The 54140-nt window shown below is 70.7% G+C and carries 56 protein-coding genes, 1 tRNA gene and 1 riboswitch (2 of these 58 only partly in view); of the genes, 31 read left to right on the forward strand and 26 right to left on the reverse strand.

All coding sequences use genetic code 11. The features are described 5' to 3' along the window. On the reverse strand, positions 1 to 1338 hold the 5' portion of the coding sequence (gene aldA / locus ACXJ1Y_RS05890; protein WP_463849182.1) for an aldehyde dehydrogenase. 102 nt of this gene lie to the left of the window's left edge; the window shows 1338 of its 1440 coding nt (coding positions 1–1338); its start codon is at positions 1336 to 1338; its stop codon lies off the left edge, out of view. Positions 1339 to 1690: 352 nt separating this feature from the next. Here aldA and ACXJ1Y_RS05895 point away from each other — a divergent pair, with 352 nt between their 5' ends. Then, positions 1691 to 2404, forward strand: a complete 714-nt coding sequence (locus ACXJ1Y_RS05895) for a GntR family transcriptional regulator (protein WP_463849183.1) — start codon at positions 1691 to 1693, stop codon at positions 2402 to 2404. A 62-nt stretch (positions 2405 to 2466) separates the two neighbouring features. Here the strand turns inward: ACXJ1Y_RS05895 and ACXJ1Y_RS05900 are convergent, their stop codons facing one another. After that, entirely contained in the window at positions 2467 to 2727 is a 261-nt protein-coding gene (locus ACXJ1Y_RS05900) for a hypothetical protein (protein ID WP_463849184.1), read from the reverse strand. A 585-nt stretch (positions 2728 to 3312) separates the two neighbouring features. Here ACXJ1Y_RS05900 and ACXJ1Y_RS05905 point away from each other — a divergent pair. From ACXJ1Y_RS05905 to ACXJ1Y_RS05920, 4 genes are all read left to right on the forward strand, one after another. Further along, complete coding sequence (locus ACXJ1Y_RS05905) at positions 3313 to 3486, forward strand: hypothetical protein (protein ID WP_463849185.1); 174 nt, start codon at positions 3313 to 3315, stop codon at positions 3484 to 3486. A gap of 55 nt (positions 3487 to 3541) precedes the next feature. After that, entirely contained in the window at positions 3542 to 4516 is a 975-nt protein-coding gene (locus ACXJ1Y_RS05910; protein ID WP_463849186.1) for a quinone oxidoreductase family protein, read from the forward strand. 195 nt (positions 4517 to 4711) lie between these two features. After that, positions 4712 to 4960, forward strand: coding sequence for a hypothetical protein (locus ACXJ1Y_RS05915; RefSeq protein WP_463849187.1), 249 nt, complete (start codon positions 4712 to 4714; stop codon positions 4958 to 4960). 208 nt (positions 4961 to 5168) lie between these two features. After that, entirely contained in the window at positions 5169 to 6395 is a 1227-nt protein-coding gene (locus ACXJ1Y_RS05920; protein WP_463849188.1) for a hydantoinase/carbamoylase family amidase, read from the forward strand. 230 nt (positions 6396 to 6625) lie between these two features. Here ACXJ1Y_RS05920 and ACXJ1Y_RS05925 read toward each other — a convergent pair whose 3' ends face one another. Both ACXJ1Y_RS05925 and ACXJ1Y_RS05930 read right to left on the reverse strand, forming a co-directional pair. Beyond that, positions 6626 to 7813 (reverse strand): DUF2336 domain-containing protein, encoded by a 1188-nt coding sequence (locus ACXJ1Y_RS05925; RefSeq protein ID WP_463849189.1) that lies wholly within the window; start codon positions 7811 to 7813, stop codon positions 6626 to 6628. Continuing rightward, complete coding sequence (locus ACXJ1Y_RS05930) at positions 7810 to 8622, reverse strand: response regulator (RefSeq protein WP_463849190.1); 813 nt, start codon at positions 8620 to 8622, stop codon at positions 7810 to 7812. The genes ACXJ1Y_RS05925 and ACXJ1Y_RS05930 overlap by 4 nt, the downstream gene beginning before the upstream one ends. Before the next feature lie 400 nt (positions 8623 to 9022). On the opposite strand from ACXJ1Y_RS05930, the gene ACXJ1Y_RS05935 reads away from it, so the two are divergent. The 7 genes from ACXJ1Y_RS05935 (at position 9023) to ACXJ1Y_RS05965 (ending at position 11393) form a co-directional block, all read left to right on the forward strand. Continuing rightward, the gene (locus tag ACXJ1Y_RS05935) at positions 9023 to 9265 is read left to right on the forward strand and encodes a hypothetical protein (RefSeq protein ID WP_463849191.1); all 243 of its coding nucleotides are present in this window, start codon (positions 9023 to 9025) and stop codon (positions 9263 to 9265) included. Between the two features lie 52 nt (positions 9266 to 9317). Beyond that, on the forward strand, positions 9318 to 9500 hold the full coding sequence (locus ACXJ1Y_RS05940) for a hypothetical protein (RefSeq protein ID WP_463849192.1): 183 nt from the start codon (positions 9318 to 9320) through the stop codon (positions 9498 to 9500). Positions 9501 to 9576: 76 nt separating this feature from the next. Beyond that, positions 9577 to 10020 carry a DMT family transporter gene (locus tag ACXJ1Y_RS05945; protein ID WP_463849193.1) on the forward strand — a complete coding sequence of 148 codons (444 nt, stop codon included), beginning with the start codon at positions 9577 to 9579 and terminating at the stop codon, positions 10018 to 10020. Positions 10021 to 10069: 49 nt separating this feature from the next. Continuing rightward, positions 10070 to 10255, forward strand: coding sequence for a ribosome modulation factor (locus ACXJ1Y_RS05950; protein WP_463849194.1), 186 nt, complete (start codon positions 10070 to 10072; stop codon positions 10253 to 10255). Between the two features lie 110 nt (positions 10256 to 10365). After that, the gene (locus tag ACXJ1Y_RS05955) at positions 10366 to 10632 is read left to right on the forward strand and encodes a hypothetical protein (protein ID WP_463849195.1); all 267 of its coding nucleotides are present in this window, start codon (positions 10366 to 10368) and stop codon (positions 10630 to 10632) included. Positions 10633 to 10819: 187 nt separating this feature from the next. After that, positions 10820 to 11101, forward strand: coding sequence for a hypothetical protein (locus ACXJ1Y_RS05960; protein WP_463849196.1), 282 nt, complete (start codon positions 10820 to 10822; stop codon positions 11099 to 11101). Between the two features lie 127 nt (positions 11102 to 11228). Next, on the forward strand, positions 11229 to 11393 hold the full coding sequence (locus ACXJ1Y_RS05965) for a hypothetical protein (RefSeq protein WP_463849197.1): 165 nt from the start codon (positions 11229 to 11231) through the stop codon (positions 11391 to 11393). Positions 11394 to 11402: 9 nt separating this feature from the next. Here the strand turns inward: ACXJ1Y_RS05965 and ACXJ1Y_RS05970 are convergent, their stop codons facing one another. After that, positions 11403 to 13442, reverse strand: a complete 2040-nt coding sequence (locus ACXJ1Y_RS05970) for a TonB-dependent receptor (RefSeq protein ID WP_463850049.1) — start codon at positions 13440 to 13442, stop codon at positions 11403 to 11405. Between the two features lie 190 nt (positions 13443 to 13632). Continuing rightward, positions 13633 to 13828, reverse strand: a riboswitch (cobalamin riboswitch). Positions 13829 to 14095: 267 nt separating this feature from the next. Here ACXJ1Y_RS05970 and ACXJ1Y_RS05975 point away from each other — a divergent pair. Then, on the forward strand, positions 14096 to 14314 hold the full coding sequence (locus ACXJ1Y_RS05975; protein WP_463849198.1) for a hypothetical protein: 219 nt from the start codon (positions 14096 to 14098) through the stop codon (positions 14312 to 14314). 6 nt (positions 14315 to 14320) lie between these two features. Here ACXJ1Y_RS05975 and mnhG read toward each other — a convergent pair whose 3' ends face one another. From mnhG to ACXJ1Y_RS06005, 6 genes are read right to left on the reverse strand one after another with little or no spacing between them, the layout of a single operon-like run. Then, positions 14321 to 14662 carry a monovalent cation/H(+) antiporter subunit G gene (gene mnhG / locus ACXJ1Y_RS05980; RefSeq protein WP_463849199.1) on the reverse strand — a complete coding sequence of 114 codons (342 nt, stop codon included), beginning with the start codon at positions 14660 to 14662 and terminating at the stop codon, positions 14321 to 14323. Further along, complete coding sequence (locus ACXJ1Y_RS05985) at positions 14659 to 14943, reverse strand: K+/H+ antiporter subunit F (RefSeq protein ID WP_463849200.1); 285 nt, start codon at positions 14941 to 14943, stop codon at positions 14659 to 14661. The genes mnhG and ACXJ1Y_RS05985 overlap by 4 nt, the downstream gene beginning before the upstream one ends. Beyond that, a complete protein-coding gene (locus ACXJ1Y_RS05990) occupies positions 14940 to 15425 on the reverse strand; it encodes a Na+/H+ antiporter subunit E (RefSeq protein WP_463849201.1) in 486 nt (161 codons plus the stop codon). Before ACXJ1Y_RS05990 ends, ACXJ1Y_RS05985 begins: the two co-directional genes overlap by 4 nt. Continuing rightward, positions 15422 to 17014 carry a monovalent cation/H+ antiporter subunit D gene (locus ACXJ1Y_RS05995; RefSeq protein ID WP_463849202.1) on the reverse strand — a complete coding sequence of 531 codons (1593 nt, stop codon included), beginning with the start codon at positions 17012 to 17014 and terminating at the stop codon, positions 15422 to 15424. The genes ACXJ1Y_RS05990 and ACXJ1Y_RS05995 overlap by 4 nt, the downstream gene beginning before the upstream one ends. Continuing rightward, complete coding sequence (locus tag ACXJ1Y_RS06000; protein ID WP_463849203.1) at positions 17011 to 17403, reverse strand: Na+/H+ antiporter subunit C; 393 nt, start codon at positions 17401 to 17403, stop codon at positions 17011 to 17013. The genes ACXJ1Y_RS05995 and ACXJ1Y_RS06000 overlap by 4 nt, the downstream gene beginning before the upstream one ends. After that, positions 17403 to 20315 (reverse strand): monovalent cation/H+ antiporter subunit A, encoded by a 2913-nt coding sequence (locus tag ACXJ1Y_RS06005; RefSeq protein ID WP_463849204.1) that lies wholly within the window; start codon positions 20313 to 20315, stop codon positions 17403 to 17405. The genes ACXJ1Y_RS06000 and ACXJ1Y_RS06005 overlap by 1 nt, the downstream gene beginning before the upstream one ends. A 143-nt stretch (positions 20316 to 20458) precedes the next feature. Here ACXJ1Y_RS06005 and ACXJ1Y_RS06010 point away from each other — a divergent pair, with 143 nt between their 5' ends. Then, a complete protein-coding gene (locus tag ACXJ1Y_RS06010; protein ID WP_463849205.1) occupies positions 20459 to 20752 on the forward strand; it encodes a hypothetical protein in 294 nt (97 codons plus the stop codon). Between the two features lie 4 nt (positions 20753 to 20756). On the opposite strand, the gene ACXJ1Y_RS06015 is transcribed toward ACXJ1Y_RS06010, so the two are convergent. The 4 genes from ACXJ1Y_RS06015 to ACXJ1Y_RS06030 all read right to left on the reverse strand — a co-directional run bounded on the left by ACXJ1Y_RS06015 (position 20757) and on the right by ACXJ1Y_RS06030 (position 23835). After that, positions 20757 to 21233: a hypothetical protein gene (locus tag ACXJ1Y_RS06015; protein WP_463849206.1), complete on the reverse strand. Its 477-nt coding sequence runs from the start codon at positions 21231 to 21233 to the stop codon at positions 20757 to 20759. A gap of 126 nt (positions 21234 to 21359) precedes the next feature. Then, positions 21360 to 22193: a MipA/OmpV family protein gene (locus tag ACXJ1Y_RS06020; protein WP_463849207.1), complete on the reverse strand. Its 834-nt coding sequence runs from the start codon at positions 22191 to 22193 to the stop codon at positions 21360 to 21362. A gap of 219 nt (positions 22194 to 22412) precedes the next feature. Beyond that, positions 22413 to 22691, reverse strand: a complete 279-nt coding sequence (locus tag ACXJ1Y_RS06025) for a hypothetical protein (protein ID WP_463849208.1) — start codon at positions 22689 to 22691, stop codon at positions 22413 to 22415. Between the two features lie 103 nt (positions 22692 to 22794). Then, the gene (locus ACXJ1Y_RS06030; RefSeq protein WP_463849209.1) at positions 22795 to 23835 is read right to left on the reverse strand and encodes an AraC-like ligand-binding domain-containing protein; all 1041 of its coding nucleotides are present in this window, start codon (positions 23833 to 23835) and stop codon (positions 22795 to 22797) included. 351 nt (positions 23836 to 24186) lie between these two features. Between ACXJ1Y_RS06030 and ACXJ1Y_RS06035 the strand changes: the two genes are divergently transcribed. From ACXJ1Y_RS06035 to ACXJ1Y_RS06045, 3 genes are all read left to right on the forward strand, one after another. Next, entirely contained in the window at positions 24187 to 24633 is a 447-nt protein-coding gene (locus ACXJ1Y_RS06035; RefSeq protein ID WP_463849210.1) for a Ros/MucR family transcriptional regulator, read from the forward strand. 12 nt (positions 24634 to 24645) lie between these two features. After that, complete coding sequence (locus ACXJ1Y_RS06040) at positions 24646 to 25080, forward strand: thiol-disulfide oxidoreductase DCC family protein (protein ID WP_463849211.1); 435 nt, start codon at positions 24646 to 24648, stop codon at positions 25078 to 25080. Positions 25081 to 25183: 103 nt separating this feature from the next. Beyond that, positions 25184 to 26611 (forward strand): phosphomannomutase, encoded by a 1428-nt coding sequence (locus ACXJ1Y_RS06045; protein WP_463849212.1) that lies wholly within the window; start codon positions 25184 to 25186, stop codon positions 26609 to 26611. On the opposite strand, the gene ACXJ1Y_RS06050 is transcribed toward ACXJ1Y_RS06045, so the two are convergent. Beyond that, entirely contained in the window at positions 26600 to 29542 is a 2943-nt protein-coding gene (locus tag ACXJ1Y_RS06050; protein ID WP_463850050.1) for a bifunctional [glutamine synthetase] adenylyltransferase/[glutamine synthetase]-adenylyl-L-tyrosine phosphorylase, read from the reverse strand. The genes ACXJ1Y_RS06045 and ACXJ1Y_RS06050 overlap by 12 nt on opposite strands. A 333-nt stretch (positions 29543 to 29875) precedes the next feature. Between ACXJ1Y_RS06050 and ACXJ1Y_RS06055 the strand changes: the two genes are divergently transcribed. Continuing rightward, positions 29876 to 30124 (forward strand): hypothetical protein, encoded by a 249-nt coding sequence (locus tag ACXJ1Y_RS06055; protein ID WP_463849213.1) that lies wholly within the window; start codon positions 29876 to 29878, stop codon positions 30122 to 30124. A 32-nt stretch (positions 30125 to 30156) separates the two neighbouring features. Here the strand turns inward: ACXJ1Y_RS06055 and ACXJ1Y_RS06060 are convergent, their stop codons facing one another. The 3 genes from ACXJ1Y_RS06060 to ACXJ1Y_RS06070 form a co-directional block, all read right to left on the reverse strand. Beyond that, complete coding sequence (locus tag ACXJ1Y_RS06060; RefSeq protein WP_463849214.1) at positions 30157 to 31218, reverse strand: hypothetical protein; 1062 nt, start codon at positions 31216 to 31218, stop codon at positions 30157 to 30159. Positions 31219 to 31281: 63 nt separating this feature from the next. Continuing rightward, complete coding sequence (locus ACXJ1Y_RS06065; protein WP_463849215.1) at positions 31282 to 31782, reverse strand: ImmA/IrrE family metallo-endopeptidase; 501 nt, start codon at positions 31780 to 31782, stop codon at positions 31282 to 31284. A gap of 386 nt (positions 31783 to 32168) precedes the next feature. After that, a tRNA-Glu gene (locus tag ACXJ1Y_RS06070) sits at positions 32169 to 32244 on the reverse strand. A gap of 88 nt (positions 32245 to 32332) precedes the next feature. Between ACXJ1Y_RS06070 and cobU the strand changes: the two genes are divergently transcribed. The 5 genes from cobU to ACXJ1Y_RS06095 all read left to right on the forward strand — a co-directional run bounded on the left by cobU (position 32333) and on the right by ACXJ1Y_RS06095 (position 36638). Then, positions 32333 to 32860: a bifunctional adenosylcobinamide kinase/adenosylcobinamide-phosphate guanylyltransferase gene (gene cobU / locus ACXJ1Y_RS06075; protein WP_463849216.1), complete on the forward strand. Its 528-nt coding sequence runs from the start codon at positions 32333 to 32335 to the stop codon at positions 32858 to 32860. After that, complete coding sequence (cobO, locus tag ACXJ1Y_RS06080; RefSeq protein WP_463849217.1) at positions 32857 to 33459, forward strand: cob(I)yrinic acid a,c-diamide adenosyltransferase; 603 nt, start codon at positions 32857 to 32859, stop codon at positions 33457 to 33459. Before cobU ends, cobO begins: the two co-directional genes overlap by 4 nt. A gap of 29 nt (positions 33460 to 33488) precedes the next feature. Next, a complete protein-coding gene (locus ACXJ1Y_RS06085; RefSeq protein WP_463849218.1) occupies positions 33489 to 34931 on the forward strand; it encodes a cobyric acid synthase in 1443 nt (480 codons plus the stop codon). Between the two features lie 75 nt (positions 34932 to 35006). Further along, positions 35007 to 36341, forward strand: a complete 1335-nt coding sequence (locus ACXJ1Y_RS06090) for an MFS transporter (protein WP_463849219.1) — start codon at positions 35007 to 35009, stop codon at positions 36339 to 36341. Positions 36342 to 36461: 120 nt separating this feature from the next. Further along, positions 36462 to 36638: a hypothetical protein gene (locus tag ACXJ1Y_RS06095; RefSeq protein WP_463849220.1), complete on the forward strand. Its 177-nt coding sequence runs from the start codon at positions 36462 to 36464 to the stop codon at positions 36636 to 36638. Positions 36639 to 36642: 4 nt separating this feature from the next. On the opposite strand, the gene ACXJ1Y_RS06100 is transcribed toward ACXJ1Y_RS06095, so the two are convergent. After that, positions 36643 to 37560: an NAD(P)-dependent oxidoreductase gene (locus ACXJ1Y_RS06100; RefSeq protein WP_463849221.1), complete on the reverse strand. Its 918-nt coding sequence runs from the start codon at positions 37558 to 37560 to the stop codon at positions 36643 to 36645. A 47-nt stretch (positions 37561 to 37607) separates the two neighbouring features. Beyond that, the gene (cbiB, locus tag ACXJ1Y_RS06105) at positions 37608 to 38591 is read right to left on the reverse strand and encodes an adenosylcobinamide-phosphate synthase CbiB (protein WP_463849222.1); all 984 of its coding nucleotides are present in this window, start codon (positions 38589 to 38591) and stop codon (positions 37608 to 37610) included. Here cbiB and cobD point away from each other — a divergent pair. After that, entirely contained in the window at positions 38583 to 39611 is a 1029-nt protein-coding gene (cobD, locus tag ACXJ1Y_RS06110) for a threonine-phosphate decarboxylase CobD (protein ID WP_463849223.1), read from the forward strand. The two genes, cbiB and cobD, sit on opposite strands and share 9 nt — an antisense overlap. 106 nt (positions 39612 to 39717) lie before the next feature. Here the strand turns inward: cobD and ACXJ1Y_RS06115 are convergent, their stop codons facing one another. Continuing rightward, positions 39718 to 40983 (reverse strand): MFS transporter, encoded by a 1266-nt coding sequence (locus tag ACXJ1Y_RS06115; protein ID WP_463849224.1) that lies wholly within the window; start codon positions 40981 to 40983, stop codon positions 39718 to 39720. Between the two features lie 195 nt (positions 40984 to 41178). On the opposite strand from ACXJ1Y_RS06115, the gene ACXJ1Y_RS06120 reads away from it, so the two are divergent. The 3 genes from ACXJ1Y_RS06120 (at position 41179) to ACXJ1Y_RS06130 (ending at position 44649) form a co-directional block, all read left to right on the forward strand. Next, positions 41179 to 41370: a hypothetical protein gene (locus tag ACXJ1Y_RS06120; RefSeq protein WP_463849225.1), complete on the forward strand. Its 192-nt coding sequence runs from the start codon at positions 41179 to 41181 to the stop codon at positions 41368 to 41370. Positions 41371 to 41462: 92 nt separating this feature from the next. After that, positions 41463 to 42890: a malonyl-CoA decarboxylase gene (locus tag ACXJ1Y_RS06125; protein ID WP_463849226.1), complete on the forward strand. Its 1428-nt coding sequence runs from the start codon at positions 41463 to 41465 to the stop codon at positions 42888 to 42890. Positions 42891 to 43137: 247 nt separating this feature from the next. Next, entirely contained in the window at positions 43138 to 44649 is a 1512-nt protein-coding gene (locus tag ACXJ1Y_RS06130; protein ID WP_463849227.1) for a malonate--CoA ligase, read from the forward strand. A gap of 96 nt (positions 44650 to 44745) precedes the next feature. Here the strand turns inward: ACXJ1Y_RS06130 and ACXJ1Y_RS06135 are convergent, their stop codons facing one another. From ACXJ1Y_RS06135 to ACXJ1Y_RS06150, 4 genes are all read right to left on the reverse strand, one after another. Then, positions 44746 to 45438: a hypothetical protein gene (locus tag ACXJ1Y_RS06135; RefSeq protein WP_463849228.1), complete on the reverse strand. Its 693-nt coding sequence runs from the start codon at positions 45436 to 45438 to the stop codon at positions 44746 to 44748. A gap of 62 nt (positions 45439 to 45500) precedes the next feature. Continuing rightward, on the reverse strand, positions 45501 to 45872 hold the full coding sequence (locus ACXJ1Y_RS06140; protein WP_463850051.1) for a DUF3618 domain-containing protein: 372 nt from the start codon (positions 45870 to 45872) through the stop codon (positions 45501 to 45503). A 19-nt stretch (positions 45873 to 45891) separates the two neighbouring features. Further along, the gene (locus ACXJ1Y_RS06145) at positions 45892 to 46302 is read right to left on the reverse strand and encodes a phage holin family protein (protein WP_243954250.1); all 411 of its coding nucleotides are present in this window, start codon (positions 46300 to 46302) and stop codon (positions 45892 to 45894) included. 2 nt (positions 46303 to 46304) lie between these two features. Then, on the reverse strand, positions 46305 to 46823 hold the full coding sequence (locus ACXJ1Y_RS06150; protein ID WP_463849229.1) for a hypothetical protein: 519 nt from the start codon (positions 46821 to 46823) through the stop codon (positions 46305 to 46307). 285 nt (positions 46824 to 47108) lie between these two features. Here ACXJ1Y_RS06150 and ACXJ1Y_RS06155 point away from each other — a divergent pair, with 285 nt between their 5' ends. The 4 genes from ACXJ1Y_RS06155 to ACXJ1Y_RS06170 all read left to right on the forward strand — a co-directional run. Next, the gene (locus ACXJ1Y_RS06155) at positions 47109 to 48530 is read left to right on the forward strand and encodes an alpha,alpha-trehalose-phosphate synthase (UDP-forming) (protein ID WP_463849230.1); all 1422 of its coding nucleotides are present in this window, start codon (positions 47109 to 47111) and stop codon (positions 48528 to 48530) included. 25 nt (positions 48531 to 48555) lie between these two features. Next, positions 48556 to 50646 carry a glycogen debranching protein GlgX gene (gene glgX, locus ACXJ1Y_RS06160; protein ID WP_463849231.1) on the forward strand — a complete coding sequence of 697 codons (2091 nt, stop codon included), beginning with the start codon at positions 48556 to 48558 and terminating at the stop codon, positions 50644 to 50646. Positions 50647 to 50827: 181 nt separating this feature from the next. Then, a complete protein-coding gene (gene treZ / locus ACXJ1Y_RS06165; protein WP_463849232.1) occupies positions 50828 to 52633 on the forward strand; it encodes a malto-oligosyltrehalose trehalohydrolase in 1806 nt (601 codons plus the stop codon). Continuing rightward, positions 52630 to 54140, forward strand: partial view of a malto-oligosyltrehalose synthase gene (locus ACXJ1Y_RS06170; RefSeq protein ID WP_463849233.1) — the start only. It continues 3391 nt past the right edge of the window; only the first 1511 of its 4902 coding nucleotides appear in the window; its start codon is at positions 52630 to 52632; the stop codon falls past the right edge of the window. The genes treZ and ACXJ1Y_RS06170 overlap by 4 nt, the downstream gene beginning before the upstream one ends.

Here is a 54140-nt window from a genome sequence, read left to right on the forward strand (position 1 = left end):
CTGCATGGCCTCGAAGTTCTCGCGGTTGATGTAGGTCTCGCCGAAGCTCAGCTCGCGGCTTGCCTTCAAGGCGCTCGACAAGTTCTCCGTGTAGATCGAGGATGTCAGGCCGTATTCGCAATCGTTCGCGAGCGAGATCGCCTCCTCCAGGCTGTCGACGGTCATGACCGGCAGGACGGGTCCGAAGATCTCCTTGCGCATCACGTCCATGTCCTGACGGCAGCCGGTGATCACGGTCGGCTCGTAATACGTGCCCTTGCCCTCCTCGGCGGTGCCGCGACCGCCGGTGACGACGGTGGCGCCGCTGTCCAGGGCGGAGCGGACGAGTTCCTCGACCTTGCGGACCCCGGCGCGGTTGATCATCGGCCCCATGTCGATCTCGGACTCGCCGAGGGGGTCGCCGACCCGCATCGCCTTCATCTCCTCGGACACCCGCGCGACGAAGGCCTCGGCGATCGGCCGTTCGACATAGACGCGCTCGGCCGCGTTGCAGACCTGCCCGCTGTTGAGGGTGCGCGAGGCGGCGACCGCCTTGGCCGCCTTTTCGAGGTCGGCGTCCTTCAGGACGATGGCCGGCGCCTTGCCGCCGAGTTCCAGGTTCACCTTCGTGATGTTGCGCGCGGCGGCGGCCATGATGCGCGAACCCGTGGCCGCGCTGCCGGTGAAGCTGATGAGCCCGATATCGGGGTGCGAGGAGATCGCTTCGCCGACCCCCGCGCCGGTGCCGTAGACGACGTTGATGACACCCTCGGGGATGTCGAGCCCGTCGAGCAGGGCGATGAAGGCGGCGGCGTTGAGGGGCGTTTCCTCGCTCGGCTTGATGACGATGGAATTGCCGGTGACGAGCGCCGGGCCGAGCTTGCGGGCGATCAGGAAGAACGGGAAGTTCCACGGCAGGATCGCGCCGACGACGCCGATGGGCTTGCGGAACAGGAAGATGTTCTCGCCCGGCCGGTCGCTCTCGATGATCTCGCCTTCGATGCGGCGTGCCCACTCGGCCATGTAGTCGAGGTAGTCGGCGGCGAAGGCGACCTCGACCTTCGCGAGGCCGAAGAGCTTGCCCTGCTCCTGCGAGATGATCCGCGCGATCGGCTCGACCCGCTCGCGGATCCGCGCCGAGATGGCGCGCAGGGCGTTGCCGCGCTGGATCGCCGGCAGGCGGCCCCAGGCGACCTGCGCCGTCTTGGCGGCGGCGACCGCCTCGTCCACGGCCTCACGCGAGGAGACCGGCATCTCGGAGATCACAGCGCCGCTGGACGGATTGAGGACCGGGATCAGGTCGCTGCTGCCGCTGGCGATCAGGCGTCCGCCGATATAGTTTGAAAGAGGGGCGTTCACGGTCATCCTCCCAATCTGTCGGATGCAAGGTCTGGTTATTGTCGAGGCAGCGGCCATTCGTTGGGACGCTGTTGGCGGGTCTTGCGGAAGATCTTAAGTCTTAAAAAAATCTCAGAGGCGGACATCTTCAGCGATGCAGAAGGGTCGGGGCGGTCGCACTGCGACGACGACGGCGCAGGGGTGGCACCTTGCGGCCGGTCACGCTTTGCGGGCATGAACGCGTGGTCCTCGGACCCTGGGACATGTCTTTGAATTCGAAGTTTGCATTCGAAGTCGTACACGCCTCCGGAGCCGAGTGCAAGCGGCTGCGCGACAGGACGAGGGATTGCCCCAGGCGGGCGGACGGATGTCGATGCCAAAACCCACAATCGTGCCGAACCTGGTCGGGCAGGTCTACGAACGGATCCTGGACGAGATCTGCGACGGCACCCTGCCGGCGAACACGCGCCTGATTCAGGACGAGTTGGCCGAGGCCTACGAGGTGTCGCGCCAGCCGATCCAGCAGGCGATCATGCTTCTGCGGGATCGCGGGTTCGTGGCGGATGCGCCCAAGCGCGGCGTGGTCGTCGCGGAGCTCAATGTCGCGTTGATGCGCAGCGCCTACGAGGTCCGCGAGGTGCTCGACGGCCTATCCTGCCGGCTGGCGGCCCAGCGCGCGGGCGAGCAGGCGGAGGCGCGGGGCCGCGAGATCATCGCCCGTGGCCGCGAGGCCATCGCCAGCGGTTCGATCGCCAGGCAGATCGCCGAGGACATCGCGTTCCACCAGTTCATCACCGAACTCTCGGGCAACGCCGTCATCGAGGAGGCGGCCCGCCCGCATTGGCACCACATGCGGCGCATCATGGGCGAGGTGCTGCGCGTCGAACGCAACATCTCCACCGACATCTGGGACGAACACGCTGAGATCCTGCGGGCGATCATCGCGAAGGATGCGGACGAGGCCGACCGGCTCGGTCGCGCCCATATCAGCCGGGCCTCGGCCAAGTTCGTCTCGAAGCTGGAGAAGATGCACGAGACCGCGAAATCCGAGCAGCGCCGCCGGTCCGTCAGCCGTAGCCTGCGGTGAGCCGCGATCTCCGATCCGGGGTGGGCGCCCCCCACGCATGACGGGCCGGGGGCGCCCCGCACTCATGGGCGACGGCCGTCCTGCGAATCCTTCATCTGCGGCACTTCGAGCCCGTTGACCTTGTCGGGGCCGGTCGTGTTGGGATCGTTCGGCGCAGGGGCCGGAACCGCCTGGCGGCTCGGCGCGCCGCCATCCCGGTTCGCCGGGGCACCATCGGGCACGGTCGCCGGCGCCGGCTCGGGCGTGGCCCCCGCCGGTTGCGCAAGGGCCAAACCGCCGCCTCCGCTCACAAGGATCGCGGCGGCGAATAGAAGCGTCTTCATCCGATTCTCCTGTCACGTCCCCCAACGGGCGGATGAAGGCGAAGTTGCACGGCCAAGCGACGGACGGTTACTCGGGATCGACTGGTCGAGAACCCTAAACCGGGATCGAGCCGGTTCGCGAGTCAAGCAGATCCCCGATCCGGGGCGCCGAAACCGGGGGCAGGACCGGAACAGGCGCACGTCGCGACGGCCAACACAGACGAGCAGGGCCGGGCAGGAACTGAAGGACACTATCGATGTTCTGATGTCGAGAATTCCTATCGGTGGGACCTTGGACATGCGGTCAGCAGCAATCTTCGGCGCTACGATCCTGCTCGCCGCCTTTGTGGGCGCCCAGCCGGCCGCGGCCACACCGGGGTTCACGCCGGGCGCCCAATCCATCGGCGGCAGCGTCGAGCCGGTTCGGATGGGCGGGCGACGTCATTATCGGTCGAGCGGGCGCCGGGTGATGGGCCTCCCCACGCCAGGAACCCGGGCGCGGCATTCGCGGACCAGGTTGCCCCGTCTCTGAGACGACAACACGCCGTCCCGTCCGCGTGGCGGGCTCCTTGACCACCACCCTCTTCGCTTCAGGGAATCCTTTGGATGCGCGCCGTGTTCATCGCCCTCGTGACCGGTGCCGTGACGCTGGCCGGGACGTCCGCCGTCCTGGCCCAGGGCGAGCCCACGACAGCGCCGACAGCCGACGGCGGGAACGGCGTGATCAACGGCGGCGCCGGCTCGGGGACCGGAACGAAGGAGCCGAAAGGCGACCGATAGGTGCACTGTCCCGCCGGGGAGCGATGCGGCGGGCGATGGCGGGAGGGGATCGGAGATGTCGGCAGCCATCGTCCTGCGCGCGCATGGCGGACCGGAAGCCCTGGTCTTGGAGGATGTCGCCGTCGGCGCGCCGGGGCCCGGCGAACTCCTGATCCGGCAGACGGCGGTGGGGGTGAACTTCCACGATTGCTATGTCCGCTCGGGCCTTTACCGGACCTTGCCGCTGCCGGGTGTGCCGGGCATCGAGGCGGTCGGCCGTGTGGAGGCGCTGGGTCCCGGCGTCGAGGACTTTCAGGTCGGCCAGCGGGTCGGTTACATCACCGGAGCCTATGGCGGCTACGCGGAGCGGCGGATCCTGCCTGCCTCCATCGCGGTGGCGCTGCCCGATGGGCTCGGCGACGTGGAGGCCGCGTCGCTGCTGCTCAAGGGGTTGACCGCCTGCATGCTGTTGCGGCGCGTCCATGTCGTGAAGGCGGGGGACGTGATCCTCGTCCATGCGGCCGCAGGCGGGGTCGGCCAGCTCCTGTGCCGGTGGGGGCGGCATCTGGGCGCCACGGTGATCGGGACCGCCGGCAGCGCCGAGAAGGCCGAGAGAGCCCGGGCAGCCGGCGCGCACGAGGTGATTCTCTATCGCGACGGCGGTTTCGCGGAGACCGTGATGGCGCTCACCGGAGGACGCGGCGCCGATGCCGTCTACGACGCCGTCGGCCGCGAGACATTCGACCAATCGTTGAAGAGCCTCGCCTATTTCGGCACCTTGGTGAACTACGGTCAGGCCTCGGGCCCGGTCGAGCCGATGCCGCCTGCAGTTCTGGGAGGCCGCTCGAATTCCCTGTCCCGGCCGGTGGTGTTCCACTTCGTCCGCGACCGCGCCTCCCTGAACGCGATGGCCGCCGAGGTCTTCGCGGCTTTTGCCGCCGGAGTGCTGCGCGTCGAGACCGGGCTGCAAATGCCCTTGGCGGAGGCCGGCAAAGCTCATGCCGCCCTCGAAGCACGTGCCACGGTCGGCGCGACCGTGTTGCTGCCCTGACCTGCGGTGATCTGAGCATCGGACTTTATATCTGCAGGGAACTCGCGAGCCTCTCGAGGCGCCAGCCAAGCTCGATTCAAAAATCTATTGTGCGCCGCAGTGCAATGTGCGGCAATGCACAAGAAATCCCCTTGGGGCGCTCCATCTCCGGAGTATCGAAGCGTCGATACCCGGCGCGCCCCCTAGGAGATTGTCATGATCCGCATCCTCGTTGCTGCCAGCTTGACCCTGGGCGCAGGAAGCGCCTTCGCGCAAGCGGGTCCGTCCCATGACAAGAACGCGGTGTCGGACACGCGTAACGTCGGTTCCAGCGTACGCTCCGAATCTGGCTACGGCTTCGCCCGCCCGGCCTACCGCCGCGACGTCGAGACGACGGGCACCATCGTCGTTCGGCCTTACAAAGCCCAGAAGGTGATGGGTTTGCCTGTCCCTGGTTCCTATTGAGCTATGGCATGGATCGACGCTGTACTCAGGCGTCGATTCATCTCAGGCATCGCACATGACGTCGAGTGGTCTTTCGAGCCGGGCCGTCAGGTCCATATCCTCCCTCTTCGATTGTCGTACTCCAGCATAGTGTTATGCGGATCGGCATCGGGCGAGCCAATTCGGCCGGTGCCAGCACTCTCGTCGACGGACAGTCATGAGCGCGGCCGTGACCATCATCGAGCGCATCGAACGCCTCGCTCGGATCAGCGCGTATCCGTGGAACCTGACGCGGCGAATCTTCAGCCCGGCACAAGCGGAAGCCGAAGCGCTGGTCCTCGGGTGGATGCAGGAGGCGGGCTTGTCGACCCGGCGCGATCCCATCGGCAATCTCATCGGCCGGGTCGAGGGATCGATCCCGGGTGGTCCGGCCGTCGTCATCGGCGGGCACATCGACACGCGCAAGGATGCCAGCCGCTACGACGGCACCCTCGGCCTACTGATGGGCATCGCTGCCGTCGAGGACGTGATCCGCGGGGGCTCATTCCGGCGGCACGCGATCGAGGTCGTCGCCTTCGTCACGGATGCGGCAGGGCGGTTCGGCTTGCCGAGGCCCGGTAGCAGGGCGGTTGTCGGACGGATGGATTCGGACTTGCTGGACTTGGACGACGATTACGGCGTCACCCTTCGCGCAGCCCTGCAATCGCAGGGACTCGACCCCGAGAGGCTCCCGGGCGCGAGGCGGTCCGCCGACGAGATCGTCGCCTATCTCGAAGTCGCGGCCGAAGCCGGTCCGGTGCTGGAATGGTCGGGATCGCCGGTCGGGATCGTCCCCGCCCTGTCGGCGTCGTCGATCCTGCGCATCACGCTGACAGGGCAAGCCGTCGGTGCCGCGACGGTGCCCATGTCGGGCCGGCGCGACACCCTTTCGGGGATGGCGGAATGCATCCTCGACGCTGAGCGGATCGGATCGGCGCGGAAAGGCGTCACGGTTACGGTCGTGCACGTCGACGTCGAATCCGTGTCGACTTTCGTGGTCTCCGGTTGCACGACCTTCGGGGTGTGCATCCTGTCCTGTGACGATGCCGAGCGCAGCGCGGCCGTGAACGATCTCGTTGTGGCGTTCGAAGGGATCGCGGCGCGTCGCCAGCTGGAGATCGCCATCGAAAAGGGCATCGACCCTGACGCCACCCGCTGCGAGCCCGGGATCGTTCGCCTGTTCGAGCGCGCCGTGGAAGCCGCGGGACACCCCCCTGTACCGCTGGCGCAATGTGTCGCCATCAACGCCGGGAATATGGCCCTGCTGGGACCAATCGGCTTGGCGCTCATCCGATGCCGTGGCGGCGTAGGGTGGGGGCCGGCGGGCGACGTCGAACCGGCCGATGTTAAAGTCGGCCTGAACGTGCTGGCTTCCGTACTCGGAACATTGGTCGGAGGAACGAACGCGCCGCCATGAGGAGCGCCATGAGGAGTATGTGACCGCCGTATTCGGCGCCATGGGCATGCCCATGGCCCGCCACCTCGCCGCCGCAGGCTTCCCTGTCCGCGGCGACGACATCCGGCCGGAGAGCCGAGACGGTGGCGGAGGCCGCCTCGTCCCCCGGCGCCGATGCCGACCTCTCTCCTCAAGTCCCTCGCTGCGGGCGCCGCGTCGTGGTCTCGCGAGAATTCGACCGCTCGGCCGCCTCACACCGCTCTGACCGAGGCGCGGGCGACCGGAGCGACAGGGGGCCCGTCGTCGCTCGCCGCGGCGGCGAGGAAGGCGCCCGTCCCGGTCGGGATCGACGCGGAGCGGGCGACCATGCGGGCCGTCCTCGGTCCGATTTCGAAGTGCAGGCGATGGGCGACGCCGAGGCATTCGGGGGAGACCGCGCCGCCGGCCGCAGCCTGCAGCAGCGCCTTCAGGAGCGACCACGGGTGGCCGAGCCCCCGCACGATCATCGTGAGGGCATGAGGCGTCGGTGCGGCGTGGCAGGCGATCAGCACGCCGACCGGCACATCCACATCCCGCGCCAGGGTCGCCAGCACATCTTCGAGGCGTCGGCGCGCGAGCCACTCCGCGAGCGTCGAGGCGCGTGCGGGTTTCGCCCCCGGATCCTGGGCGGCGACGGCCGCCGAGGCGGCGTGGCGGTCGAGATGCTCGGCGCAAACCGGCATGCGGAAGGTCCGAGCGACATGGTCCAGGAGCGTGTCGGCTTCCCCGCCGCTGAACTCCCCGTCCTCGGTCAGGGCCTGCGCCGCCGATTGCCGCGCGATGGCCGCCAGGGTGGCGCGGCCGGCTTCGGACAGGTCGGCCCGGTTCGCCAGCGCGAGCAGGAGCGGAAGCGAGCCGGCGGCCTCGGGAACGAGGCTGTCCACCGCGTCAGCGGCCAAGGCCGCCCCCGGATTGGTGAGCAGCCCCGCGACGACACGCGGCTCCCTGCCCTGGAGGAGGAGGCCCGCCACGGCCGGCCCGAGGCTGCGCCGCCGCGCGATGGCCGCCTGTTGCTCCGGCCCGACGCCGTGGACGAATTCGAGCAGCCATGCGTCGTCGAAGCTGGGACATTGGGCCAGAAGCGGCACCGAGACGGCGGGGGAAGGGTCGCGGGCCAAGCGGGTGGTCGTGATCCGGGGCGCCCGCCGGAGCGGCGTCAGGCATTGGGCGAAGGTCGCGCGGGCCTCCTCGTCGACCTGTTCGAGCAGGCTCGCCAGGAGGCGGTCGAAGCTCGGCTTGTCCGTGGCCGGCAACCGCGACCAATGTCGCGTGAGGGCCGCCGCCGACCGCAGCACCAACGCGGATTGGCGGGCGCGGTCCTTGCCGAGGATCGCGGCCTCGATGTCGCGCACCAGCAGGTCGAGGCGCGGCAGCGGCATGCGGCCGGGAGAGGCGCTCATCGCGCGGCCGACGCCGCCGCGACGTCATCCCCGTGGCTTTCGTACTCCTTCCGCAGCGCTTCCAGGAGATAGGGCTGCCACAGGCCGTAGGTCTCGTAGACGGCCCGGTCGATGTCGGTCGGGGTGAAGGGGAAGCGCAGGGTCGTGCTGGCGCCGAACAGCGAGAGCTTCGACGCGGACGTGTCCTCGTTCGGTCCGACCACCATGACGATGCGCGCGTCCGTTCCGTGGGCGTCGATCCGGCAGGCGACTTCCGATGGCGGCATGTCGGGGATGGACGGGCCGATCACCACGAGGTCGATGGGCTGCGTCGCGGCTGCCTTCACGGCACTGCGGCCGTCCTTGGCCTCGATCACGCGGAAGCGGAAGGAGGTGGCGGCGAAGATCTGCTGGGCGACCTGCCGGGTCTTCGAGCCGGGCTCGACGAAGAGCAGCGTCAGCTCCCGGCACAGGAAGGCGGCGGCCTGCAGCACATGCCTGACATTGCGCTGGCCGAGGGGCTTCAGGAGGACATCGTAGGCGTTGAGCCGCCGCGCGATCGTCGGCCAGCGCGCCGCCAGCAGATCCGCCACGAGGACGATCACGCTGTGGGCGCCGGCCCCCGCGCGCCATGTGGTGATCATCTCGGCATTCGTGCCCGGCAGGATCGTCTCGATGAAGAGGATGTCCGGGGAGGCCTCGGCGATCGCCCGTCGCAATTCGAAGCCGTTGGTCGCCTCCCGGACACAGGCGTCCGGGAGAACGGCGACGATCGCCTCCAGAAGTGTCAGGCGCGTTTCCTCGTCCGCATCCGCGATCAGGATATTCATGACGCCACCCTCATCGCTGACGTTCCAGGCAAGGCGGCGGCGGGGTGGGTCCGGGAATATCCGTGCTCGGTCGGGATCGGGGCGCTCTCGCGGATCGGCCGGCTGATTTTCAAAGCTGAGGCTCTGTGATCGTCGGCGCAGGCGCGCGGTTCTGAATTCGACGATGGTAGAACGGTGGATCTTAAATTTATCCATACCGTGCAGACACACACAGCAGTTGTGTGCTCGACGAGCGCCGATCCGACACGCGCCCCGGGACGCCGCGCAGCCGCGTTGCAATCCCCTCCGCCGCGCCCCACACTTGGGGCGGCGAGCCGATGGCAGGCCTGGTCCTGACGCGGCATCGGGGCGCCGGACGCCGGCAGACCGACCGAATGGCCTTCAGAGGATGACGCGCACGATGCCGATCCAGGCACTCAACGAGCGAAAGAAGCTGTCGAGCGACTTCAACGACGCCAACGATGCCTTCATCGACGCCGTGCTCAGCGCGCTCCAATCCGGCGAGATCCCCCTCGATCTGGCCCGCGCCTACCTCGCTCATCCGGTCGCCATGATGCATGCGGACGGCGCGCAGGCCGTGGCGAACTACTTCGACCGGATCCTGGCGCAGCGGCCGAACATCGATTGGACGCCGGGGGACTGAGCGTCCTCGGCCCGGGGCTCCGAGCGCGAGCGGGTCTTCCAAGGAACGGGATATGGCCGACAACTACAGCAAAGAGCGGATGCAGGCCGAGGCAGCCTTCGCGAAGACGCAGGACCGCCCCGGCGGGAAGGCGCCTGTCGAGCCGAGCGTCAGCGCCGCCGACCAGAACACCGCCCGCCTCAAGGCGGCCCGCCTCGAACGGGACGCCCTCAAGGCGAGGTCGGGCAAGCCATAGGCGGCGGCGTACCGCGGCGAACGAACTTCCGGGGGCTCCGGCGCCTTGGTCGAAGATCGGACAGGAGATCTCGGCCATGTGGTACCTCTACGGCTTCGTGCTGCTGGCCGGCGTCGCCAACGCCGTCCAAGCCGGACAGAACGGCGCGCTCTCAAAGGGATTGGACGAGTCCCTGACCGCCGGCCTCGTGGTGGTCGCCGGCACGGCCACCTGCATCCTCCTCGTCGGCCTCCTCTCCGGAAAGCTCGCATGGCCGACCTCGGCCCAGGCGCTCGCGATGCCGTGGTGGGCGTGGTTCGGCGGCATCCTCGGCGGATGCATCATCCTCGCGCAGTTCGTCGTCGCCCGGCAGATCGGCGCGGCGCCGTTCCTCGGCCTCCTCGTGACGGCCGGCGTGGTGACGTCGATCCTGCTCGACAATTTCGGCTGGGTCGGCTTCGAGCGCCACCCCGCGAGCCTCTGGCGGATCCTCGGCGGGTGCTTGATGGTGGGCGGCGTCGCCCTGGTCGCCCTGTTCTGACCGCTCGGCCTCGCGACGCTCTCGTCTTGCCGATCCTTGGGAGAAAACCATGACCGAACCGCCGGACGACAATCTGGACCACTATGCCCTAGGCTTCTACGCGCCCGGCAAGCACATCGCCCGCCAATCCTGCCCCTATGCGGAGGGCACGGAGGCGCATGCACGGTGGTTGGCCGGCTATGATGCGGCCGTCCGAGGGGAGGCCCTGGAGGATCGCGCCGAGGGCTCTGCGTGAGGTCAGGCCCTGGCCCGTGTGACCTTCCCGGCCTTCGGACGTTGGCCTGAGACGGAGGCGCTCGGCTTCGGAGCCGTGCGACGCCTCATCGAGCCTGGAAGGACACCACCATGAAACGCATCCTGATCGCATCCGCCCTGATCCTGTCGCCCTTCGCGCTCGCCGCGACGGCGGAGGCCCAGGGCACCATTCCCGGCGCCCAGCGCGGGGCGGAAGACGGCAACCGCGCGGCGGGGCCGATCGGCGGCGTCGTCGGCGGAGCGGTCGGGGCCGCGACCGGCACGGTCGGCGGCGTCCTCGGCGTCGATCCGGAGCGGGATCGCCGGGACGAGCGGATGGAGCGCCGTGAGGAGCGGCGGGAGATGCAGCGGCGCTAGGGCAGTGACGCACTCACTCCGTTGATGCGTCTCTGACCTATCTTCTTGTTATTGCATCGGTTTTTCTCAGACACGGCTGACGCCTTCGTCTCGATCGATGCACGAGGGCCGGATTCTTGCTGCTGCCGGCACATGCCGGCGGCAGCGCCGGAACCGCCCTTGTTAAGGCCCTCCGCCCGGAGTCCCGATGACCCGCCCCCGCCGTATCGGCCTGCCGTGGTACGCCCCGGAGAATTACGACGCGCTGCGTGCGAGCCTCCTCGACGGCGCGCGGCTCCCGCCGGCCTATGAGACGTGGCGGATCGCGACCGAGCAGATGGAGCGGGAGGTCCAGCGCAGCGGCGTCGAGGTCGTCCGCGTTCCGATCGAGCCGGACGCGTTCGCCCTATGGTGCGCCCGCGACGGCGGACAGCCGGACGCCGCCGCCCGGTCCCGCTATGCCGCCGAGGTTCTCGGCCGGGATGGCTAGCAGCCCGCCGGCCCCTGAATCGGCAACGCGCAGCCACAGATCCCGCAAGGGCGGCGGACATGAGCGCCGGGAACGGCGGCGATCCGGCCTGCGTTCCTCACGCCCCCGCCCGATCCGGAAGGACGCCATGAACGCCCTGAAGCCCCTCGCGCTCGTCGCCCTGCTCGCCTGCGGCCTCGTGGCTTGCGACGACAAGAAGGCGCAGAACAACACCCCCACCAAGGCCGACACGACCAAGATGGAGCCGCAGACCGACCAGTCGGCACCGCCGGCCCAGGCGCCCAAGCCGTAGGGCGCCCGGTCAGAACCGACCGGCGATGGTCAGGCGCACGGCGGTCGGCTCCACGGGGTGGAACACCCGGTCGATCAGCCCCTCGGTCGGCTCGCCGGGCAGGCGCGAGACGTAGGCGTAGGTGACCTGGTCGGACCGGCTGTTCGTCAGGTTCAGCACATCGAGCGAGACGCTGACCCCGTTCTCGAAATTGTAGCCGACCCTTCCGTTGAGGAGCGCCGTCGGGCGCGAGCGGATCGCATTGTCCTCGATCAGCGGGCGCGGCCCGAAATAGCGGAAGCGGAGCGACCCGAACCAGCCCAGCGGCTCGCCGAAGGTGATGCCCGCCGAGGCGATGGTGGTCGGCGCCTCCGGCACCCGGTTGCCCACCGGATCGACATCCGAGAACCGGGCATTGGTGATCGTCAGGTCGCCCTCCAGCGAGAGCCAGGGCGTCACTGCGTAGCGGTTCGTCCATTCGACGCCGAAGCGGCGGGTCGGGCGGCTCGGCTCCGTCGTGCCGGTGTCGCCCTGGAACAGGTTCTCGGAGGCGAAATCGAGCCGGAACAGGGCAAGGCTCGTCTCCAGGCCCGCGATGGAGCGGTTGCGCAGGCCGATCTCGTAGCCCGTCGAGGGCACGAGGAAGGGCGAGCGGGTGGTGGCGAACAGCGAACTCGTCGGATCGACGGTGGCGGTCACGCCGCGCACGTCGTTCGAATGGAAGCCGCCGCCGTAATTGAGGTACAGTTCGGTGTCGCACCATGGCCCGAGCACGAGGCCGAGCTTCGGGTTCAGAACCGCGTCCCGCGCCTTGCCCGAATTGGCCGGCGTGTCCGAGACGACGCTGGCGTAATAGCCGTCCGCACGGAAGCCGAGGCTGGTGCGCAGCCAGTCGGTCCAGCGCACGCGGTTGTCGAAGTAGAACGCCCCGCTCGTCTCCAGCACCCGGTCGTCGAGGATGCCGGAGCGGAACTGCCGGTTCGTCGTGTTGAACAAGCCGACGCGGATCGAATCCGTGCGGGTCTGGATCCCGACCTCGTTCTCCATCGGCAGCCCGAACAGGTCGCCCTGGAAGATGTGCAGCGCCTCGCCGCCGCTGATGATGCGCTGGTCGAGCTGGTGGAACTGGTCGCCATTGACCGGGTCGTTCAGGAAATAGGTGAAATCGTTGAACAGGTTGAGCTGCGAGCGGACCAGGTAGGCCGAGGCCCGCGTCACGCCCGTGTCGTCCGTCGCGCTGAACCGGCCGGAGAGGGAGAACCGCGAGGTGTCGCCGCCATCGGTGGGGTTGAGCGTGCCGTAACGGTCGAGCTGGCCGGAGACGACGGCGCGTTCGGGGATCTGGTTGGTGGCGGTCCAGCGGGCGGCATAGGCCATGCCGGTGACGGAGAACCCGTCCAGCGCCGTGCCCTGGCTGTAGCGGGCGACCGTGCTGATCTTGCGCAGCGCATCCGGCACCGCCCAGGGCCCGTCGTAGAGCTGCGCGTCCGCCGCCATGAGGAGGCGGCCCTCGGCCAGCGGCGCCGAGGCGATGGACAGGGCCCGCTTGTAGCCGAAGCTCCCGATCGAGGTGAGCGCGAGGTTTTTGGGGGTGCTGTCGAGATAGTCGATCCGCACCGATCCGGCGGAGGCGAAATCGCCGTCGCGGACGAAATACGGCCCCTTGTGGAATTCCACCGCCCCGACGAGCTCGGGAATCAGGAAGTTGATGTCGGCGTAGCCCTGGCCGTGGGCATGGGTGCGCATGTTGAGCGGCATGCCGTCGAGGAACAGGGCGATGTCGGTGCCGTGGTCGAGGTTGAAGCCGCGCAGGAAGAACTGGTTGGCTTTGCCCTCGCCGGAATGCTGCGTGACGATCAGGCCCGGCACCGCCTCCAGCACCTCGCCGGGGCGCGTCACCGGCCGGCTGTTGATCGCGGCGCCCGAGACGAGGCCGGCGCTGGCGGAATCCACGGTGAGGAGCGGGCCGCCGATGCCGGTGGTGCCGCCGACATAGCCGGCGCTCGCAGCGCTCGCGGCGGGCGCAGCCGGCTCGGCGCTGACGGAGATCTCGTCGAGGGTCGCCTCCAGCGCGGCGGCCGGCGCGGGGAGGGCGGCGAGGCCGGACAGGGCGAGGGCGGCACGCAACGCATGGCGTGTGGGACGGATCACGGGAGCCTCAGGGGCGGCAGTGGCACGTCACCGCGAAGGACTCTCCGCGCCCGGCCCCACGGCCCGGCGCTTCGACACCCGCCAGGACACCCCGCCCGACGCGTTTCGCGTGTGACCACGACTGACGGCAGGTCTCCTGGCTCGCGGGTCGCCGCCCCTGCACCGTCTTCCCGGATGAGACTCATCCAGTGACGTGGTGGTGCCGGGCTCGCCGCTCACAGTTGCGGGGGCAGCCGCGGATTCGGGTCGCCCCGCACCGCGTTCCCTTTTGATCCCCGAGGGGAACCGTCAAAGCCGAGCTTACGGAGAGGCGGCCGGCGGCGTCAACGCGGTCGCCGCCATTTCCCGGGGCACTGTGCTTTCCCGGTCGCGATGAGGCGGGAGCCGTGACTGGTGAAGGCAGGCCCCCTCCGCAGTATCGGCGCCCCGATGACATGTGCGGCGGAGCACGGCGGGCCGGGAACAGCCCCATAACACTGTCGTTTGACCATCATCGCGTTCGTCTCAAGTCGTCAGGAGGGGGCATACTCATGACCGGACAACATTTAATCCGTATCGTAGCCGGGATTTTCGTGGCGGGCACCCTCGCCCTGCCCGGCGGCGCCGGGGCGGCCAACTATACGGGGACCGGCGGCGGGCCGGAGACCACCGCCAACGCGCCCTACCGCTCCTCCGTGGGGCAGACCGTCCCGCCGGGCCGCGCGGCGGCGCCGGAGGTCGATCCCGGATCGCGCACCGAGCGGCAGAAGCGGCTCGACACCGTGCTGGAGAGCATCTGCGACAGGTGCTGAGGGCATTCAGGATTTCGGCGGCGCGCCCGGCCGCCCCTCGTGCCGGTCGCGGTGGGCGGCGGCGCGGGCGAGGAGCAGCAGCGTGACCGGCGTCGTGACCGTGAGGAACACGCCGATCAGCAGGTCGCGCAGGACGAGGCGCCCCTCGATCAGGGACAGGAGTAGCATCGAGCTGCACAGGATCAGCGCCATGCCGAGGGTCGCGCCCAGCGTCGGCGCGTGGACCCGCTCGTAGAAGGTCTTGAGCCGGATCAGGCCGATGGCGCCGGTGAGCGAGAAGGCGGCGCCCGCCAGGGCGAGACCGACGACGACGAGGGCGGCCCAGGCGGGCAGGCCGGCGCCGGTCACTGCACCACCTCGCCCTGCATCAGGAACTTGGCCAGCGCCACCGAGGCGGTGAAGCCGAGCATCCCGACGATGAAGGCCGCCTCGAAATACAGGCCGCTGCCGGTGCGCATCCCGTGCACCACGATCGCCAGCATCCCGTTGAGGTAGAAGGTGTCGAGGCCGAGCACCCGGTCCTGCGCGCGGGGGCCGCGCAGCATCCGCCACGCGGCGATGGCCATGGCGAGCACCAGCATCGCCTGGGCGAGGCCGAGCCCCCAATCGAGGATGGTCGCGGCGCTCATGCGAAGATCTCCATCAGGGGACGTTCGTAGCGGTCCTTCACCCGGCGGATCCATGCCTCGCCGTCCGTGAAGTCGAGGACGTGCATCAGCAGCCGCCCGGTATCGGAATCGTACTGCACCCAGAGGGTGCCCGGCGTCGCCGTGAGGATGACCGACAGGAGCGACAGGGCGAAGGGCTCGCGCAGGTCGAGGGGGATCGCCACGAACCCCGTCCGCCGCGCGCCGGATGACCGCCCGAGGATGATCCGCGCGACGTCGATGTTCGAGCGGACCATGTCCACGAGCACGATCCCCGCCAGCCGGAGGAGGGCGCCGGGGGCCTTCACCCGCACGGGCCGGGCCTGGAGGGCGTTCATCACCGCCGGGACGATCAGGCCCACGGCCAGCGCCAGCAGCAGGCTGCCGGGCGTCACCGGGGTGTTGAGGAGGAGCCACGCGAGGGCGAGGCCGGCGGACAGCCAGGGATGGGGCAGGAGCCTCACGGGGCGGGTCCTCCCAGGACGGCGCGGACGTAATCCTGCGGCTGCGTCAGCCAGCCCACCGTCGCGTCGGCATAGGCGAGCGCCGGCCCGCCCCAGACGGAGAGGGCGAGGCAGGTCGCGAGCAGGCCGGCCAGCGCCGCGACCTCGGAGCGGGCGAGCGTCGGCGGCTTGTCCGCGTCGCGCACCCAGATGTTCAGGATGCCGAGCCGCACCAGCGGCATCAGCGTGAACAGGCTCGACAGGGTGAGGGCGGCGATCAGCCACCAGCCGGCGGGGGAGGGCGCGCCGGCGGCGCCCACGAAGATCGCGAGCTTGCCGACGAAGCCCGCGAGCGGCGGGATCCCCGCCAGCATCAGCGTGCAGAGCAGGAAGCCGACGCCGAGGATCGCGACGCCCGCCGGGATGACGCTGCCGACCTCGACGGAATCCTCGTCGTCGAACGGGTCGCGGTACTCGTCGGCGAAGACCGGCGCGGCGGCCTCGGCCGGGTCGCGCCCGCGCTGGAGGATCTCCGCGAGGAGGAACAGGGCGCCCGCCGCCAGCGTCGAGCCGACGAGGTAGTAGAAAGCCCCCGCCAGCGCCCGGTCGTTGCCGGAGCCGAGGGCGGCGAGCACCGTGCCGGAGGAGACCATCACCGCGTAGCCCGCCGCGCGGGTGAGGTCGCGGGCGGCGAGCAGGCCGATCGTGCCGAAGGCGAGGGTCGCGAGCCCCGCCGCGAACAGCACGGTCTGGCCGAAGCCCGCCGAGACGCCCTCGCCGAAGACGAGGAGGCTCAGGCGCACCACCACGTAGATGCCGACCTTGCTGAGGATCGCGAGGATGGCGGCGGCCGGCGCGGTGGCCGCCGCGTAGGTGGGGGGCAGCCAGAAGCCCAGGGGCCACGCGCTGCACTTGATGAGGAAGGCGAGTCCGAGGATGGCGCAGCCGATCTCGAACAGGGCGATCTCGCCCTCCGGCGGCCCGGCGAGGCGCCGGGCGAGGTCGGCCATGTTGAGCGTGCCCATCGTGCCGTAGATCAGGCTGACGCCCACGAGGAAGAACAGCGAGGCCACGAGGTTCACGGCGATGTAGCCGAGCCCGGCGCGGATCCGCGTCTCCCCCGAGCCGTGCAGGACCAGCCCGTAGGAGGCCGCGAGCATCACCTCGAAGAACACGAACAGGTTGAACAGGTCGCCGGTCAGGAAGGCGCCGTTCACCCCCATCAGCAGGAGCAGGAACAGACCGTGGAAGCGCGGCCCCGCCCGCCCCCAGCGGGCGAAGGAGAAGACCAGCGCGCAGAGCCCCAGCACCGAGGACAGGGCCAGCATCATCGCCGAGAGCCGGTCGGCCACGAGGACGATCCCGTAGGGCGCGGCCCAGTTGCCGAGGCGGTAGACGCGCGGCGCGTCGGAGACCGAGACGACGAGGGTCACGGCGATGGCGATCAGGGCGAGGATCGTCGCGAAGGACAGGCTCGCCTTCAGCTTGCGGCGGCGCTCGTCGAGGAGGAACATCGCCCCGGCCACCGCGATCGGCAGCACCACCGGCAGGACGGTGACGTGATCCGACCATGCGGTCTCGACGGCGAGGTTCGTCAAGGCCGGGTTCATGGGCGGGTTCCTGGACGGGTTCCTGGGCGGGGCTCTTCCGCATGGGGGCCTTGCGGGTGCGGCTCGCGCCCGTCGACATGGTCCGAGCCGGTCACGCCCCGGGCGGCCAGCAGCACCACGAGGAACAGGGCGGTCAGCGCGAAGCTGATCACCACGGCGGTGAGCACCAGGGCCTGGGGCACGGGATCGTCCACGGAGACGATGTCCGGCCCGGCGCCGAGGACCGGCGGCGCGCCGATGGTGAGCCGCCCCATGCCGAAGATGAACAGGTTCACCGCGTAGCTCAGGAGGGACAGCCCGAGCACGACCTGGAAGGTGCGCGGCCGCAGGATCAGCCAGATCCCGGCGGCGGACAGCACCCCGATCCCGAAGGAGAGGACGAGTTCCATCAGGCGCGCTCCCGCTCGGCCTCGGCGACCCGCGTCCGCCGCAGGGACTGGTGGGCCAGCGCCACGAGCATCAGCACGCTCGCGCCGACGACGAGGACCATGATGCCGAGATCGAAGATCAGGGCGGAGGCCAAGGGCACCTTGCCGAGGATTGGCGCGTCCCAATAGGCGAAGGCGGCGGTGAGGAACGGGTGCGCGAACAGCCAGGAGGTCGCCCCGGCGAAGACGGAGACGAGGAGGCCGATCCCGATCCAGAGGATCGGCTGGATGCGCAGGCGCTCCTCCACCCATTCGGCGCCGTTGGCCATGTATTGCAGCATGAAGCCGATGGTCAGCGTGATGCCCGCCGCGAAGCCGCCGCCGGGCAGGTCGTGCCCGCGCAGGAACAGGTGCAGGGCGAGGAGCACGATGAAGGGGAACAGCCACGTGATGACCGTGCGCGGCACCATCAGCGCGTCGGCGGCGGTGTGGCCGGGTTCGCGCCCCTCGCGGCCCCGGTCGTAGGCGTCCTGCCGGATCTGCTGGGCCGGGCGCGCGCGGCTGTCGGGGGCGGGGCGGAAACGCCGGAGCAGGGCGAAGACGGTGAGCCCGACCACGCCCAGCACGCAGATCTCGCCCAGGGTGTCGAAGGCCCGGAAATCGACCAGCAGCACGTTGACGACGTTGCGCCCACCCGCCTGCGGATAAGCCTCCTCCACGAACCAGCGGCTGATCCCCTCGACGGGGGGCCGGGTCATCACCGCGTAGGCGAGGCCGGCGAGGCCGAACCCGGCGCAGGCCGCGATGGCGAGGTCGATGAGGCGCCGCCGCCGCGCCCGCCCCCGCTCGGAGGCCGGCGCGGGGATCGCCGCGTCGCGCTTGGGCAGCCAGCGCAGGCCCAGCAGCAGCATCACCGTGGTGACGATCTCCACGAGGATCTGCGTGACCGCGAGGTCCGGGGCCGAGAGCCAGAGGAAGCTGAGGCAGCTCACGAGGCCCGCCCCGCCGAGCAGGATCACCGCCGAGAGCCGGTGGTACTTCGCCCGCTCCGCCGCGCCGACGGCGCAAGCGGCGCCCACCAGCCAGAGCAGGGCGAAGGCGGGATCGAAGGCGGTGGTCCGCCCCGGCGCGAACAGGTCGAGCCCCCGCCCGAGGCCCGTCGCCGTGGCGGCGAGGAGGGCGGCGAGGAACAGGAGGCGCAGTTGCGGCTGTAGCCGATCGGTGCCGAGCCGCGCCTCGAGCCAGCGGGCGCCGAGGACGAGGTTGGTCATGCCGCGCTCGAACAGCCAGCCGCCGTCGAGCCGGTCCATCAGCCACGGGCCGCCGCGCGGGTTGGTGTTGATGCGCTTGCCGAAGGCCATGTAGAGGGCCACGCCGCCCGCGAGCGCCAGGACGCTCATGGCCAGCGGCGCGTTGAACCCGTGCCAGATGGCGAGGTCGTAATCGGGCGTGCGGTCCTTAAGCACCGAGCGCGCGGCGCCGGCCAGGAGCGGCCCGATCGTCAGGTTCGGCACGAGGCCGATGGCGATGCAGGCGAGCACCAGCGCCTCGATGGGGATGCGCATCCAGCGCGCCGGCTCGTGCGGCGCGTGGGGCAGGTCCCGGGCCGGGGGGCCGAAGAAGGTCTGGCGGATGAAGCGCAGGGAGTAGAGCACCGTGAAGGCGCTCGCCAGCGTCGCCAGCACCGGCAGGGCGAGGTTGAGGGCGTGGTCGCCGGTGTTGTCGACCGCCTCCGACAGGAACATCTCCTTGGAGAGGAAGCCGTTGAGCAGCGGCACCCCGGCCATGGCGGCGGCGGCGACCATGGCGAGCGTTCCGGTGTAGGGCATCGCCCGCCACAGCCCGCTGAGCCGGCGCATGTCCCGCGTGCCGGTCTCGTGGTCGATGATCCCGGCGGCCATGAACAGCGAGGCCTTGAAGGTCGCGTGGTTCACCGTGTGGAAGATCGCGGCCACCACCGCCAGCGGTGAATCGAGGCCGAGCAGCAGGGTGATCAGCCCGAGATGGCTGATGGTGGAATAGGCGAGCAGCCCCTTCAGGTCGTGCTGGAAGATCGCGCTCCAGGCCCCGACCAGCATCGTCGCCATGCCGGCGGTGCCGACGATCCAGTACCAGCTCTCCGTGCCCGCCAGGACCGGCCACAGGCGGATCATCAGGAAGATGCCGGCCTTCACCATCGTCGCCGAGTGGAGGTAGGCGCTGATCGGCGTCGGCGCCGCCATGGCGCGGGGCAGCCAGATGTGGAACGGGAACTGCGCCGACTTGGTGAGCGCGCCTACGAGGATCAGCACCAGGGCCGGCACGTAGAGGGGGCTCTCGCGGATCGCCGCCCCCGAGGCGAGCACCGCGTCGAGGTCGTAGCTGCCCGCGATCCGCCCGAGGATCACCATGCCGACGAGGAGGCACAGGCCTCCGGCGGCGGTGATGGTGAGCGCCATCCGCGCCCCGTCGCGGGCCGAGGCGTTGTCGGACCAGTAGCCGATCAGCAGGAACGAGACGATGCTCGTCAGTTCCCAGAAGACGACGAGCTGGATCACGTTGCCGGAGAGCACGATGCCGAGCATCGCGCCGACGAAGGCGAGGAAGTAGCAGAACAGGCGCGGCACCGGATCGGCGGCGGCCATGTAGTACTGCGCGTAGAGCACCACCAGCGCGCCGATCCCGAGGATCAGCAGCGAGAAGATCCAGGCGAGCCCGTCGAGGCGCAGGACGAAGCGGACGCCGAGGCTCGGCAGCCAGTCGATGGCGAAGGTGACGGGCTCCGGCCCCGAGGCGAGGGGAGACAACCACGCGAGGCAGGCGAGGCTCGCCAGCGTGGCGAAACCCGCGACCCCGGCGGCGGCCCCGCGCGCATGGCTCGGCAGGCAGATCGCCACGACGCTGCCGAGGAAGGGCAGGGTCGCGGCGGCGGCGAGGAGGAGTTCGGGCGGCATCGTCAGAGGGAAGAGCGCACTTTCCGCGGCCAGGCAACCGTGTCGCCGCCGCGAGGGCGCGCAAAGCCCGGCGCCACGCCTTGCCGCCGGGCGGCGCCGGCCCATCTCACCGGCTCCGGACGATCGTCCGTAGGGAGGTCGCCATGCGCGTCACGTCGCTTGCGGTGGTTCTGGGCCTCGCCGCCGCCGGGCCGGCCCTCGCGCAGGGGGGCGGCGGAACGGTCCCGGTCTGCGAGAACCTCGTCGCCCTGCGCCAATGGTCGGCCGGGGCGGGGGACGATCCCGTCCGGGCGGCGGCGCAGGCGGAGAAGCCCCCCGGCTGCCGCCTCGTCGCGCGGGAGACGCTCGGCGCCGTGGAGCGCCGCTCGACCTTCGGCGGGGCGATCTACGAATGCCTCGCCCAGGCCGGCGGCGCCTGCGTCTGGGTGATGCCGTAGGGCCTCAGCCCTTCAGCCGCTTGTTGCACGCGCTGTAATAGCCGCCGCCCTTCTGGATCCACTTCATGTCGCCGAGCGTGCCGGCGGCCTTGGCGGCGTTGTAGCTGTCGAGGCAGGTGTGCATCCGCTGCTTGCCGGCCGACTCGCTCGCGTATTTCGGATCGACCTTCGCCGGGAAGGCGGCCGTGCCGGTCGTGGCGGGGGCGGGCGCGGGGGAGGGCGCCGACGCGGGGGCGGCGGTCTTGGTGCCCCCGGCCGGGGCCATCGGGTTCGGCACGGTCGCGGCGGCCTGGGCCGGGGCGGCCTCCGCGCCGCATTCGGCCTTGCGGAAGTCGTTCCACTTCTGGCCGTTCAGCGTGCCGGCCTGCTTGGCGGCCTGGTACTTGGTCGAGCATTCCTTCGCGGTCAGGGCGAGGGCGGGGGTGACGGACAGGCCGAGGGTGACACCGAGCAGGGCGGTGGCCAGGGATGAGCGGACCATGACGGGATCCTCCAGGTCGCGGGCGCGTGCGAACCGGAGCGGACGCTACTTGCGGCTGTGATTTCGACAAGCGCGCAACCGTCATTCGCAGTTGAAAACTGCGTGTGCCGAGAGGGGTTTGTGGCGCTACAGGAGCGGCTTCGACTTGAACGTGTAGTCCACGCGCAGGCCGAAGGTGAACTGGTCGGGGTTGCCGTAGGGGCGGTCGACCAGGGGGCTTTCGCCGGAGGCGCCGAGGATGCGGCTGTAGCCGCCATAGGCGGTGTAGGACCACGTGTCGTCCTGGCGGAACGTGACGGCCGCGAGGAGGCCGGCGGAATAGAAGCTGCCGGGATCGTAGGGGACGACGCGGCCGTTGAGGGCGGCCTCGATCGGGCTCACCCCGAAATAGGTCCGCGCGAAGCTCGCATCGCCGATGTTGAAGCGCGGCCCCACCGAGACCAGCCACCGCCCGACGGGCAGGAGGTAGTCGGCGGCCACGGTGCCCACCGTGCCGTGATGCCCGTAGACCCCCTGTCGGACCTCCCCGCGCAGGCGGATGGCGGAGACGGGATAGATCTCCACGAACAGGCCGGGCTCGAACGCCATCCGCGCATCGCGGAACCCGAACAGGTGCGCCCGGTCGTCGCCGTAATAGCGGCCGGGGACGAAGCGCAGGGTCGGGCCGGCGCGGAACGCCTCGGTGTCGTAGAGGGTGAAGCTGAGGTTGTCGTCCGGCGCGGAGAAGCGGCGCGGCTCGCCGGACTTGCGGATGTCGATGCCGGGATAGCCTACGGCGGTGTAGTCCGAGGCGCCCGGATAGCGCGGGATCGCCTGGGCCGTGGCGCTCACGGTGATCTCCCAGGTCTCGGCGTCCACGTAGGTGAACGCGGCCGGGCGCGCGGGCGTTTCCTGCGCGACGGCGGAGGTGACGGCGGCGGCGAGGGGCAGGCAGGCCACCCCGGCGCGCAGGCCGGACACGAGACTCGACGCGTTACCCACCAACCGGACCTGCCTTTCTCGCCGCGCAGATTCCCGCCCGCGCCGCGACACGCCAGACACATTGTCTCGATCAGCGCCGTTCCGCGCCGGGCTGCGGCACCATGGCCGCGCTCCGGATCGGCATGACGACGGAAACTCCTTACGATCCCGTGGACCGCAGGGGCGAAACGTTCCGGGCGGATGGGGGCGTGAGGCGGCTCAGCCGCGCCGCAGCAGGACGACGGTCTCGCCCCGGGCGAGGGAGGGGGCGTCCTGCCGGGGGGCCGAGGGCCGGCCGAAGGTCTGGGCCCAGGTGAGGGTGATGACCTGCGCGCTCCCGGCCGTCTCCTCGCGCTGCATGCGCAAGGCCCTGCGGCGGGCGGCGCCGATCCAGCGCCGGATCCGGGGACTGCGGGTCCGCGACGCCTCCGGCGCCCACATCTCGTCCTGCCGCCGCCTGATCCAGGCCACCGGCCGCTCACCCTCTCTCCGCACCATGGACATCCATCCAGTACAACCTGGAGATATGTCGCGCGAAGCCGGGTCCCCCGCGACCGGCGCCCGTCCCAAAGTGTTCAGCGGGCGTCCCAATGCGCCGGGCTCACACGTCGAGCCGGAGCACCCAATCGTAGAAATCGTCCCAGCCGCCGGTGGGCAGCGCATCCGGGGCGCCACCGCCCGGCCCGGCCCCGGTCCCGGCGGCCCGCACGTCGGCGGGGCTGCGGCCGAACTCCGCCCGGAACGCCTGGGTGAAGCTCACCGGGCTGCCGTAGCCGTAGCGATAGGCGATCTCCGAGACGCGGATCCCGTGCGGCCCGGCCTCCACGAGGTCGCGGTAGGCGCGGGCGAGCCGGCGGCGGCGGATGTATTCGAGCACCCCGCCCAGCGGCGCGAACAGGCGGTAGAGCCCGCTGCGGGAGATGCCGAAGCGGTGGCAGAGATGGCCGACGCTCAGGAGCGGCGAGCCGATCTCGGCGTCGATGTGGCGGCGGATCACGAGGAGCAGCGGCGCGCGCTCCGCCGGGCGCCCGCCGCGATCCGCCCCGGCCGCCGTGCGGGCCGCCATGCCGACGAGGATGGCCGTCGCCTCGGAGGCGGCCCGCGCCTCGTCGGCGGTGAAATGCGGCGCGTTCGCCCCGAGGGAGCGCAGGTGGTCGCTCACCAGGGTGCCGAACGGCGTGCTCCCGCGCAGGATCGTCCCATGCGCCTCCTCCAGGCCCTGCCCGTCCTCCGGGAACAGGGCGCGGGGCATGATCAGGGTCATCGCCCGGTAATCGGTCGAGTGCATCGCGAGGGGCCGCGACAGGTCGAGGAGGGCGACGTCGCCGGTGGCGAGGTCCGTCTCGCGCCCGGCGGCCTCCACCCGGGCATGGCCGTCCATGCGCATCTGGATGGCGATGTGATCGACGCCCATCCGCGCGACGAGGCCCCGCGAGCGCTCGATGCGCAGTTCCGAGGCGGCGGTGAAGCCGACGATGGCGTTGCCGAGGTGGTAGACCTCCGACCGGCCCCGGAATTCCGGCGTGTCCTCCTTACGGATGCGCACGTCCCAGAACGGGGCCACGGCCTCGCGCCAAGCCGAGACCTTCCGCGGGCCGAGGGTCGAGCCCTCCAGACGGAGATTGGGTCCGCGTACCGTCATCGCTGGTTCGAACGTCGCTCCGGTCCGTCTGCTCGACCGGGCTGGACCCGTGTCCGGTCAAGGTCTTACCGAGGGATAAGCCCTGCACAACACAGTTGCCACGGATTTGGTGTCAATTGCAGACAATCTTTCTACCCTGAGGCACGGCGGGCTCGACAGCACCGGCCGCGCCCTCGACCGCCCGGCGGCGCGGCAGGCCTGCGACGGAGCTATGCACCTTCAAGTTGTATGTTTAAGCACAGGTTCGGCATTGAACTGGCATGGGTGTCGCTTTAGTTATCTCTATTGTTCAAGCCGAAAGCCTATCCCATGACCGGATCAGCCCCCGACAAAACTTTAGAGTTTATTGAGATGACCGGCGAGATTGTCGCCGCTTACGTCTCTCACAATCACGTCGCCGTGACCGATCTGCCTGCGCTCATCGCCACCGTGCACGCCTCGCTCAACGGCTTCTCCGACGGAAGCGCCGTCCAGGGCGCCGAGGAGCCTTCGAACAAGCCGTCGGCGGCGCAGATCCGCAAGTCGGTGAAGCCGGAGGGTATCGTCAGCTTCATCGACGGCAAGACCTACAAGACGCTGAAGCGTCACCTGACCTCGCACGGCCTCGACCCGGACAGCTACCGGGAGCGGTTCGGCCTGCCGGGCGACTATCCGATGGTGGCTCTGGCCTACAGCGAGAAGCGCTCCAGCCTCGCCAAGTCCCTGGGCCTCGGCCGCCCCGGCGAGCGCGCCGCGCGCAAGGCCCCCGAGCCTGCCGCCGAGGCCGCCCCCGCGAAGGGCCGCCGCAAGGTCGCCTGACGGGCCGCCGCGATGGCCGGCACCCCCTCATCCCCCCTCGGCGGATCGGACAAGGACCTCACGGTCTATTACGACGGAAGCTGTCCGCTCTGCCGCGCCGAGATCGACCATTACCGCCGCTGCGAGGGCGCCCGGCGGCTCGACTTCGTCGATGTCGGACGCGACGCGGACGCGGACATGGAAGCGGTCTTGGGCGAGGGCCTCGACCGCACGCGCGCCCTGCGCCGCTTCCACGTGCGCGACGGGGCCGGGAACCTCGTCTCCGGCGCGGCGGCCTTCGCGCGCCTGTGGCGGGTCCTGCCGGGCTGGCGCTGGCTCGCGGGAATCGTGGACCTGCGCATCCTGGGCATCCGCCCCGTCCTGCCCCTGGCGGAGGCCGCCTACCGCCTCTCCCTGCCCCTGCGGCCCTGGCTGGCGCGGCGTGTCGGGCGGTGGCAGCGCGACTGAGGGCGGCATTCGGCACCGGCCTGCAATCGCGCTTTGTTGCGGCGCCCTCTTCGCGTAATTCGTCGCGACACCCTGCTTTGTCATCGATGCCGAGGGAGCCGCCGTGAGCAGCCTGAAATTCGGAACGAGCGGTCTGCGCGGCTTGGTCGTGGACCTCGTGGGAGGGCCCAGCTTCGCCTACGCGCAGGCCTTCTTCCACGCCCTCGCGGCGGGCCACCCCGGCGACCGCACCGTGGTGATCGGACGGGACCTGCGGGCCAGCAGCCCGGAGATCGCGGCCACCGTGGCGGAGGCGGCGGCGGCCTCCGGCTTCGCGGCCGTCGATTGCGGCGCCCTGCCGACGCCGGCCCTGGCCCTCGAGGCGATGCGGCGCGGCGCCTGCGCCGTCATGGTGACAGGCAGCCACATCCCGGAGGACCGCAACGGCCTGAAGTTCTACCGGGCCGAGGGCGAGATCACCAAGGCCGACGAGAGCGCCATCCTGTCGGCGCTCGGTGCCGTCGCGGAGACCGGCGTGCCGTCGGCGGCCTCCCCGGCCACCCAGGAGCGGGGGGCGATCGAGCGCTACCGGCAGCGCTACCGGGACGCCTTCCCGGCAGACGCCCTCGCCGGCCTGCGGATCGCGGTCTACCAGCAGAGCTCGGTCGCCCGCGACCTGCTCAGCGACCTGCTCGCGGCCTTCGGCGCCGAGGCGGTGGCCATCGGCCGCTCGGAGACCTTCGTGCCGATCGATACCGAGGCGCATCGCCTGGAGGACATCGCCTTCATCCGCGAGGTCATGGCCTCCGGCGCGTACGATGCCCTGGTGACGACCGACGGCGACGCCGACCGGCCCCTGATGGCCGACGGCGCGGGCCGGATCGTGCGCGGCGACATCCTCGGCCTGATCACCGCCCGCCACCTGGGCGTGGACACGGTGGTGGTGCCGGTCACGGCCGGCTCGGCCCTGGAGCGCACCGGCGGCTTCCGCCGGGTCGTGCGGACGAAGGTCGGCTCGCCCTTCGTCATCGCCGGTATGGAGGCGGCGCGGGCGGACGGGGCCACCCCGGTCGCCGGGTTCGAGGCCAATGGCGGCTTCCTGCTCGGCTCCGACGTGGTGGTGGGCCATGGCCGCCTCGCGGCCCTGCCGACGCGCGACGCGATGCTGCCGATCCTCGCCACCCTGGCGGCGATGCGCGCCTCCGGCGGGACGCTGGCCGAACTCGTCACCTCCCTTGATGCGGGCGAGATGGCGAGCGACCGCCTCCCGAACACGCCCTCGGAGCTCAGCGGCGCCTTCCTGGGCCGGCTCGACGACGAAACCTTCCGGGCGGACTTCCTCCGCGCGGTCGGCACCCCCCAGGCGATCGACCGGCAGGACGGCGTGCGGATCGAGCTGGACGGAGGGCGGACCATCCATTTCCGCGCCTCGGGCAACGCGCCGGAGCTGCGCTGCTACGCCGAGGCGCCCTCGGCCGAGGCCGCGCAGGAGCTGGTGCGCTGGGGGCTGGCGGCGGCCAGGGATGCGATGGGCGGACGGTCAGGGGCCTGATCGCGAACGCCGCCCGCTCCGGGCGGCGAGCGTCCCCTTGAGCGCGACCAGCAGGGCGCGGACGCTCCTGCGCTGGACGCGCAACTCGGCGGCGAGCGCACGGGCATCCGGCAGGTTCATGGCGTGGGCGATGCGCCGCGCGGCGTTGGCCGGGGGCGGCTTGGTGGCGTCCTCCAGGGTCAGGCGCTGCCACTGGGCGGCGGCGTCGAGCACCGCATGGGCCTGCGCCAGGGCCTCCGCAGCCTCGGGCGGGATCAGGCCGCGCTCCCCCGCCCGGTGCAGGACGCGGCCGGACTCGCAGCCGACGCAATCCGTCAGGTGGCCCGCGAGGATGAGGGCCTGGGCCAGGAAATCGAGGTCGAACAGCCCGCCCGGCGCCAGCTTCAGGTCGTGCGGGCCGGCAAAGCCGCGCGCCTTCGTCACCAGGGCGCGCATCGCCCCGGCCTCGGCGCAGAGGGAAGCCGGGTCGCGGGGGCGCGTCACGACATCGGCGATGATCCCCTCCACCTCGGCCGCGAGGCTGGCATCGCCCGCCACGATCCGGGCACGGGTCAGCGCCATGTGCTCCCAGGCCTCGGCCTCGCCTCCTGCCGCGTAATAGGCGGCGAAGCCCTTCACCTGCACGGCGGGCGGCGCGTGGCTGCCGAAGGGGCGCAGCCGCAGGTCCACCCGATAGAGCCGCCCGCGCCTTGTCGGCACCGTCAGCGCCGCGACGAGGCGCTGGGCGAGGCGGTTGTAGGCCACCACCGCGTCGAGGGGGCGCGGGCCGTCGCTCATCCGGGCGTCGGGGTCGAAATCGTAGACGACGACGAGGTCGAGATCGGACGCGGCGGTGAGCTGGCGCGAGCCGAGCCGCCCCAGCGCCAGCACGCAGCAGCGCCCGCGCGGCACGGAGCCGTGCTCCTGCGCGAAGCGCCGCGTCTCGGCCGCCAGCACGAGCCCGACCGCCGCGTCGGCGATTCCCGAATAGGCGTGGCCCGCCTGGGCCGGCGTGATCAGGCCGGAGACGAGCCGCGCCCCCGTGACGAAGCCCATCCGCCGCGCCGCGTCGCGGCAGCGGTCGAGGAGATCCTCGTGGGTGGCGGGCTCCCCGACCAGCGCCCGGTACTGGCGGGCCAGGGCTTCCGGCCCGGAGACCGGCGCGATGAAATCCGGCTCCAGCACCGCGTCGAGGACGTGCGGGCTGCGCCCCACCGTCTCGGCGAGGAGCGGCGAGGCGCCGAGCAGGTCCGCGAACAGCCCGCGCAGGCGCTCGTGCGAGCGCAGGATCGCCAGGAGTTCCGCCGCCGCCGGCATCCTGGCGAAGGCCCGGTCGAGGGTCAGCAGCGCCGCATCCGGATCCGGCGTGCCGCCGAGCGCGGTCAGGAGGGCGGGCAGGAAATCCGACAGGATTTCGCGGGCGCGCCCGCCGCGCAGGGCGCCGTGGCGGCCGAGATGCCAGTCTCGCACGATGCCGTGGGCGCGCGCCGCCTCGCGGAAGCCGAGCCGTTCGAGCCCCGCGAGGGTTTCCGGCTCGGCCTCGCCGGGGCCGAAGGCGAGGGGCGCCGCCGCCTCGCCCGCCCCGCCCTCGAACAGCAGAGCGTAATGCCCCTGCACCCGGGCCGCATGGGCGAGCAGGGTCTCGTCGAAGGCCGCGCGGGTGGGAAAGCCGCAGAAGCGCGCGAAACCCTCCAAGGCGTCCGGATCGGAGGGCAGGCGTTGGGTCTGCTCGTCGCGCAGCATCTGCAGGCGGTGCTCGATGGTGCGCAGGAAGGTGTAGGCCTCGGTCAGTTCGTCCCGGGCCCGCGCGTCGATCCAGCCCGCCGCGCACAGCCCGCCCAGCGTCTCGACGGTGCGGCGGCTGCGCAGGGCCGGCTGCCGGCCGCCGAAGACGAGCTGCTGCGTCTGCGCGAAGAACTCGATCTCGCGGATGCCCCCGCGCCCGATCTTGATGTTGTGCCCTTCCACTGCGATCTCGTCATGGCCGCGCACGGCGTGGATCTGCCGCTTGAGGGCGTGGATCTCGGCGATGGCCGCGAAGTCGAAATGGCGGCGCCAGATGAAGGGGCCGAGTTCGGCCAGGAACGCGTCGCCGGCCTCGATGTCGCCCGCGATCGTCCGCGCCTTGATGAAGGCCGCGCGCTCCCAATCCTGCCCGATGGACTGGTAGTATTCGAAGGCATAGGCCGTGGAGAGGGCAAGCGCGGTCGAGCCCGGATCGGGCCGCAGCCGGTAATCGACCCGGTGGACGTAGCCGTCCGCCGTGCGCTGGGACAGGAGCTTTCCGAGATCCTGCGCGACCTTGCCGAACACGGCCTTGGCCTCCGCCCCGGCGACGGCCTCGGCGCGCGCCGCGTCGTAGAAGACGACGAGGTCGATATCGCTCGAATAGTTGAGCTCGCCCCCGCCGAGCTTGCCGAGCCCGAGGACGAACAGCCCGCTTGTCCGGGCGGGGTCATCGGGGTCGGCGAGGCGGACCCGCCCCCCGGCGGCGGCCCGGCGCAGCAGCGCGTCGAGCCCGGCGGCGACGGAGGCGTCGGCGAACTCCGTCAGGGCCCGCGTGACCGCGTCGAGGTCCCAGGCTCCACCGAGATCGGCGAGCGCCACGAGGAGCGCGTGGGCGATCCGGTTGGCCCGGAACCGCTTGCCGATGGCGGCGAGGTCGGCCTCGCCGGCGCACGAAGCCCCCGCCGCCCGCTGCCCGGCGACGAGATCGGCATGGGCCGCCTCCGGCGCCTGCTCCACCAGGGCGACGAACCGCGCCGGCGCCCGCGCCACGCTCTGCCACAGGAACTCGGAATGATCCGCGAGGCCCAGGAGCAAGTCCCGCAGGGGCGGCGTCAGGAACCCGTCGGGGAAGGCCGACTCGATCTCCGCGAGCCGCGCGCGGGCGAGGGGGGACGCGACCGAGGGAAAGTGCGGCCGCAGCCGCTCGCGCAGGGTGCCGTCCATCCGCATGAGAGGGCCTCCGAAAGCATCCGCCGAGGGCTGAACCCACGATGTGCGCAGACCGCGTCCGCCGCGCCGTGTCAATCGAGACAACTTAGAAGAGATGATACATGAGAGAGTTCGCGCCTCGATTGACGAATTGTCGGGACGGCTCAACCTCAGCGCGAACTGCGCGAGGCGATGCAAATGGGCTGGAAGCGAACCGCGATCACGAGCCGGTCCCGCCGCGGCCTCCCTTTCCTGCTCGCCCTCGTCGCGGGGCCGGTCCTGGTCCCGACCTCACTCTTCGGAGCACCGGCGTTGCCAGCGGCGCCCGTTTCCGCGTCCGCGTTGCCCGTGGAGAAGGTCGAAGCGAAGCCGGCCGATGCCTCGCCCGCGTCGCGCACCGCTGCGATCGTCCAACTGCTCATCGCGCGCTCGATCGCCGACTATCCCGGCCCGTGCGCCTGCCCCTACCAGAGCGCGCGCAACGGCTCATCCTGCGGGAAGCGCGCCGCCTACGTGCGCCCGCGCGGCCAAGCGCCACTCTGCTACGCGACGGATGTCACGCCGGAGATGATCGCGGCGTATCGGGCTGGGCGCTGATTAGGCGCTTACCAGGAGGAAACCACAGTGCTCTATTTTTCTTCAAACTTAGCGGCTACTTCTCGAAGATAGCTTCGTAGCGTTTCATCATTTTCTGATAGAACCTCAGCTTCAGCAACAGGATTATCCCGCTGTTCTTGAGGGGCGTTCTCAGAGAACGACAAATTTTCAACCTTCGATCGCTGTTCAAGTTCTTTATATTGCTCTTTCCAAATATTTTTAAAGCGTTCATAGGTTACGGTAATAAAATTATTGTGGGTTGATGTAGCATCTAGCGCTAAAATTGGAAACTCAACTTTTTCGTCTTCGATGAAGGCGCTCAGAAATTCCAGAAGAACATGTGGAGATACATCTCTATTTCCGCTCAGTGTGCGTTCGTAGGCACTCACTTTGCGCCGAGACGCACGCCGCTCTGTGTCGATGGCTACGATAGGGTACGGACGTCCACCAATGACCCCCTTCAACCCTTCCCTGCCGCCATACATGAACGGAAAGGTGCAAGCTCCTTCTGTGCAACCTTGGGCTAGTAAGTACGCTGCCTCAAGTGACAGAGCAAATCTGTCTGCGCCTGCATGTTTTGCGACTCTGAAGCCAGCATCGATCTCCTTCCCGAGAAATTCGAATTTTGACGGGTATATGTCGCCATCTGCTTCGATGGCCTCGTCGTCTAGGAGCCCGTGCTCATTCTCCGTTCTGGGTGAATGCTTATCGACAACAGGGACGGTGATATTCGGAGCAGGAAACGCCGCTGTCCAGCCCACGCCCTTCACATCTAATGGAACACTATTTGCTTCCAAGTATGACGAGTAAGTAGCTAGAGTTTTTAGAAAAGCCTCAATACACCTACCCAGGTGGTAATGATCGTTAAGTCTCACACAAAATATTATCTCATCTCCAACTGTCTTCCAAACTTCTGGGCTTCGTTCACCGCTGCTCTGCGCTGCGGTGCAGATCCGCTTATATTCTGCACGTAACCATGTCGGAAATTCTCGATAGAAATGCCGCGTTTCATCAACCCAGCGGGGATGAGTAGAACGTTGCCCTGAATCGCTCCCCCTGCCTGCTTTGTAGGCTGTCGATCCGACCAAATCCACAGACAGAAAAAGTCGAAGGCGATACTCAGGGCAAGTAGCCACGCGCTGTTACCTAGTAATTCGTCAGATCGTATTGCGCCTAATCTCGGCAGCGTGAAGGCTTACTCCAAATAGAGTCGCTACTTCCCTAAGATCATTATTGCACGCCGTAAGGGCATCCTTGAAAGGTTGCGAAGGCATGAGAAAAGCTGCCGCAAACCAATTTGCTTCCCACTCTGCTCGACGTAGATCTCCGTTGGTTTCATCAACCCAACGAGTTGCAATCATCATTGCATCCGGATGAGCACGTCGCACAAGCGGGAAGTGTAAGAAATAATGGCCGAGCTCGTGAGCGATTGTGAAGCGGTCGCGCACGTCTGAGGTGAGTCCAGATACAAAAATCGTGAACGTTCCAACCGGGTCGACCTTAATCGAATCCGCGTTCATCGTGGCATCGAACAGATCGCGATAGGCTAAGCGCCCACCAATCCTGTTAAGAAGGATATCGAGCGGTTCGCCAGGGTTGTAGCCGAGCTCCACTGCCACAGCTTCAGCGAAGGCGTGCACTTGCTGCTTAGGCAGCATGGAAGGAATTGGCCCTACCTGTCGCACATTGCACCTCGTGGCACTGTCTGCTGACGCGCCCGAAAGATTGCCCATTAGAACGAAACAAGAACATATAGCATATACCAACGCAGTTTGACTTCCTAGGTGTCCCCCCACACACACTCAAATGCTAGTGGATAGAGGTCCTAGGGTGGGACGTGGACAGCCGTAGGGCCTCCGGCCTGATCGAGGCTTCAGCCGACTGTGTGCTATAGCAACGGGTTCTGTCGGAGGATCACGTCCGCGTTTCGAAGGCACCCGATGCACATAGTGTCGCTTACCAGCCGCATGCCGCGATTACCCAGCACTGTGTAAGATGCCATTGTGAGACGGCTCGCGAAATCGAACCAGTCGCTCGCCGCCGCTGGCGCGCCCTACGGGAATCGAACCCGTGTTTTCGCCGTGAAAGGGCGACGTCCTGGACCGCTAGACGAAGGGCGCTCGCGCGGGCTGGGGTTCTATAGTCGGATGATCGGCCGGGGGCAACCGCCGGTTTTGACCGGCGGTGAAGTTCGGGCGAAGAGGGGGCATGTCGCCCCCTCCACCCCGCCTCACCCTCGTCCTCGGGGGCGCCCGGTCCGGCAAGAGCGCCCATGCCGAGGCCCTCGTCATGGCCTGTCCCGCGCCCTGGCTCTACCTCGCCACCGCCGAGATCTGGGACGACGAGATGGCCGCGCGCGTCGGCCACCATCGCGCCCGGCGCGGGGAGGGGTGGATCACCCAGGACGTGCCCCTCGCCCTGCCGGAGGCCGTCGCCGCCGCGCCGGGGCCGGTGCTGGTCGATTGCCTCACCCTCTGGCTCACCAACCTCATCCTCGGCGAGGCCGACGTCGCCGCCGCGACCGACCGGCTGGAGGCCGCCTGCGCCGCCGCGACGGGGCCGGTCGTGCTGGTCTCGAACGAGGTCGGCCTCGGCATCGTCCCCGACAACGCGCTCGCCCGCCGTTTTCGCGATGAGGCCGGCCGGATGCACCAGCGCCTCGCCGCCCGCGCCGACCGCGTCGTCCTCACCATCGCCGGCCTGCCCCTCACCGTGAAACCTGGAGCCGCCCCATGACCGACGACGCCGACCGCCATCGCGAGAAGATGGAGAAGCGCAAGGCCGTGCAGGATGCCGAGGTCGCCGCCAAGACCATCGAGAAGGGCCTGCTCATCGTCCATACCGGCCCCGGCAAGGGCAAGACCACCGCCGCCCTCGGGCTGATGGTCCGGGCGCTGGGGCGTGGCTGGCGGGTCGGGATGGTGCAGTTCATCAAGGGCGGGTGGGACACGGGCGAGCGCCACGCCGCCGCCGCCTTCGGCGAGCGGGTCGTCTGGCACACCCTCGGCGAGGGCTTCACCTGGGAGACGCAGGACAAGGAGCGCGACATCGCCGCCTGCCGCCACGCCTGGGAAGTGGCGACCGGGCTGATGGCCGATCCCGGCATCCGCCTCCTCGTCCTCGACGAGCTCAACATCGCGCTGCGCTACGAATACCTCGACCTCGCGGAGGTCGTGGCGGTCCTGCGGGCGCGGCGGCCGGACCTGCACGTCGTCGTCACCGGGCGCAACGCCAAGCCGGCGCTGATCGAGGCCGCCGACCTCGTCACCGAGATGGGCAGCGTGAAGCACCATTTCGCCGCCGGGGTGAAGGCGCAGGAGGGGATCGAGTTCTGAGCGCCTCGGCCCCTTCCCCCCGCGCCCTGATGATCCAGGGCACCGGCTCCGATGTCGGCAAGTCGCTGATCGTGGCGGGCCTCGCCCGCGCCTTCGCCGATCGGGGGCTCCGCGTGCGCCCGTTCAAGCCGCAGAACATGTCGAACAACGCCGCCGTCACCGCCGATGGCGGCGAGATCGGCCGCGCCCAGGCCCTTCAGGCGCGGGCGGCGCGGGTGCCGCCCTCGGTCCACATGAACCCGGTGCTCCTCAAGCCGCAGAGCGAAATCGGCTCCCAGGTCGTGGTGCAGGGGCGGATGGTCGCCACCGTGAAGGCCCGCGACTACCAGGGCTGGAAGCCCCGGCTGATGGCCTCCGTCCTCGACAGCTTCGGCCGCCTGCGGGCGGAGGCCGATCTCGTCCTCGTGGAGGGCGCGGGCTCGGCCTCGGAGGTGAACCTGCGCGCCGGCGACATCGCCAACATGGGCTTTGCCCGCGCCACCGATACGCCCGTCATCCTCGTCGGCGACATCGACCGGGGCGGAGTCATCGCGAGCCTCGTCGGCACGAAGGCCGTGATCGACCCGGAGGACGCGGCGATGATCGCGGGCTTCCTCGTCAACCGCTTCCGGGGGGATCCGTCGCTGTTCGCGGACGGGATGCGCCTCATCGCCGAGCGCACCGGCTGGGAGGCGCTCGGCCTCGTGCCGCACCTGCCGGAGGCCGCGCGGCTGCCGGCGGAGGACGTGCTCGGCCTCGCCGGCTCCGAGGCGACGGGGGAGGGCGCCGTGACCGTCGCGGTGCCGGTGATGCCGCGCATCAGCAATTTCGACGACCTCGATCCCCTGCGCGCCGAGCCAGGAATGCGGGTGGTGCTGGTGCGGCCGGGGGAGACGATTCCCGCCGAGGCCGCCCTGGTCCTGCTGCCGGGGTCGAAGACTACCATCGATGACCTGCTCTTCCTGCAGGCGGAAGGCTGGGACGTCGACATCCGCGCCCATTGCCGCCGGGGCGGCCACGTCCTCGGCCTGTGCGGCGGCTACCAGATGCTCGGGCGCCGAATCCGCGATCCGCACGGGATCGAGGGGCCGCCCCGCGACGTGCCCGGCCTCGGCCTCCTCGACGTCGAGACCGTGCTCACCGCCGACAAGCGCCTCGCCTGCGTCGCCGGCACCACCCTAACGGACGGCCTGCCCTTCACCGGCTACGAGATGCATGTCGGGGACACGGCGGGGCCCGATGCCGCCCGGCCGCTGCTGCGCCTCGCGGACGGGCGCCCGGACGGGGCGGTCTCGGCGGACGGGCGCGTCAGCGGGACCTACGTCCACGGGTTCTTCGCCGACGACGCCCAGCGCGGGGCGTGGCTCACGCGGCTCGGGGCGCGCAGCCTCGGCGCCTCCTACGAGGCCGGGGTGGAGGCGGCCCTCGACCGGCTCGCGCGACACATCGAGACCCACGTCGATTGCGACCGGCTGCTCGCCCTCGCGCGCTAGGCCGGGCTTGCGCTATATACTCAGAGTAATGGGCCCGCACCGAGCGACGGGCCGTTGCTTCGAGGAAACGCGACCATGGCGAGCGAGACCCATCCCGCGCAGGCGGAGATCGGAGAGGGCACGATCCGCACCGTGACCCTGCGGCTGATGCCGCTGCTCGGGCTCATGTACCTCGTCGCCTATATCGACCGGCAGAACATCTCCTACGCCAAGCTGGAGATGGTGGGGGCGCTCGGCCTCAGCGAGACCGCCTACGGGCTCGGCGCCTCGCTGTTCTTCCTCGGCTACTTCCTGTTCGAGGTGCCGGCCAACGTCTTCCTGGAGAAGGTCGGGGCGCGGGTCTGGTTCGCGCGGATCATGTTCACCTGGGGGCTGGTGACGATCCTCCTCGGCTTCACCCAGGGCACGACGATGTTCTACGTCCTGCGCTTCCTGCTCGGGGTCGCGGAGGCGGGGTTCTTCCCCGGCGTGCTGTTCGCCCTCACCCTGTGGTTCCCGCAAGCCCACCGGGCGCGGATGATCGGCTGGTTCATGATCGCCTCGGTCATCGCCAACGCGGTCGGGGCGGCGGTGGGCGGGGCGCTTCTCGGGCTCGACGGGGTGCTGGGGCTGGCGGGCTGGCAATGGGTGTTCCTGGCCACCGGTTGCCCGGCGCTCCTGCTGGCGGTGGTGGTGCTGGTGGTCCTGCCGGACGGCCCCGCCACGGCACCGTGGCTCGCCCCCGCGCAGAAGGCGTGGCTCACCCGCACCATCGAGGCGGAGCGGACGGGAACCGGCCATGTCGAGCACGGCAACCCCTTCGCCGCCCTCCTCGACCGGCGGGTGCAGATGCTGGCCGGGGTCTATGTCTGCCTGCCGCTCGCGGCCTACGGCCTGAGCTACTGGCTGCCCACGGTGGTGAAGGGGTTCGGCGTCTCGAACCTCGCCAACGGCTTCATCAACGTCATCCCCTGGCTCGGGGCGGCGGTCGCCCTGTGGTGGGTGCCCCGCCACGCCGCCCGCACGGGGGCGACGGGCAACGCCCTGACGTGGCACGTGGTCGGGCCGGCGCTGGTCGGCGCGGCGGGTCTGGCGCTGAGCGTGATCCTGCCGGGCAACGCGGTGAAGTTCGCCTGCCTCTGCGTCGCGGCGGCGGGGGCGTTCTCGGCGCAGCCGGTCTTCTGGTCGATGCCGGGCACCTTCCTGCGCGGCGCCTCGGCGGCGGCGGGGATCGCGGCGATCAACTCGGTGGGCAATCTCGGCGGGTTCGTGGCCCAGAACGCGGTGCCGATGATCCGCGACGCCACCCGCAGCGATCTCGTGCCGATGCTGTTCCTCTCGGCCTGCCTCGCGGCGGGGGCGGGGCTGATGTTCCTTGTCCTGTCGGCCCTGCGCCGGGATGTCACCCGCCGGGAGGTGCGGGTGGCCTGAACGGAATCCTTGTCCGCGCGTTCATCATGAACCGGCGCGGCGGGCTCCTGACGGAGTCCGTTGGATACGCGATCTGACACAGCGTCCTTCCGCCGGAGGGGACGCCGGGAGGACGCGGATATGAGCAACGGTTATCCCCTGCTGTTTCTGGCTTTCGGCACGATCGGAGCCCTGTGGTTCCTGGGCGCCGCTGCGCGCAAGCAGGTCGCCGACCTGAAGGGCCATCCGGGACGCTCCAGCGTGATCCGCGACCATGGCGGGCCGCCGCGCCCGAACATGCCCGGCACGGAGCATTGAGGCCCTAGCCTCCGGCGGCGATCCTCCGGCAATGGTCGAGGGCGGCACCGATCAGGTTGTCGCTCGCCTCCGGCGTGCGGAAGGCTGAATGCGCCGAGAGCGTCACGGTCGGGAGCCCCGCGAAGGGGTGCCCGCCCGGCAGGGGCTCCTCCACGAACACATCGAGCCCCGCCCCGGCGAGGCGCCCCTCGCGCAGGGCCTGCGCCAGCGCGGCCTCGTCGAGGAGCGCGCCGCGCGCGGTGTTGACGAGGAGCGCCCCCGGCTTGAGCTTGGCGATCCGCTCCGCCGAGAGGAACCCCCGTGTCTCGTCGGTGAGCAGCAGGTGGAGCGAGACCACGTCGCTGTCGGCGAGCAGGGTGTCGAGGTCCACGAACGCGACCCCGGGATGGGGGCGGGGCGTCCGGTTCCACGCGATCACCCGCATGCCGATCCCGGCGCAGAGGCGGGCCATCTCGGCACCGATCCCGCCGAACCCGATCAGGCCCACCGTCTTGCCGGTGAGCTGGATGCCGTCCGTGCGCAGCCATTGCCCGGCGCGCATCGCCCCGTCCATGCGGGCGAGACCCTTGGCGGCGGCCCACATCAGGGCGAAGGCGCATTCGGCCACCGCCGTATCGCCGTAGCCCCGGATGAGATGGACCTTCACGCCGAGTTCGGCCTCCAGCGCCTCCGGGTCCATGTAGCTGCGCGCCCCCGTGCCGAGGAATACGACGTGCTTCAGGCCCGCGCAGGCCCTCGCGACGGAGACGGGCAGGGCGGTGTGGTCGATGAGCGCGACCTCCGCCCCGGCCAGCAGGCGGGGCAGGTCCTCCGGGACGGTGTCCGGGTCGGCATGGATCGTGAGGGGCGGATCGCCGGGCCGGCTCAGGCGGCGGGCCACCTCGGCCAGGGTCTCGCTGGCATCCACGAACACGGCGCGCATGGGTGTCTCCTCGCGGGAAACGTGTAGCACGCCGGCGGCGTGCGGCCTCACCCCGCCAGGGCGAACCCGAGCGCCAGGAGCGCCACCACCAGCCCCCCCTGGAGCCAGCAGGCGGTGCGGTAGAGCGCGAGCGCCCGGCCGATGTCGTCGGGCGTCGCCTCGGCCCGGCCGTCGCCCATGTGGGCGTCGGGCACGAGGGTGCCGTCGTAGACGCGCGGCCCGGCGAGCCTGAGGCCGAGGGCCCCGGCCATGGCGGATTCGGGCCAGCCGGCATTGGGCGAGCGGTGGCGGCGGGCGTCGCGGGCCATCGCCCGCAGGGCGCCCCGGCCGTCCGCCCCGCGAAGGAAGGCCGCCCCGGCGATGAGGAGCCCGGCGAGGCGGGAGGCGGGGAGGTTCACGAGGTCGTCGAAGCGGGCCGCCGCCCAGCCGAAGGCGGCGTAGCGCGGGGTGCGGTGGCCGATCATGCTGTCGGCGGTGTTGGCGGCCTTGTAGAGCGCCCCGCCGGGCAGGCCGAGGCCGCCGATCCAGAAGGCCGGCGCCACGATCCCGTCGGAAAAATTCTCGGACAGGCTCTCGATCGCCGCCCGGCAGATCGCGGACTCGTCGAGGCGCTCGGGGTCGCGCCCGACGATCATCGACACCGCCCGGCGCCCGGCCTCCAGCCCGCCCGCGCGCAGGCCGGTCTCCACCGCCGCGACGTGCTGGTGCAGGCTGCGCTGCGCCGGCAGGCTCGCGGCCAGCACGCCCGTGAGGACGAGGGCGGGGAGGGGGCCGGCGAGCCCCGCCGCCGCCGTGACGAGCCCGGCGACGCCGCCGACCACCGCCAGCAGCAGCACCAGGGCGAGCACCCCCGCGAGGCGGCGGCGCCGCTCCGAGCCCCGGTTGAGCCCGTGGTCCAGGGCGGCGATCAGCCGGCCGATCCAGGTGACAGGGTGGCCGATGGCCCTGTAGAGCGCGTTTGGATAGCCGGCCGCCGCCTCGATCCCGAGGGCGATGGCGAGACAGGCGAGCGTGTCGGGCGGATGGACCATTCGGTGTGGAGCGTTTCCGCGCGTGAGGCCGCCGTGATCGCCCATGGCGGCGATCTCGGGGACCTCCGAAGAACCTTCCCCGACGCGCCGCTGCCGTGGCTCGACCTGTCGACGGGGATCAACCCGGTCCCCTATCCCGTGCCGCCCGTCGAGGCCAGCGCGTGGCTGCGTCTGCCGGAATCCGCCGAGCTCCTGGCGCTGCGCGCGGCGGCGTCCGGGGCCTACGGCGCGCCGGGGGCCGACCATGTCGTCGCCGCGCCCGGCACGCAGATCCTGATCGAGACCCTGCCCCGCCTCGTGGCCCCGACCGAAGTCGCCGTCGTCGGCCCGACCTATGCCGAGCACGCGGCCGCGTGGCGGCGGGCCGGGCACGCGGTGCGGGAGGTGACGGGCCTCGGCGACGTCGGTGCGGCGCGGGTGGCGGTGAGCGTCGATCCGAACAACCCGGACGGGCGCACCGACCCGCTCGCCGACCGCCTCGCCCTCGCGGCGGCGATGCGCGCGCGGGGCGGGCTGCTCGTCGCCGACGAGGCCTTCGCGGATCTGGAGGAGGTCGAGAGCCTGTGCCCGCATGTCGGGCCGGGGCTCGTGGTGCTGCGCTCCTTCGGCAAGACCTATGGGCTCGCCGGCCTGCGCCTCGGCTTCGCGGTGGCCGATCCCGGCACGGCGGGGCGGATCGCCGGGGCGCTCGGCCCCTGGGCGGTGTCCGGCCCGGCCCTGGCCATCGGCGCCGCCGCCCTGTCGGACGGCGCGTGGCGCGCGGAAGCGGCGCGGGCGCGGGGCCTGGACGCCGGACGCCTCGACCGGATGATCCTGCGGGCCGGCGGGCGGATCGTCGGCGGCACGCGCCTGTTCCGCACGGCCGACTTTCCCGACGCTCCCGGCCTCTACCGGGGGCTCGCGCAGGCGGGCATCGCCGTGCGCCGCTTCACCGAGCGCCCGGAGCGCCTGCGCTTCGGCCTGCCGGCCGACAAGGCGGCGTGGTGTCGGCTGTCGCGGGTGATGAAAGGGGGCGAATAGCGAATAGGGAGTTGCAGCCGATGCGCCCGCTTCGAACGTGTCGACTGCCGTCCACTATTCGCTATTCGCTACTCCCTATTCGCTACTCCCTACTCCCTACTCACTACTACCCCTTCGCCGGGTGCGGGTCCCGCGCGGCGACCAGCACCGCCAGGGCCGAGAAGCCGAGGCCCACCGCGCAGACGCCCGGCCAGCCGACGAGCAGAAAGGCCTGCGAGCCGGCATAGGCGCCGAGCGCCGCGAAGACGAAGATCGTCGTAAACAGCACGGTGTTGATCCGCCCCCGCGCGCCGGGCACCAGGGCGTAGGCGCGGGTCTGGTTGGCGATGAGCGCGCCGTTCATCCCGATGTCGATGAGGAACACCCCCACCGCCACGGCGACGAGGGACCACGTCCCCGCCGCCCAGAGGATCACGAAGGACAGGGCGACGAGGAGGCTCCCGCCGAGCACCACGGGCTTGGCGCCCTTCCGGTCGGTGAAGCGGCCGGAGAACGGGGCGACGAAGGCGCCGCAGACGCCGATCACCCCGAACAGCCCCGCCCCGGCGGCGGTGAGGCCGAAGGGCGGTGCCTCCACGAGGAGGGCGAGCGTCGCCCAGAAGGCGTTGAACCCGGCAAACAGCAGCCCCTGCGACAGGGCGGCGGTGCGCAGCACCGGCTGCGTCCTGGCGAGCCCGACAATGGAGGTCATCAGGGCGGCGTAGCGCAGGCGCTGGGTCTGGGGCGTGTGCGGCAGGGTGGCGGCGGCGATCCCCGCCATGGCGAGCGCCACGCCGGAGGCGATGAGGAAGACCGGCCGCCAGCCGAGATGGGCGCCGATGAAGCCGCTCGCCGTCCGGGCGAGCAGGATGCCGGTGAGGAGCCCGGTCATCACCTGCCCGACCACCCGGCCCCGGCTCGCATCGGGGGCGAGTTCGGCCGCGAAGGGCACCGCCTGCTGCGCCGCCGAGGCGAGGATGCCGACGAGGAGATGCGCCAGGGCGAGCGCCAGGAGGTTGCGGCTCAGGCCCACGGCCAGCAGCGCCAGGGCCAGGGCGAGACATTGCAGCACGATCAGCCGCCGCCGGGGCAGGGCGTCGCCCAGGGGCACGAGGCCGACGATGCCCAGCCCGTAGCCGACGAGGGCCGTCGTCGGCACCCAGAGGGCGGCGCGGTCGCCGAACTCGGCCACGATCAGCCCGAGGAGCGGCTGGTTGTAGTAGATGTTGGCCACGGCCCCGCCCGCGATCAGGGTCAGGCCGAGCCTCGCCTTGCCGTCGAGGGGGGCGGGCGCGGAAAGGGTGGCGGACAGGGCGCCCTCGCAAGGTCGGGGGTTGGAACGGCGGGGATCTCGCGCACGGGCAAGCGGGCCCGGCAAGCGGACGCGCCGCATGGCCGCGCCCCGCCTCGCGCACCTGCAATCGGTCTGCGGCTGCCCCATATGAGACCGATGCGGACATGACTCCGCATGGGTCCGGCCCCGCGTGGTTCACACCGTCGCAGGCCCGGCCCCGCCGTCATTCTACGATCGGGGCGCCGATCCGTTCCCGGCGAAAGCCGGGGGAGGGCTCCCAGCAAGGAGTACGGGATGCTGAATTACCGGGTCGATTTCGCCAGGGAGATACTCGGGGTGCCGTTTACGGTGGGATCCGTGGAGATCAGCCGGGCGCGCGACCCCGACCGTGCCAAGCGCGCCGCCGAATTGCGCTTCGCCCGCCAGCACGGCGTGGGGGATTGGCGCGAGCGCGCCGACCTCGCGATGCTGTCACCACAGGGTTGAGACGATCCGGCGTCGCTTTGGCCTTGGCCGTGGCGGCGTCGGCGCCCTAAACTAGGGGCGAACAAGCGCGGCAGGACGGGATCACGAGGGCGATGGCGGCGATCTCCTTCTTTGGCGACCTGCTTCAGACGATCAGCGACCGGGGCCGCGACCTCGTCGATCTCGTCGGCCTCGGCCGGGGGGACATCGCCGCCCGGGCCGGCGCCGCCGACCTCGCCCGCCTCTGCGACGACCTCATCTCCCGCCGGGGCGAGGCGTCCGGCGTCGCCCTCGCCCGCGCCATCCTCGACCGCTACGCCAGCCTGTCGCCCGCCGAGCGGCACGAGTTCCTGCGGGCCATCGCCCTCGATTTCGGGGCGGACGACCGCGCCGTCGACGCGGCGATCACCGCCTATCTCGCCAACCCGAGCCGCGCCCGCCTCGGCACCCTGCACGAGGCCGCCGAGCCGCGCAGCCAGGAACTGATCCGCCGCCTCAACCTCGCGCGGGGCGGCACGCTGAGTCTCGTGCGGATGCGCGAGGACCTGTTCGACCTGCGCCGCGACCTGCGCAAGGCGGCCAAGGACGGGCCGGCGGACAAGGCCCTGCTCGACGCCGCCGACAGCCTCGATTCGGATTTCGAGCACCTGTTCGCCTCGTGGTTCAACCGGGGCTTCCTGGTGCTGCGCCACATCGACTGGACGACCCCGGCGCATATCCTCGAGAAGATCATCCGCTACGAGGCGGTCCACGCCATCGCCGACTGGGACGACCTGCGCGCCCGGATCGAGCCGCCGGACCGGCGCTGCTTCGCCTTCTTCCACCCGGCGCTCGCCGACGAGCCGCTGATCTTCGTGGAGGTGGCGCTCACCGAGGGCATCGCCCCGGCCATCGCGCCGATCCTGTCGCGGGAGCGCAAGCCCCTGCCGCCGCGCGCGGCCACCACCGCGATCTTCTACTCGATCTCGAACTGCCAGAAGGGGCTCGCGGGCGTCACCTTCGGCAACTTCCTCATCAAGCAGGTGGTGGAGGATCTGGCCCGCGAGATCCCGAGCCTGAAGACCTTCGTCACCCTCTCGCCGGTGCCGGGCTTTACCGCGTGGCTCACCCGCGAGCGCCGGGCCGACAGCCCGCAGGGCCTGCTGCCGGAGGACGTGGAGGCCCTGCGCGGCCTCGACATCCCCGGCTGGCACGAGGACAAGGCGCTCTCCGAGACCGTGCGCAAGGCGATGATCCCGGCGGCGGCGGCCTATTTCCTGCGCGCCAAGAACGAGCGCGGGCGTCCCCTCGACCCGGTGGCGCGGTTCCACCTCGGCAACGGGGCGCGGCTGGAGCGGATCAACTTCCTCGGCGACGTCTCGGACAAGGGCCTCGCGCAGTCGCACGGGCTGATGGTCAACTACCTCTACGACCTCGGCGCCATCGAGAAGAACCACGAGACCTACGCCAACCTCGGCACGGTCGCCGCCTCCTCGGCGGTCAGCCGCGAGTTGCGCGCCAAGCTCCCGCCGCCCCGCGCCGTCGCCCTCGCTGATGCCTGAGGGCGCATCAGCCGGGCGCCAAGGGAACGAGGATCAGGGCCGTGAGCCCGTGGACCAGGGACCACGCGGCCAGCGTCAGATCCTCCGCCGGCATGCCCGCGCGGCTCGCCCTGTTCGCGCCGGAGAAGGCACCGGAGGGGGCTTTCTGTCGTCCCGGCAGCGGCTTGCCGCCCGAAAGGGCTCGCGGCAGCGGGGCGGGGCGGCTAGAGAGGCGGGATAAGACGCCAGCCAGCAACCCGGCCCTTCGATGACGAATCACCTCTTCTCCCTCGTGCGGGACGGCATCCCCAGCCCGGCCAAGACCGTCATCGAGACCCATGAGGGCCGGCACTATTCCTATGCCGACCTGATCGCCCGCTCCGGCGCCTACGCCGCAGCCCTCGTGGCGGCGGGTGTCGCACCGGGGGACCGGGTGGCGGTGCAGGTGGAGAAGAGCGCCGAGGTGATCTTCCTCTATCTCGGCGTGGTCCGGGCCGGGGCGGTGTTCCTGCCCCTCAACACCGCCTACACCCCCGCCGAGATCGGCTATTTCCTCGGCGACGCCGAGCCTGCCCTCTTCGTGTGCGACCCGGCCCGGCGCGCGGCGCTGTCCGAGGCCGCCGCCGGGGTGCGGCAGGTCTGGACCCTCGACGCGGCCGGCACGGGCAGCGCCGCCGAGGCGGCCGACGCGCAGGACGGCGCGGCCTTCGCGGACGTGCCGCGCGGGCCCGAGGATCTGGCCGCGATCCTCTACACCTCGGGTACGACGGGGCGCTCCAAGGGCGCGATGCTAAGCCACGACAACCTCGCCTCGAACGCGAAGGTGATGGTCGAGGCATGGCGCTTCACCGCCGACGACGTGCTGATCCACGCCCTGCCGGTGTTCCACACCCACGGCCTGTTCGTGGCCACGAACACCGTGCTCGCGAGCGGCGGCACGATGCTGTTCCTGCCGCGCCTCGACGCCAAGAAGATCCTGGAGCTGATGCCGCGGGCGACGTCGATGATGGGCGTGCCGACCTTCTACACGCGGCTCCTCAAGGAGCCGGGCCTGACCCGCGAGGCGGCCAGGGGCATCCGCCTGTTCACCTCGGGCTCGGCGCCGCTGCTGGCCGAGACGCACCGGGAATGGCAGGCCCGCACCGGCCACGCCATCCTCGAACGCTACGGCATGACCGAGACCAACATGAGCACCTCGAACCCCTATGACGGGGACCGGGTGGCGGGCACGGTGGGCTTCCCCCTGCCGGGGGTGGACCTGCGGGTGGTCGATCCCGACAGCGGGACGCCGCTTGGCCCCGACGAGGTCGGGATGATCGAGGTGAAGGGCGCCAACGTGTTCAAGGGCTATTGGCGCATGCCCGAGAAGACCGCCGCCGAGTTCAAGCCGGACGGGTTCTTCATCACCGGCGACCTCGGCAAGGTCGATGCGCGGGGCTACGTCCACATCGTCGGGCGCGGCAAGGACCTGATCATCTCAGGGGGCTTCAACGTCTACCCGAAGGAGGTCGAGACCGAGATCGACGGCCTGCCCGGCGTGGTGGAATCGGCGGTGATCGGCGTGGCCCACCCGGATTTCGGCGAGGCGGTGACGGCGGTCGTGGTCGGCGGGGAGGGCGCCCCGGACGAGGCCGCCATGGTGGCCGACCTCGAAGGGCGGCTCGCCAAGTTCAAGTGCCCCAAGCGCGTCCTGTTCGTGGACGAGCTGCCGCGCAACACCATGGGCAAGGTGCAGAAGAACGTGCTGCGGGAGCAGTACAAGGGATTGTTCGGGGGGTAGCGTCTGTCGAAAGACATGCCGCCACGTCCTTATCCGAAGGAGCCGTAGCCCCTCTCCCCGCAGGCGGGGAGAGGGGGCGCGCCTTTCCGGCTGTCCTTACAGGTTGTGCTGCGTCCGCTCGCCGGCCGGCGGCGTGCGGTCGTCCTCGGCCCCGGTCGCCTTGCGGACCGCGTCGTTGAGATTGTCCGGGTCGAGGGCCGACTGGACGAACTCCCGGCCGCGATGGGTCATCTCGCGGGCGTAGCGCAGGCCCTCCTCGCGGACCTCGTCGGCATACGGGCCGAGGCTGCGGTCCTCCTGGCGGGTGCGCGGCAAGAGCGCCCCGAGCAGCAGCCCGGCGGCGACGCCCACCACGCCGACCAGCAGGGGATTGTCTTCCACGAAGCGCTCGACCTGGGTGCGGCTGCGGCGCAGGCCGTCGAGACCCTGCACGGTCAGGTCGTCGAGCTGGCGCATGTGGCGGCGGTGGAGGTCGCCCGCCCGGCCGCGGGCCTCGTCGTAGGCCGCCTCGGCCTTGTCTCGCACGCGGTCGGCCGAGTTGCCGAGCCGGTCGTGGATGTCGTCGGCGAGGCCGGTGATCCGATCCCGCGCCCGGTCGGCCAGATCGGAGGCCTTGTCGCCCAGATCGTGGGCCGTGTCGGCGGCCCGGTCGGCGGCGGCGGTGGCCGCGCCGGGGAGGGGATCGTGGCGGCCGGCGGGGTCGGGCCGCAGGGTGTGGTCCCCGGCGGCGCCCGGCGCGGCGGCGGGGTTGAACGGCTCGCCCGCGGGGAAGCCCGGCTTGTCGGTCATGCTCGTATCCTCGGCGGTCGTGTCACGGTGTCAGAGAGGTCCCGCGGGGCGGGGCGGGGCGGTCAGATCTCGGTCTTCTCGACGGGGTCGTGGACCGGCCGGGCGGCGGGGCCGTCCGGGTCGTAATCGCGCACGGCGTCCGTGGCGAGGCTGTCCACCCGCGCCGCCGATACCTGCGTGCGGCGCCGCTCGGTCTCCTTGGCCATGCGGCTGAACAGCATCCCGACGCCGGCTGCGATCAGCAGCACGGGGACGGGGTTGCGGCGCACCGCGTCCAGCGCGCCGTCGTAGACGGTGGCGAGCTGAGGCACCCGGCGGGCGTTGCCGAGCATCTCATCGACGAGGTTGGGCACCGAGAGACGGCCCTGGATCTGGTCGATCGTCTCGTCGAGACGGGCGCGGCTTTCCTCGATCTCGCGTTCGAGGTCGTTCATCGAACTCATGACGGCATTCTCATCCTGAGACGCGTTCCGACAGGGCCTGGGCGTCCTGTCGAACCTGACGGGTGGTGCGGGTGGGCGCCAGGGTCGAGAGCGAGAGCACGCTCCGGGCCCACAGGGCCATGCCCGCCGCGAGGACGAACAGCGTGCCGCCGACGATGAGCGCCGCGAGCCATTCCGAGCCGACGATGGTGGCGAGCCACTTCACGAAGGCGTCGATGAGCACCAGCAGCGCCACCACGGCGAAGACCGCCGCGCCGATCATGCAGGCGAGGCCCGCGATGAGCTGGCGGACATTGCCCGCCATCTCCGCCCGGAACAGGGCGATCTCCTTGCGCGCGAGATCGTTGGTCTCGCGCAGGGCGTCGCCGATCAGGCTCTGGATCGAGCTGGCGCCCGGGCGGGGGTCGGATCCTTGGCTCATGATCAGGCCCGGAATTCGTCGCGGAGGTCGTCGTCCGGCGGAGCGTTCGAGGACTTGATGAAGCGGGCAGCCAGCAGGCCCACCATGAAGGTGCCGACCGCAACCGCGACCGGCGCCCGGCGGGCCAGGGCCTCGGCCTCGCCGTAGAAGTCGCTCAGGCTGCGCCGCTCGATCGAGGTGCCGAGCTGGTCCAGCCCATCGGCCGCGCTGTCGAAGAAGGCGCGCACATGCGGTTTGTCGGACATGTCCTTGCCGGAGCCGCGCAGTGAGCGCGCGAGGTCCTGCACCGATTGCGCCGCCTCGCCCTTGCGGCGCTCGACGTAATCCTGGGCCTGGAGCCGGGCGGCGTCGAGGAGGCCGCGCCCCTGCTCGGCGGCGACGCCGGCGAGGTTCTCCACATCGCCCTGCAGGCCGCGCCACTCGGCCTTGGCACGGGCACCCTCGGTCCCGTCCGGCCCGGAGGCGGACGCCTGGCCGGCGGCACCGTGCGGCACGTCGTGCGGGAATTCGGGTTCGGCCATCGCGCTCAGACTCCTTTTGTCGCGGTGTCCCGCGACGGCTGTGTAACCGGCTGCGCCTGCGACAGTTCCTCGATTCGCCCCGAAACCCGCAAGGCTCAGCTTGCGTTCACGCGGGGGATGGCATCAGCCGGGCGTCACCCTCGGGGACCCGGCCCTGCTTGACCCGGGCCCGGCTTCGCGCTTGGGTTGATCGCGTTAAGGATCGTGTCTCATTCAGGCGCGTTCTACACACGGTATCTGTGCGTCGGCGCGGGGTTTTCGCGCCAAGAACGGGAGCCCACCCGCGTGGCACGCCTTGTGATCGTATCGAACCGCGTGGCCGTCCCGGAAGAGGGCGGCAAGGCCGTCGCGGCCGGCGGTCTGGCGGTGGCGGTCAAGGAAGCGTTCTCGGCCTATGAGGGCCTGTGGTTCGGCTGGAGCGGGCGCATCACCGAGGAGCCCTCCGAGGAGCCGACGCTCATCGACCGGGGCCGGGTGCAATACGCGGTGGTGGACCTCTCCCCCCGCGACCACGCGGAATATTACGCCGGCTTCGCGAACCGCGCCCTCTGGCCGATCATGCATTACCGGCTGGGGCTCGGCGCCTTCTCCCGCTCGGACTATTCCGGCTACAGCCGGGTGAACCGCACCTTCGCCCGGGCTCTCGCCAAGCTGGTGGAGCCCGAGGACATCATCTGGGTCCACGATTACCACCTGCTGCCGCTCGCCGCCGAGCTGCGCGGCCTCGGCCTCGACAACCCGATCGGCTATTTCCACCACATCCCCTGGCCGGCGGCGGACGTGTTCAACTCCCTGCCTGCGAGCGGCGAGTTGCTGCGCGCGATCGTCGATTACGACCTGATCGGCCTGCAGACCGACCCGGACGTGCAGAACCTGCAGCGCAACCTCATCGACACGCTGCGGGCCATTCCGCTCGGCGGCGGCTCGCTGATGGTTGACGGGCGCCGCACCCGGCTCAAGAGCTTCCCCATCGGAATCGACGTGGCGGGCTTCCAGGAGGCCGCCGACAAGGCCGGCTCCAACAAGGTGGTCCGCGAGACCATGGCGGGCCTGCGCACCCGCAAGCTGCTGATCGGCGTCGACCGGCTGGACTATTCCAAGGGCGTGCCCGAGCGGATGGAGGCGGTGGAGAGCTTCTTCGCCTCGAACCCCGACCAGCGCGGCAACGTCACCTACATCCAGATCACCCCGAAATCCCGCAGCGAGGTGCCGGAATACGAGCAGCTGGCCCGCGACGTGAACGAGAAGGTCGGCGAGATCAACGGCTCGCTGGGCGACCCCGCCTGGACGCCGATCCAGTACATCACCAAGGCCTATCCCCGGCCCGTGCTGGCGGGCCTCTACCGGGCGGCCCGCGTCGGCCTCGTCACGCCGATGCGCGACGGCATGAACCTGGTGGCCAAGGAATACGTCGTCGCCCAGAGCGAGGACGATCCCGGCGTGCTGGTGCTCTCGAAATTCGCGGGCGCGGCCCGGCAATTGCCTGAGGCCCTGCTGGTGAACCCCTACGACCGGTTCGAGGTCGCGGAGGCGATCCGCATGGCGCTCTACATGCCCAAGGCCGAGCGCGTGGCGCGCTGGCGTCCCATGGCCGAGCGCATGGCCCGCGAGGACGTGGATTGGTGGGCGCGCAACTTCCTCGTCGAGCTGGAAGCCTTCCGCACCACCGAGCGCGAGCCGCCGACTACCGCCGCCGCCGCGGAATAACCCCGATCCTGTCCGGACCACGCCCATGATCGCCGTCGATGACGGGGTACCGGCACCGCTCGGCGCGCATTTCGACGGGCGCGGGGTGAACTTCGCCCTGTTCTCCGAACACGCGACGGCGGTCGACCTCTGCCTGTTCGAGCCCGGCGAGCGCCACGAGACCCGAACCGTGCGGCTTCCCTGCCGCACGGACGACGTGTGGCACGGCTACCTGCGCGGCCTCCTGCCGGGGCAGCTCTACGGCTACCGGGTGCACGGGCCGTGGGACCCCGCCAACGGCCACCGCTTCAACGCCTCGAAACTCGTCCTCGACCCCTATGCGCGGGAGATCCGGGGACGCATCCGCTGGCACGATGCCCTCTACAGCCACCGCCGGAGCGGGGCCCGCGCCGACCGGATCGATCGCCGCGACAGCGCCGTCTACATGCCGCGCGGCGTCGTCACCGCCCCGGACGTGCCCGACCTCGCCCTCACCCCCGTGCGCCGGCCGCTCTCGGAGACGGTGATCTACGAGGCGCACGTCAAGGCGCTGACCCGCACCCATCCGGCGATTCCCGAGCAGGAGCGCGGCACCTACGCCGCCATGGCCCATCCGGCGATCATCGACCACCTCGTGGGTCTCGGGGTCACGGCCCTGGAATTGCTGCCGATCCAGGTCTTCGCCGACGACCGGTTCCTCGTGGACAAGGGCCTCGTGAACTTCTGGGGCTACCAGCCCTACGGCTATTTCGCCCCGGACCCGCGCTACCTCGGGGAGGGCGGCGTCGGGAGCCTCAAGGCCGCGATCCGCGAGCTGAACGCCGCCGGCATCGAGACCTGGCTCGACGTGGTCTACAACCACACCGCCGAGGGTGGCCTGACCGGGCCGACCCTGAGCTTCCGCGGCATCGACAACGCCAGCTACTACAAGTCCGAGCCGGGCGACCCGTCCCGCGACCTCGACTGCACCGGCTGCGGCAACACCCTCGACGTCAGCCATCCGCGCGTCATGCAGATGGTGCTCGATTCCCTGCGCCACTGGGTGAGCGCCTACGGCATCGCGGGCTTCCGCTTCGACCTCGCCTCCAGCCTCGGGCGCTCCCCCGTGGACTTCACCCCCCGCGCCGCCTTCTTCCAGGCGGTGGCGCAGGATCCCGTCCTGGCGCGGGTGAAGATGGTGGCCGAGCCCTGGGACATCGGCATGGGCGGCTACCAGCTCGGCGGCTATCCGCGCGGCTGGAGCGAGTGGAACGACCGGTTCCGCGACGCCGCGCGGGGCTTCTGGCGGGGGGATTCGGGCACGCTCGCCAAGCTCACGCAGGGGCTGACCGGCTCGCGGGAGACCTTCGCCCAGTCGGGGCGCTCGCCGCTGGCCAGCGTCAACTTCATCGCGAGCCACGACGGCTTCACCCTGGCCGACGTCGTCGCCTACGAGGAGAAGCACAACCACGCCAACGGCGAGGACAACCGCGACGGCCACGGTCACAACGTCAGCCGCAATTACGGGATCGAGGGCGACACCGACGATCCCCGCATCCTCGCCCTGCGCGCCCGCCAGAAGCGCAACATGCTGGCCACGATCTTTCTCGCGCAGGGCGTGCCGATGCTGCTGATGGGCGACGAGCGCTCGCGCTCGCAGGGGGGCAACAACAACGCCTACGCCCAGGACAACCCGACGAGCTGGATGGACTGGACGTCCGACCCCGACCCGGACCTGACTGCCTTCGTCGCCCATTGCCTGAGCGTCCGGCGGGCCCAGCCGGCCCTGCGGCGGCGGGCCTTCTTCACGGGCGAGCTCGTCGATCCCGACGAGCCCCTGCGCGATGTTCACTGGCTCTCCCCCGAGGGCGTCGAGATGGAGGGCCGCCACTGGGGCGACGACGGCTTGCGGGTCTTCGGCATGCAGATCGGCAACGACCGGGTCGAGGCCGACCGGCTGCTGATCCTGTTCAACGGCGGGGAGGGGGAGGTGGCCTTCCGCCTCGCCCCCATCGTCGGCGGCCCCTGGACGCCGGCCCTCGACACGGCGCGCCCCACGGGCGAGCCCCCGGCCGACGCCCCCGCCTACCCGGCGGCGTCGGCCGTGCCCCTGCCGGGCCGCTCGCTCCTCGTGCTGACCGCCTCGGGAGCGCCGTGAGGCGGGTTCCGCCCGCGATGACGGCGGCCCTGATCTGCACCATCCGGCATCCTCGACGGCGTGTGGCGCGCTAGGTGCCTTTGATGGGAACCGGAACGGAGCCGGGGCCTTCTCCACTCACCAGGGTGCGGCCCCGCTTCGCGGCGGATCCGGCGCGAGCGAAAAAGGATGGCGGCCTAAGATGCGGCATGCCCACAGCATGGATTTCGGGGCCGAGATCGTCGAGGGCGGCGTGCGCTTCGCCCTCTGGGCGCCGACCGCCCGGAGCGTCACCGTCGTCGTGGACGGCGCCGAGCACCCGTTGCCGGAATCCGGCGGCGGCTGGCGGCGCACCGCGCTCCCCGGCATCAAGCCCGGCGCCCGCTACGGCTTCCGGATCGACGGCGACCTCGTCGCGCCCGATCCCGCCTCGCGCTTCCAGCCGGAGGACGTGTCCGGCCTCTCCGAGGTGATCGACCCGCGCGCTTTCGCCTGGACCGACGCGGGCTGGGAGGGACGCCCCTTCGAGGAAGCGGTGATCTACGAGTGCCATGTCGGCGCGGCCACGCCGGAGGGCACCTATGCCGGCCTCGAGAAGCGCCTGCCCGACCTGAAGGCGCTCGGCGTCACGGCCATCGAGCTGCTGCCGCTCGCCGACTTCAAGGGAACCCGCAACTGGGGCTACGACGGGGTGCTGCCCTACGCGCCGGATGGCGCCTACGGGCGCCCCGACGACCTCAAGCGCCTGATCGACGCCGCCCACGGCCTCGGGCTGATGGTCTATCTCGACGCGGTCTACAACCATTTCGGCCCGGCCGGGAATTACCTCCACGCCTACGCCAAGACCTTCTTCACCGAGCGCCACCAGACCCCCTGGGGCGCCGGCATCAACTTCGACGGCAAGGACAGCGGCGCCACCGTGCGCCAGTTCTTCATTCAGAACACCCTGTACTGGCTGGAGGAATACCGCTTCGACGGCCTGCGCTTCGACGCCGTCCACGCCATCCTCGACGATTCCGCCAAGCACTTCCTCGGCGAACTCGGCGAGACCGTCCGGCAGAGGTTCCCGGGCAGGCACATCCACCTGATGCTGGAGAACGAGAAGAACGAGGCCCGCTGGCTCGAACGCGACGCGGGCGGACGGCCCCGGATGCACGACGCCCAGTGGGCGGACGACCTGCACCATTGCTGGCACGTCCTCCTGACCGGCGAGGATGCCGGCTACTATGAAAGCTTTGCCGACAAACCCGTCGCGCGCCTCGCCCGCTGCCTGTCCGAGGGCTTTGCCTACCAGGGCGAGCCCTTCAAGACGCTCGACAACCATCCGCGCGGCGAGCCGTCCGGGCACTTGCCGCCGTCCGCCTTCGTCACCTTCCTGCAGAACCACGATCAGGTCGGCAACCGGGCGCTCGGCGAGCGCCTGAACCACCTCGCCGACCCGGAGAAGCTGGCGCTCGCCCGCGCGGGCTTCCTGCTGTCGCCGCAGATCCCGATGCTGTGGATGGGCGAGGAATGGTCGGCCTCGACGCCGTTCCTGTTCTTCGTCGACTTCGCGCCGGACGAGGACCTGAACAAGGCGGTGCGCGAGGGGCGCCGCAAGGAGTTCAAGAGCTTCGCGGCCTTCGCGGACGACACGTCCAAGATCCCCGATCCGACCGAGGAGGAGACCTTCCTGGCCTCGAAGCTCGACTGGTCGGAGCGGGAGCGTTCGCCCCACCGGGAGGTGCTCGCCGACACGACGCACCTCCTCGCCCTGCGCCGCGACGTGGTCGTGCCGTTGGCGAAGTCCGGCATCGCGGGCGCGCAGGCGCATCTGCCCCGGCCGGACGTGGTCGATTGCACCTGGACCTTCGCGGCGGGCACCCTCCGCTTCGTCGCGAATTTCGGCGATGAGCCCTTCACGGTCGAACCGGGCGGGGGTCGCTCCGTCTGGACGAACGCGCCCGACGGACGCGGCGCATCCCTGCCCCCCTGGACCGGCGTGGTCCTGACGGAGTCCCGTTCGTGAGCCGCCTCAAGGAAGACTTCGCCGATCTCGTCGGCGTCGCCGCCGGCTACACGGATGCCTTCGGCAAGCCCGTCGAGACCTCCCTCGACGTCCGCGTCGGCCTGCTCGCGGCCCTGGGCTTCCCCGTCGCGGACGAGGCCGAACTGCAGGAGGGGCTGGACGCCGTCCGGAGCCTGCGCTGCAACCTCGTGCCGCCGCTCCTGCCGGTGGAGGCGCGCCGCGCCACCCGCATTCCGCTGCGCCTGCCCGGCGGGGCGAGCACCCTGGTCTGGCGCCTCGTGGACGAGCGCGGGGCCGCCCGCGAGGGCCGCGCCGCCATCACCCCGTCGGACCCGGCCTTCGACCTGCCGCCGCTGACCCCCGGCTATCACCGCCTGACGGTGGCCGTGGGCGAGGCCCGTGCCGAATCCTTCGTCATCGCCGCGCCGCAGCGCTGCTGGCGGCCCCGCGCCTATGCGGAGGAGGGGGCCTCCGATTGGGGCCTCGCGGCGCAGCTCTACGGCCTGCGCTCCCCCGGCAACATCGGCATCGGCACCTATGCCGACGCGGGCGAGGCGGCCCGCGAGGCGGCGCTCCGCGGCGCGGCCTTCCTGGGCCTGAGCCCCGTGCACGCCCTGTTCGGTTCCGACCGTACCAAGATCTCGCCCTACTCCCCCTCCTCGCGGCTCTTCCTCGAAACCCTGTTCATCGCGCCCCGCGACCTGCCGGGGCTCCAGGGCTCGCGGGCGGAGCAGATCCTGGCCGAGTCCGCCCCCGCCGTGGCGGCGTTGCGGGAGGCCGCGCTGGTGGACCATGCCGGCATCGCCGCCGTGCTCGATCCGGTGCTGCGGGCGCTCTGGGCGGAATCCCCGGCGAGAGCCGGCACCGACGAGGCCTTCGACCGCTTCCGGCGGGAGGGCGGGGAAGACCTCGTCTCCCACGCCCTGTTCGAGGCCCTGTCCGCTCACTTCAAGGCGCGCGGCGCCCATTGGCTCGGCGACTGGCCGGAGGATTTCCGTCGCGCCGGCACGGAATCCGTGCGCGCCTTCGCCGCCGACCATGCGGAGGAGGTCAGCTACTTCGCGTGGCTGCAATACCTCGCCGACACCCAGCTCGCCGCCGCCTCGCAATCGGCGCAGGATGCCGGGATGCGGCTCGGCCTCTACCGCGACCTCGCGGTCGGCGCCGACCGGGGCGGATCGGAGATCTGGTCCCATCCCGAGCGCTTCGCCGACAAGGTCTCGATCGGCGCGCCGCCGGACCTGCTGGCGCCCAAGGGCCAGAACTGGGGCCTGCCCGCCTTCGACCCGCTGGAGATGGAGCGCGACGGGCTCGCCGCCTTCCGCGCCCTGGTCCAGGCGAACATGCGCCATGCCGGCGCGATCCGCATCGACCACGCCTTCCAGCTCGCCCGGCTGTTCCTGATCCCGCTCGGCGAGGGGGCGCATGCCGGCGCCTACGTCGCCATGCCCTTCGAGCCGATGCTCGCGGTGCTGCGGCTGGAGAGCCACCGCAACAAGTGCCTCGT

This window comes from Methylobacterium sp. TK26 (assembly GCF_055361565.1).

Excerpts from the sequence above, each read along its gene's own strand:
- ACXJ1Y_RS05925 (WP_463849189.1), bottom strand. The coding sequence starts at position 7,813 with ATGAGCGCCTCTCCCGGCCGCATGCCGCTGCCGCGCCTCGACCTGCTG.
- ACXJ1Y_RS05895 (WP_463849183.1), top strand. The coding sequence starts at position 1,691 with ATGCCAAAACCCACAATCGTGCCGAACCTGGTCGGGCAGGTCTACGAA.
- ACXJ1Y_RS05995 (WP_463849202.1), bottom strand. The coding sequence starts at position 17,014 with ATGAACCCGGCCTTGACGAACCTCGCCGTCGAGACCGCATGGTCGGAT.
- treZ (WP_463849232.1), top strand. The coding sequence starts at position 50,828 with ATGCGGCATGCCCACAGCATGGATTTCGGGGCCGAGATCGTCGAGGGC.
- ACXJ1Y_RS06025 (WP_463849208.1), bottom strand. The coding sequence starts at position 22,691 with ATGGTGCGGAGAGAGGGTGAGCGGCCGGTGGCCTGGATCAGGCGGCGG.
- ACXJ1Y_RS05915 (WP_463849187.1), top strand. The coding sequence starts at position 4,712 with ATGATCCGCATCCTCGTTGCTGCCAGCTTGACCCTGGGCGCAGGAAGC.
- ACXJ1Y_RS06005 (WP_463849204.1), bottom strand. The coding sequence starts at position 20,315 with ATGCCGCCCGAACTCCTCCTCGCCGCCGCCGCGACCCTGCCCTTCCTC.
- ACXJ1Y_RS06085 (WP_463849218.1), top strand. The coding sequence starts at position 33,489 with ATGATCCAGGGCACCGGCTCCGATGTCGGCAAGTCGCTGATCGTGGCG.
- ACXJ1Y_RS06095 (WP_463849220.1), top strand. The coding sequence starts at position 36,462 with ATGAGCAACGGTTATCCCCTGCTGTTTCTGGCTTTCGGCACGATCGGA.
- ACXJ1Y_RS06035 (WP_463849210.1), top strand. The coding sequence starts at position 24,187 with ATGACCGGCGAGATTGTCGCCGCTTACGTCTCTCACAATCACGTCGCC.
- ACXJ1Y_RS05965 (WP_463849197.1), top strand. The coding sequence starts at position 11,229 with ATGAACGCCCTGAAGCCCCTCGCGCTCGTCGCCCTGCTCGCCTGCGGC.
- ACXJ1Y_RS05950 (WP_463849194.1), top strand. The coding sequence starts at position 10,070 with ATGACCGAACCGCCGGACGACAATCTGGACCACTATGCCCTAGGCTTC.
- ACXJ1Y_RS06015 (WP_463849206.1), bottom strand. The coding sequence starts at position 21,233 with ATGGTCCGCTCATCCCTGGCCACCGCCCTGCTCGGTGTCACCCTCGGC.
- ACXJ1Y_RS06090 (WP_463849219.1), top strand. The coding sequence starts at position 35,007 with ATGGCGAGCGAGACCCATCCCGCGCAGGCGGAGATCGGAGAGGGCACG.
- ACXJ1Y_RS06040 (WP_463849211.1), top strand. The coding sequence starts at position 24,646 with ATGGCCGGCACCCCCTCATCCCCCCTCGGCGGATCGGACAAGGACCTC.
- ACXJ1Y_RS05900 (WP_463849184.1), bottom strand. The coding sequence starts at position 2,727 with ATGAAGACGCTTCTATTCGCCGCCGCGATCCTTGTGAGCGGAGGCGGC.
- ACXJ1Y_RS05910 (WP_463849186.1), top strand. The coding sequence starts at position 3,542 with ATGTCGGCAGCCATCGTCCTGCGCGCGCATGGCGGACCGGAAGCCCTG.
- ACXJ1Y_RS06120 (WP_463849225.1), top strand. The coding sequence starts at position 41,179 with ATGCTGAATTACCGGGTCGATTTCGCCAGGGAGATACTCGGGGTGCCG.
- cobO (WP_463849217.1), top strand. The coding sequence starts at position 32,857 with ATGACCGACGACGCCGACCGCCATCGCGAGAAGATGGAGAAGCGCAAG.
- ACXJ1Y_RS06150 (WP_463849229.1), bottom strand. The coding sequence starts at position 46,823 with ATGGCCGAACCCGAATTCCCGCACGACGTGCCGCACGGTGCCGCCGGC.
- ACXJ1Y_RS05985 (WP_463849200.1), bottom strand. The coding sequence starts at position 14,943 with ATGAGCGCCGCGACCATCCTCGATTGGGGGCTCGGCCTCGCCCAGGCG.
- ACXJ1Y_RS06010 (WP_463849205.1), top strand. The coding sequence starts at position 20,459 with ATGCGCGTCACGTCGCTTGCGGTGGTTCTGGGCCTCGCCGCCGCCGGG.
- ACXJ1Y_RS06030 (WP_463849209.1), bottom strand. The coding sequence starts at position 23,835 with ATGACGGTACGCGGACCCAATCTCCGTCTGGAGGGCTCGACCCTCGGC.
- ACXJ1Y_RS05955 (WP_463849195.1), top strand. The coding sequence starts at position 10,366 with ATGAAACGCATCCTGATCGCATCCGCCCTGATCCTGTCGCCCTTCGCG.
- ACXJ1Y_RS06135 (WP_463849228.1), bottom strand. The coding sequence starts at position 45,438 with ATGACCGACAAGCCGGGCTTCCCCGCGGGCGAGCCGTTCAACCCCGCC.
- ACXJ1Y_RS05940 (WP_463849192.1), top strand. The coding sequence starts at position 9,318 with ATGGCCGACAACTACAGCAAAGAGCGGATGCAGGCCGAGGCAGCCTTC.
- ACXJ1Y_RS05960 (WP_463849196.1), top strand. The coding sequence starts at position 10,820 with ATGACCCGCCCCCGCCGTATCGGCCTGCCGTGGTACGCCCCGGAGAAT.
- ACXJ1Y_RS05935 (WP_463849191.1), top strand. The coding sequence starts at position 9,023 with ATGCCGATCCAGGCACTCAACGAGCGAAAGAAGCTGTCGAGCGACTTC.
- ACXJ1Y_RS06130 (WP_463849227.1), top strand. The coding sequence starts at position 43,138 with ATGACGAATCACCTCTTCTCCCTCGTGCGGGACGGCATCCCCAGCCCG.
- ACXJ1Y_RS06065 (WP_463849215.1), bottom strand. The coding sequence starts at position 31,782 with ATGCTGCCTAAGCAGCAAGTGCACGCCTTCGCTGAAGCTGTGGCAGTG.
- cbiB (WP_463849222.1), bottom strand. The coding sequence starts at position 38,591 with ATGGTCCATCCGCCCGACACGCTCGCCTGTCTCGCCATCGCCCTCGGG.
- ACXJ1Y_RS06145 (WP_243954250.1), bottom strand. The coding sequence starts at position 46,302 with ATGAGCCAAGGATCCGACCCCCGCCCGGGCGCCAGCTCGATCCAGAGC.
- ACXJ1Y_RS06050 (WP_463850050.1), bottom strand. The coding sequence starts at position 29,542 with ATGGACGGCACCCTGCGCGAGCGGCTGCGGCCGCACTTTCCCTCGGTC.
- cobD (WP_463849223.1), top strand. The coding sequence starts at position 38,583 with ATGGACCATTCGGTGTGGAGCGTTTCCGCGCGTGAGGCCGCCGTGATC.
- ACXJ1Y_RS06125 (WP_463849226.1), top strand. The coding sequence starts at position 41,463 with ATGGCGGCGATCTCCTTCTTTGGCGACCTGCTTCAGACGATCAGCGAC.
- ACXJ1Y_RS05945 (WP_463849193.1), top strand. The coding sequence starts at position 9,577 with ATGTGGTACCTCTACGGCTTCGTGCTGCTGGCCGGCGTCGCCAACGCC.
- ACXJ1Y_RS06100 (WP_463849221.1), bottom strand. The coding sequence starts at position 37,560 with ATGCGCGCCGTGTTCGTGGATGCCAGCGAGACCCTGGCCGAGGTGGCC.
- ACXJ1Y_RS06115 (WP_463849224.1), bottom strand. The coding sequence starts at position 40,983 with ATGCGGCGCGTCCGCTTGCCGGGCCCGCTTGCCCGTGCGCGAGATCCC.
- glgX (WP_463849231.1), top strand. The coding sequence starts at position 48,556 with ATGATCGCCGTCGATGACGGGGTACCGGCACCGCTCGGCGCGCATTTC.
- ACXJ1Y_RS06000 (WP_463849203.1), bottom strand. The coding sequence starts at position 17,403 with ATGGAACTCGTCCTCTCCTTCGGGATCGGGGTGCTGTCCGCCGCCGGG.
- cobU (WP_463849216.1), top strand. The coding sequence starts at position 32,333 with ATGTCGCCCCCTCCACCCCGCCTCACCCTCGTCCTCGGGGGCGCCCGG.
- ACXJ1Y_RS05905 (WP_463849185.1), top strand. The coding sequence starts at position 3,313 with ATGCGCGCCGTGTTCATCGCCCTCGTGACCGGTGCCGTGACGCTGGCC.
- ACXJ1Y_RS06140 (WP_463850051.1), bottom strand. The coding sequence starts at position 45,872 with ATGAACGACCTCGAACGCGAGATCGAGGAAAGCCGCGCCCGTCTCGAC.
- ACXJ1Y_RS05930 (WP_463849190.1), bottom strand. The coding sequence starts at position 8,622 with ATGAATATCCTGATCGCGGATGCGGACGAGGAAACGCGCCTGACACTT.